Genomic DNA, 57,671 nt, shown 5'->3' with positions numbered 1-57,671 from the left:
CTCAGGTCTGACGCCAGACTGAAATTCTTCTACAGCGTATGGGTCGTTGTTTTCAGAGAGTAGATAGAAAAACAACATACCCAGCGAGTAAATGTCAGAGCGAGAACGGTACCAAATCCCGTCTTTTTGCTCAGGAGCACTCCAATATCGAGAAAATGCACTGATGTAATCTTTCGCGATTCCACCGTCTTGGTTGGCTTGGTCGTCAATGCGTTTAGAAAAGCCTAGGTCGATAATTTTCAGGTTACCTTGGTCATCAACCAAAAGGTTCTGTGGTTTCAGATCACCGTGGTAAAGCCCGCGGCTATGAGCATACGCCATGCCGTCCATCAATTGCTTAAGCAGATGGAGGCGTTCCGCTTTCGTTGGGCGGTGCGTATCGAGATAAACGTCGAGTTGGTTGCCATTGACATACTCGGTGACGATACACGGTGTGCCCTCTATCTCGCCAGAGCCGTAGAACTGGCAAATGTAGGGGTGGTTTAAGGCAATAAGATTGCTGGCTTCCCGATAAAAAAGTGTTTGTCGTGCGCGCAGATTAAGCACGCTTCCACGCAGTATTTTTACAGCAGCAAAGTGTTGGCAATGCTCAGGTTTATCTGGCGAGGAAAGGTGTTGAGACGCGAGGAAAACTTGTCCTGTGGCACCGCCTTCCGACAGCACTTTCTCAATGCGAAACCCCATGACCTCTTTCCCGATAAAATCGGGTGAAGACTGATGTTGGGAGTGCGAAGAAAAGAGAGCGTCACTGATATCCGTCAGGTCATCACAAGGCAGATCCAGCATGGATGCCAAGTCATCGGCAATGTCTGCGTTTTCTTCTCTGATCTGCCCAAGGCGAATGCGCTGTTCGCTGGGAGACAATGCCAGCAACTCGACGTAGAGGTCAGATATTTCCATCAAGCGAGGGCTTTTCTAAGGTAGTTTGTCGCGAACAAAAGGCGGTTATTAACGGTGCGTTCGCTCACATTCTGTAGCATGGCGATTTGTTTATTGGAGACGGCTGCAAAATGTTTGTATTCAAACGCATCAGCTTGCTCTGGGTAACGGCTTCGCAATGTCGTAAGCACGAGGTACAGATCGCGACTCAAAGAGTAGTCAGGTAGGTGGGCGACGGCTTTTAATTGCTCTACGTCTGCATACTCTTTTTTACCCTCCTCTTTTTGCTGACTGTTTTCATGGTCGGCAAAAAGCAAGTGCCAAACTGAGCATCGGACATAGTCCACAAACTCTTTGCGCTGCGTGAAGGGTGTTTCGTCATTTCGCCACTTATTGAGCTTCAAAATCGCTTCATGGGTCAATTCCGTTGCGCTGGATTGACTGAAAAGCGTACCGTGAGGTTGTTTTTTATCGAGCATGGATTTGACGATGGAATATATATCTTGATAAGCGGCGACGAAAAAATCATTGGATTTTTCTTTGTCGCGGGACTGCCAGCCATTCAGAATTTCGGTGGCGTCTATTCGCTCCAATAGAGACTGCTTCTGAAACATGTATCCTGTATCTATTCTTGCAATCACATAAAGCTTCCGATGTGATTGTTACTTCTCAAGTGCTTGATTTTGCCTTGAGAACGCGTAGCGTGCAAGATGCAGAAACAGGGCTTACACGCCCTGTTTAGCAAAAAATGGATAACTGTTTTTTGAATCGTCTTTGTCGATTAGATAGCGACCCATTCACTATCAATTTTTTGGAATTCGACTTGCTCACTGAAGTCACTCACTTCGGTGGCTGATTCACCGAATAAACTCATTGTTGTGGTTGCTTTTGCCGTGACATGACATGAAACAATACCGTCTTCTTCGTTGCCGACGACATTACAATCGCTTAGATCAATGTCATCCAGTTCAATTTCAAATAAGCCACCCATTGCCTGTGCGGCTTGGACTGCCGCGGTTTCAACTGCACTTCTCGCTTCGCTTTTCGATGGGTAATCAGCACCGCAACCGACCAGAATCAGTGCTAGCGGCAGGGCCAGATATTTTGACTTCTTCAGTGTGTTTTTCATCAGTTACTACTCTCTGAGTTTTTGATTGCAAAGGGCTATTGTTGTTTTTGCTTGTCGAGTTCTGACGCTAACAGTGCATCGTTGTAAGCAATGATGTCTTTGTTGACGGAGAACATGCCCCATAGCCACAAAATGAAAGCGATAATACCGGGCACAACCAAAAATGCAGTGAACATACAGACGATAAACACCACTAAGGTAATGATGCCTTTCATAACGTGGCCCGCGTACATGTGCCCAACGCCTGGAAGGGCAAAGTTTAAAAAGATCCCCAGTACCTTGTTCTTCATTTTGTTTTTCAAGCGTTCAGCTGTGATTGTGTCACCGTAACTCATGTTCAATTCCTGTCCGTTGTCGAGATGTGGTGATAGTAGCCATCGGCTGATGCCAACGACAGTGACAGCGCATTCGAAAATTTACGCAAAATTATTTTAAAGAAACTTTGATTCGGAAAGCTGCGTTTCAGAAAGCGGTGTTTAACAAAGCTTTGTTTAAGGTGCGGTGAGTAACGGTAAGTGGGTAAAAAGAGAGGCGGTGACGTAACGCAGGGGTAGGCGAGATCGATGCTTACAATGCGCAGATGAGTAAAGATGAGCGAAATGCTCGCTCATCTGTCGACATCGATGTATTTACTGTTTACTAAGCCAACGTTTTTTCTGAGGTAGCTTCGGCTACTGGCTTCTCGTTCGAGTAAAAGGCTTGCATCGCGATGGCGCTCACGGGATTGTCGAACCAAGCTAGCATTTGTGAGCCGTCTTTCTGGAAACAGTGTTTGTCTGACGGTTCGCCAAACATACCTTCGCTGTTGTTCGTCAGTAACGAGGGGTGAAAAAAATGCACGTTACGGCTCTGATTGATTCTTCCCGTGACGTTTGTATTGATTGACGAGCTGGCAAGTTGCTCAAATTGCGCCACTTTCCCAAGCCACTCTCGAATGAGTTTTTTGAGTGACAGGGACTTCAATTCCCATGTGGCAAGGCCACTGTCGACGGCTTTTCGCTGATTTTCTACAAAATCATTTAAGGCGGATTTCGTCGCCGCAAGATCTTCATGATTGAGGTAATTAGGTGCGGACTTCAAACGCTCAACAATGGAACGCATATGCGGTAAGGCCATGCTGTGCATTGCATTCTCGACCAACTCGGTGACAGATTCGTTGATGAACCGACGGTGTGCTTTGCTGCTTTTTATCCGTAAGGTGGCAACGGAGTGGCGAGATTTGAAGTAGAACCTCACGATCAACAGGCCAACAGATAGTGCCGCAGACAGCCAGATAAACTCAGGTTTCAGGAAGTAACACCATGCCAAAATACCCAGAGATGCGAGGAGGCTGATATCCCAGATGACAAGGTTGCGCTTTTCTTTGCTGACGCGTGTTTGTAGGTCGCTTTCTTTCGCGTTGGTCGTTTTGCGCTCATCAATGGTAGTGGCAAGCTCGTCAATCAAGCTGATCGCCACGCCATGGTCGTTATCTAGGTTTAGGTTATGGGTTTCCAGATCTTTTCTTTGCTGTGCATGGCTTTCGTAAAACTGTAGAAGCGACGTGCTGCAGGCGCGCAGTGCTGCGAAGTTTTCCCACATCTTCTGATTCGCCGCGTAGATTGCGAGAAGAATATCGTTGGAGTCATGGAAAGACGTTGATTCAGGAAACGCAATATTGAATGCGCTGTCTGCCCATGGCTGAAGTTCGCCATAGTTTTCCGTCAGTGCCACACGCAGAGCATCGAGTTCTTGGTGAATATCTCCTTCGGCTTCTGCAAATGAGGTCGGGTTTTTCTTAGAGAAATGCTCAGATGCCGCGAGATAGTACTTAAGATTTGTTCGAATAAATGTGCTTAACGCCTCAACAGCCAACTGTTTGTTATGAGGGTTATTGTTAAGTGCGAACTGGTTTAGCAGCATGTCGGTTTTACGTTCTAGCACCTCGAATGTTTCATATTGTGCTAATGCCAAATCAAAATAGTGGGCTGCTTTTTCGAAATCCCCAATATGGGCATATGCGATAGCAATATGTGAGTTGCAGGCAGAAGCAAGTAGGGTTTCATCTTCTTTCAGTGAAGATATTGCGCGCTCAGACAATGGAATGGCGGACTTCCAGTTCGCAGACGTGTCTGTTTGCAACGCGTAAATACGGCCAAGCCAGAAGCAACTGAAAAAGTCGGACCCAAATTCTTCAGTGGCTTTAACCAAGTTCTGTGTGGCTTCACTGAGATGATTCAATTCCATACTTTGGAATGCCCAGTCTTTACGCTGCGCCAATGAAGACGCGATAGGGTTGGTCTCTAACGAAGGATCCGGTTTATCAAAGATACGGCGAAATTGGTCATGGTGTGGACTTTCAGTCGTGTCAGTCGACGGGGAAATACCATCGATTTTCAGCAGTGAACTCTCAGGCATGCGTGGGTTATCATCACAGCCTAGTGAAGCCCAAAGGAAGGTTTCTACCTGTTTAACAATTGAATCGACAATGTCGTCTTGGTGTTCGTCCTGAATGTGGTGTCGAAGAAAATGGCTCGGTAATACGCTTAGGAATTCGCGGACGCTTTCTGGCTGTGTTGCGCTATCAGCGTGGTGTTTCCCAACAAGAAAAGTGAGTACGTCTACCTGATTGTCGAGAGCAGCATTTACCTCGCACTCAATATGCGATTTACCTTCAGCGCGCACTTCACCCAGATCTTTCCCAATGAGGTTTATCAAACAGCGAGAACGTGAAACACAGTGCACGGTGTTTTCAATGGGAGCCTTGCGAAAGGCGTCGAACTCGGCGATGTGAAAGGGGCGTATTTGGCACCGTTGAAGCAATGTCGAACCATTCAACGCAGAAATCAGTGATTCTACAAGGGGCTTCAGTTCTGTGTGAGAGAAAGAGATAAAGATGCTGTTCACAATACGATCCTTTGCTGGTAGAGCGAATAAAGAGCTATGCCATCTTACGTATCACAGCGTGCCCTGGGTAATACAAATGCATTGAAATTAGAGCCAGGGCAGAGAACACGGCGTGTTAAGGTGTTTTAAACAGCGCGGTACTTGCTTTGCTGAGCTGGATAAACTGCCTTGCCATTTCGCGGTTCAACCACAAATAACCGTAATAGCTGATATCGCTAATGTCATTGGCTGATTGGCATAGTTGTTCTTTGGACAGGTTAAGAAGGTGAATGTCGATACACTCGACTTCGGTCACTCGCTTCTCTGAAACTTGTTGTGCCAGTACCTGAAAATTGTCCGAGAGCTGACTTTGCGCCTTGGTCAAGCCTTCCAAATTCATGATCTCATCTTGTCCTTGCTGGCTTTCCCATTGTGTACTGAGCAGGGCTTCTAGCTCGGCAAATAAGCGTTTTTCAATCAGAAGAATATCATTCAAAACCGACTTGTTAACGCCGGACTCCACCATCATATGCGGCAATAAAGATTGCTGGGTTTCAATGATGGTATTGAGCTTTTCTGCATGAGAAGGTGGGAACTTACCTTGCTTCGCATGCTTAATGTGCTTGGCATAGTAATGGCTGCACTCAACAAGATATTGTTCAAGCAGGTAAATAAAACGTTCAGTGGCCTTGGCGGGGAAGATAAAAAGACTCGCCAAAATGGTGAGAATTGCCGCCCAAAGAACATTGAATATACGCCACCCTGCGGCTGCGACATCTGCGGGACCACCACCGGCGACGATAACGATGGTGATGGCTGCCATCAGAGACGCATAGGCATATTTTTCCTGAGTGCAATACATGGCAGCGACGAGCAGTGCAAAGAATGCGATGTGGTGAGTCCAGTGGTACTGCGGTGGAATAAGAAAGAGTGCGAGGCCCATTAAGGCCCCAATAACCGTACCCGTGACCCGTTGCTTGGCTTTGGATAGTACGCCACCAACAAAAGGAATTGCCCCAAGAATCGTGACGGCAGTAATCAGAGCCCAGTAACCGTAGGGGATGGTAAAAGCACGGGTGATCAGAAGGATAACCCCAAAAACGAAAGACACGCGCAACATGTAGAGTAAGCGGGTGTGTTTTAAAGCAAAAATATCGTAAGAGCGCATGTTAATTCACAGTCGAGATTTACGTTCTGCCTTAAGCATATTCTTAACCTTAGTTAAAACATGCTAAAGATTGCGACAGGAACAACCAAAAGGAAAGAACGAGCAGACATGGTCACGTCTGCTCGTTGAACATCAATATGCTGTTTTTAGCCGATGATACTTAGCGTGGTCTGAAGAATAATCAGGTTCACAATATCAATGAAGAAGGCACCAACAATGGGCACGACCATGAACGCTTGAGGTGACGGACCAAAACGGTTAACCACAGAGCCCATATTCATCACCGCCGTAGGCGTTGCGCCAAGTCCGAAGCCACAGTGTCCACTAGCTATGACTGCTGCATCGTAGTTTTTACCCATGATTCGGAACGTCACGAAGTACGTAAATACGGCCAGCATAGCGGATTGCACCATCAGAATGATCAGGAACGGCACGGCCAGATCCAAGATATTCCATAGCTTCAGACTCATCAAAGCCATCGCTAAGAACAGTGCCAATGAAACGGTGCCAAGAATATCGACGGTTTCCACGTCCATTCTTTTTACCTTAGAGACTTCCAGTACATTGGTGATCACAACACCAATGAACAAGGCGTAAACAAAGTCAGGGATCATCAGCCAGCTTATTTCAAAGCTACGCACCCAAAGTTCCAGATACTTGGCACCCGTTACGCAGATCAGCAATACGAAAAGTGTCTCTATCACTTTCTTCGCGGTGACTTTGTCTTGCTCGTTTTCGTTGTAGGTGACCAATTCTGGGAACTGCTCATGGGTGTTGTTGGTGTTGCCATACTGGGATTTCAGGTTAAAACGCTGAACCAGACGCTGTGCGACAGGGCTCCCGATGATACCGCCCATGATCAGGCCAAAGGTGGCCGATGCCATGGCGATTTCCAGTACGTTATGCATACCATAAACGTCTTGGAAAGTTTGTGCCCAAGCTGCGCCAGTACCGTGTCCACCGGACAACGTAATTGAACCCGCAATCAGTCCCATTAAAGGGTCTAAACCTAACGCAGTTGCTAGCGTCACGCCCACGCCGTTTTGCAGCACGATGTAGAGTGAAGCCACAGCTAAGAAAACGAATACTTTTGCACCGCCTTTGATCAGCTGCGTGTAGTTCGCCGCCAAACCGACCGTTGCAAAAAACATCAGCATAAAAGTGTGTTGCAACGGCAGGTGGAACTCTAATTCGATCCCATTGAGGTGCAATACGGTAATGGCACTGGCAACAACCAAGCCACCGACAATGGGTTCAGGGATGTTAAACTTTTTTAGAATCGAAACTCTGGCATTGATGAAATGGCCGAGAAATAGTACAAAAATGGCGATGAGGAAGGATTCTAGTGCGCCGACAGAAATTAGTTGATTCATAAACCCTCTGCTATCTCCACATCCTCCTTAACGTGCGAGATCCTTATTTTTAATGTTCTTCCAAGAGCGAATTTTAGCGCGTTTGCAGGCATTCTTTGCCGGACAAAATTCCTTTAGCGCGAAAAAATGAGGCGACGTTATCTCATAATGTTGACCTAGAGCACAAGTCCCAGTGCAAAAATATTCATTTGCAACAGCGATGTTACGCGCTTTGTTGCGAACAAAACGCATATAAAAATAGTAGATGACGTCCCGTGAGATTCGGTGTTAAAAGTGCGAAAGCCAAGTGGCTGAGAGGGGGAAGATATAGTGTCAGTCGGTATGGGGTTAAAGTCTAAGGTCTTTTGGGAAATACCTTGTGACGGTAGAGGGTCGCGATAAATGCGATGAGGGGATAGAACCAGATAAGGTGATTGGCATGGATCTCTTTGAATGTCACCTCAACGACAATGAGTAAAAGCGTGAAGCAAACGATAACATCTTCTATTGTCAGTGATTTCTTCATATTGCGCCGAATCAAATACACCAACGCACCTAATTGCGTAAGTGGGAACAGCATATGGAAGGCTTCTGGTGTGACGGAATATAAACTTGTCGCATCGTAGTGAAGGGTAAACCTCAAGATAAACACATTCTCCACCAATCCGTGATAGTCCCAAGCCATCATGGCAAGGAGGGGAGATGCACCTAATACACAGCCAATCAGGAAATTCAGGTTAATGCCCGTTCTTAGGAACATTGCGAGTAAGAAAGCAGCAGGTGAAAATTTGGCCGCAAATGACAGTCCCATCAAAAAACCCGCAATCAGCCATTTTTCTCGTTGAACGAACACCAACCCTACCAATAGCAATGCAACCGGGAAAATATCGTTGGCACCTACTTTCAGCACTTCATACCAAAGTCGTTCCGGCATGAAAAAAAGCAGCATGGCTACAAGGCAGGCACAGTAGACTTCCCATTTACCTTTGGATTTCAGGGTGTGGCTAATCAGCATGCACAAGGCAATAGCCGTCACAGCAAGGTAGAACAGGCTCGTTAACTTGTACCCGAGATCAGGTAAGAAAGCCGACAAGGCATAGCCGATGATCATGCCGGGGCCATAATGGAACCCTCTATGCTCAGGTGCCAGTTCAGGTCTGATATTTATGGTCTGGTCGAGATAGGGATTTTGGCCTTGTAACAGGAGTATTTCTGCGGCCCGTTGCGTGGTATAGCCAATATCAACAGTGGGACCAGCAGTTACATAGGGAAGATACGTAGATAGCATGTTCACCACTATGACGCTGAGTAATACCAGCGCAAACATGGCTTCAATTTTTAAGGTGAGCGAGCCAACGCCATCGCGCTGAGATTTGTGCGTGTACATGAGTGCTGTCAGCGCGAACAGTGCTGTGAAACACAGCAGTTTTATAATTGGGTGTCCCCAATCGTAGTGTTGGAATACAGCATAAACACAGAATAGTAAAAGCAAGGTGCCAAGAAATGATGCAACGGATATAGCCCAGCATCGCGCATACTTGGGTATACCAATTTTTAGCGAGGTGTATTCTGCGCGCACAGCGGCCCCTTTCCTTCCGGTGATGTCTTCGCCACGTCCTTAGGCGTAACTCAGTACCTCCTTTTTAGAGCTTAGCCGCTGATCTTTGCGCAGTAGTGTATTTTTTGACCTTTACGATTTACTCATGCTTTTATGCGTCATTTCCATGATTAGCCCAAAACTCATCGAGGGCAGCGTTCAGCGTATTCGCTTCTTCGTCGCTGATAAAGGAAGCCTCAATCGCGTTCCTTGTGAGTTGGACCAATTGACTTCTGCTTGGATGGAGTGCGTTGTTGACGGCGAGAAAATTGTCCGTCATGTAGCCGCCAAAAAACGCAGGGTCATCTGAATTGATGGTGACACATAAGCCTTGGTCCAATAGCGTTAATATGTTGTGGTCTGACATGGAATCAAACACACGGAGCTTGATGTTTGAAAGTGGGCAGACGGTCAAAGGCATCCGAGATTTAGCAAGATCCGCGACAAGAACGGGGTCCTCCGTGCATTGCACGCCGTGATCGATTCGACTGACGTTTAGCAGATTCATGGCATCCCAAATATTACTCGCTGGGCCTTCTTCACCTGCGTGTGCGACGGTTTTCAAGCCCATTGCCAACGCCTTGGTGAACACGCGCTGAAATTTCGCAGGCGGATGCCCTATCTCTGAAGAGTCGAGACCGACAGCAACGATACGATTGAGGTGAGGCTCTGCCTGTGCAAGCGTCTCTAATGCCTCTTCTTCCGATAAATGACGAAGAAAACACATGATTAATTTACTGGTGATGCCGAGTTCTTTTTCACCTTGGCGCAGTGCATGGAAAATACCATTGATCACCGTATCAAATGCAATCCCTCTGGCGGTATGTGTTTGTGGATCGAAGAAGATTTCCGTGTGAATGACATTATCTGCTTTGCAGCGCAGCAGATACGCCCAAGTGAGGTCAAAGAAATCCCGCTCAGTGACGAGCACGTTTGCGCCCTGATAATAGATATTCAGGAAAGATTGAAGGTCTTCAAACTGATAGGCATTTCTGGCTTCTTCAATCGTGCTATAGGGCAAACTGATGCCATTTCTCTCGGCCATTTCGAACATCAACTCTGGCTCTAAAGACCCTTCAATATGCAGATGTAGTTCAACTTTGGGTAACCGACGAATAAAAACTTCCATGACAACCTCCCTCGAGAATTAGCAACTACGTTAGGTAGAAAGCATGTCAATCACATGCGTTTTTCATGACAAATAGTGGGGTGAGAAAACAGCAATTTGTCGATGAGCGGCGTGCATACTGTATAGACTCAAACTAGTAATATCTGGCCGAACGGTCAACTTTTCGAAGGATAAAAGAGCGTAAAGCGAGAGGTGGCGAAAGGGTGTATAAGTACTTGCTTATAGAGTAGAAAAAGGACTTACGCAGCTTCTGTGTAATAGAAGCTGCGTAAATCAAGTTGCGATTACGCGTCAAAAATTTCGTGTTGTTTGCCCATCCAATTGTCAATGATATCGAGCATGGTTCTACGGTTTACTGGTTTGGCAATAAAGTCATCCATGCCCACACGCTTACAGCGATCTCTGTCCTGCTGGCTGACGTTGGCTGTCATCGCCAAAATGGGTAAGGTTTTACTTTGCTCGTCAAGTTCGCGGATTTCCTTACAGGCTTCAAACCCATCCATTTCCGGCATTTGAAGATCCATTAAAACCAAGGCGAATTTGGTTTGCTTTATTGCATCAATGGCTTCTATTCCGTTACTCGCTGTTGTTACATTAAATCCTGATATCTCGAGAATCGTGCGAGCAACCAATTGGTTTGCTGGATTGTCTTCAACAATCAATATATTCACGGCATCTTCAGTGCGGTACGCTTTCCTTGTTTCCACTTTTACATCGGATTCTTCTGGGAATCGCATGTCGCAGGGAAGTAAAACGGTGAATTCGCTGCCATCACCGACTTGGCTACATAATGTGAGCTCTCCACCCATTAAGGCGATAAGCCGTTGTGAGATCGCGAGTCCCATGCCGGTGCCGCCATGAATGCGCGAGAAAGTGCCGTCTTTTTGAGTAAATGGCTCAAAGATGATTTTGCGGTGCTCTGGCGCGATGCCGATACCCGAGTCCCTGACTTGAATTTTCAATCCGCGAGGGAAGCCATGGCTAAGGACGATTTCAATTTCGCCGTCATCGGTAAACTTCATGGCATTGGAGATGAGGTTAGTGAGCACTTGAGACAGCTTTCCTTTGTCGCAAGTGGCGAGGAAACGATGGTTTAGCTCATCATCAAACAGCAGCTCGATACCTTTCTCTTTGGCTGTGCTGTGAAACAGTGCGAGGACATTTTTGCTGAGCTCGCTGACATCGAACTCTGTCTCGTGAAGATCTAGCGCACCAATATCAATCTTCGAATAATCCAGAACGTCATTTAACTGATTGAGCAATAGGTTGGCGGCATCGTCTGCCATTTCAACGAGAGGTTGGCAATGTGCAGGAATTTCGGCTTCTTGCAAGATGTCTAACGCCCCCATAATCGCGTTCATTGGGGTGCGAATTTCATGGCTCATGGTTGCAATAAACTGCGACTTAGCGATGTTGGCTGAGTCGGCGGTTTTCTTCGCTTCCATTAGCTCAGACTCGCGTTTCACATGCTGACTAAGTAGGCGTTCGAGCACATTTACACCCTTGTTCAAGCGCATCAACTCATCGCTCTTTGTGTCGAGTATTTCGTCGGTATAGGACATATTTACTAGACGTTTGTTGATGCGAGACAGCGGCAGAAGAACAAGATATTGAGAAACAACCATGGTAAGCAAGGCAAGGGTGAGCAGAAGACCCGCTGAGTAGATGCGAACTTCTTCAACGTGTTTTGAAATATCGGCCATCATTTGTTTTTTACTCATCGAAATTCGCATTGTTCCGATTGAGCGTCCATCGAACTCGACAAGGTTGCTGAAGTTGAGAGCCATAGGATTATCGTCGTGTGGTCGATCACCCCATTGCCCAATTTCTGAGTCGTTTTGAGAGACGATAGAAATATAACAGAGGTCGGGATAATGTTGAGCCATGCGATCGAGTTTGGCGTTGAGGGCACCGGTTTGTTGGGTAAGTACGTCTTCTGATAGTGCTTCTGTCAGTGCAGAGAAGTTGGCACGAATTTGTGCGTCCATGCGATCTTCGAGGTACTTAGTTTCGTACGTCCTAACGACTTCTCCAGAAAGGTAACTGAGAGCCAGAGTAATAGACAATACCGACAAGGTATATTTAAACCAAAGAGGTAAACGCGTCATATTCCTACTCCTTATTTGTTTCGGCTTTCCTAATCTGCATGTTGATCGTCATATTGAGAGTCAAAATGGCTGATTTTTGCCTATTTCAATCCTTGATAAGCAAGGAAATCTTAGATAGTGGAATGACTGCATATAGCTTGCCAATGTTGAAAAGCGGCAAATCTGACAAGATGAAGGCGAGTGAAGGAGAGCAAAGGAAGAGTAGGCCACAGCATGTTTACTGTGGCCGAAAATCGATTTAACTGATGAACTTAACCGATAAACTTAGCGATGAAACCGTTGATATTGCTGAGGCTAGCCGCAGCCATGACGACCACAATCAGCGCACCCACAATTGACAGGTACACAGGGTGTTTGTAATCACCAACGATGTCTTTGCGGCGAGTTGCTGCCAGAACAAAAGCGAGGACGACCGGCAGGATGATGCTGTTGACCAAACCCGCTAGCATCAGAAGCAGGATTGGCATGTTCATCATCACAGTACCCACGCTGGTCACAATGATGAAGCCGCAGCACCATGCTTTCTCATTGCGTGCAACGACAGGGAAAAGGGTTTTAATCAGCGAAATGGCCATGTAGGAGTTACCTACGACTGACGTAATAGAGGCAACGAAGAGCACCAGACCGAAGATGAAGTAGCCCACTTCCCCTGCACCTTGACGGAACGCGTCAGCGGCTGGGTTAGACGTGTCGAGTACTGCCCCTGAAGCGATTACACCGAATACTGCTAGGAACAACAGGATGCGAATGACAACGGCGATGGAAATACCCGCCCACGCAGCCGTCTTGATGGAGTCCACGTTCTCTTTGCCTTGCAGGCCAATATCAACAAGACGCTGTGCACCTGTATAGTAACCACCTACGGCACCACCAACGATAGTCAGAGTTGGAAGCAAAAGGCTACCCATATCGCTAGGGATAACAGCTGCAGCGAGCGTTTCGCCCATTGGAGGCAGGCTTGTCATTGCGACATAAGCAATCAGAACGATCATGAACAGGCCTAGGTAGCGCGCCATCTGATCCATGCGCTTAGAGGCGTTGTGAACCACGAATAGCAAACAACCTACAACTCCCGTAAATAACGCACCCCAAGTCGTATCTACGCCAGTCAGTACGTTAATACCCAGTGCTGCACCGCTTACGTTACCAAAGTTGAATGCAACTGCACCTAGAGCCAGAAGTACGCCAATAAAGTAACCCGCGCCCGGGGCGATTTTGTTTGCGATATCTTGGATACGTAGACCAGAAACACCCACGATACGCCATAAGTTCATCACGATACCGAAGGTGATAAACATGGAAGCGAAGACAGGGAAAGCCATGTCAATTTTGTAGATATTGGTAAATACGGCGGTTTGCGTCAGAAAGCCTGGGCCGACAGAGGTCGTTGCCATTAAGAATGCAACGCTGAGGATTGCTTTTGTCTGCCAAGATGATGATTGTGAAGCGTGTGTTTGCGTGGTCATGCCGATTCCGAAATTTTGTTGTTTCCCTATTTATTAAAAAAAGGAAAAGCAACTGACCGGGATCAGCTGGCTAAGGGGTTAACCCTTTGAAAACACGGCCTGCGTAGAAGACCGTTTTTGCTGGGCGCGGATATTAATAGGGTCGAAAAAGTAAGTCAAACAATTATTTTCAAATGCGGTGAAATAAATTTTCCACGTTTTCTTGTGAAGGCAATCGATTGCCTAAGTTGTCAGATCTGACGCTGCCAATCAGTGAGATATTGACGACATTTCTAGATGTATATCGCCGAAAAACATTCTTTTTTGACGAATCGTCATTGTTTGTTGCTAAGTCGACGACTAAGGTGAACCTTGGTTTGAGTAGCACGATTGGTGCGTGTTAAGGAGCGGGTATGCAAGGGATTCCTGAATTTACAGAATTGCACAACTACATAGAAAACGCTGATTTCTCAGATAACCATTCGCAAGTCATCGCGTATTCGGGTGAAAGTGCTTTAGAAATTTATCTCAAGGTGATGAATAGCACGCCGGGGTGGGTGAATTACTTGATGAAGTTACGAAATACACTGGTGTCTAAAATCGGCCTTAAACATTTGGGTAATTTTGAAAGTTTTGCGCCAAAAACATCCAGCGACGATTATCAAGTGGGCGATCAGGTAGGGATTTTCCAAATGATTTACAAGTCTCAGAACGAAGTCATCATGGAAGACAGAGACAAGCATCTCAACGTGAAGCTGTCTTTCCATATTGCGTCGAATGGAGACAAGGCAACGGTGACTGCAAGTTCAGTGGTACATATCAACAATACAATAGGACGTGTATATATGTGTGTTGTTGGGCCAGTACATAAACTAATTGTGCCAGCGACACTGAGACGCATTAAGTGAGAGACTCCAGCATGACAGCCCCAATTTAATGTGACTTTTTGAGGCAGCGAGGCTATCTTTCCGCGCAAAGAGACTGCCGAAAAACGTTGAGGAGAATACGTGGCTGCTTTACTCAGGAACCTATTGAGACATTGTTTGCTCTCTGGATTTATTCTGGCCAGCATTGGGTCATCTGTTGCTGCAGAAAGATACGACAACGGAAGCTGTAATATCGATGCAGGGGTGCTTAACAAGCAGTACGACAATCGGTTGGACTACCAAAATAAACACACTGATACGGATTTCTTTCTGCTGGTGTACTCAAATTCACCGCGCTTTTGTGAGTATATGGCGCGAAAGAAACGCGATCGTGGTGTGAAGTTTCAATGTCAGTCAGATAATGAATTTGGCTGGGTTATCCACGGTTTGTGGGGGGAGTCAGAAAAGGCGTACAAGTCCGGTAATAACAAAGGTCATCCTCGATTTTGTAAAGGCGATTTGAAGCCCTTGCCCTTGGAAACAATCAAACCCTATTTGTGTATGAGTCCCGGTACCAAATTGCTGCAGGGGCAGTGGGAAAAACATGGTGCCTGCGACTTTGATGACCCTGAGGAGTACTTTGACAAAACATTGTCATTGGCCCAGCAGTTTACTGTACCACCGGGCGAACTCAGTGCTAAACGCGCTGTGCGCTGGATGCGTGAAAAAAACCCCGAACTCAAACACATTTGGCTTCACCAAACTCGCCATGAGTTCGGTATTTGTTTTGATAAGCAGTTCAATGTGATGTCTTGTCCAAGGAAAGGACGCTAACGGTTTCCTTTCTCACCGGTGTTTTTATCATCGGACTGATAGGTAATCTCGTCTAGCAGTTCGGTGATTTTTCTTCTTTCCTGCTCTGTCGCCCCGTCTAAAAGTGCTGATTCTAACAGCACGTTAATGCGCTCCTTTCGAAGGATAAACAAGTCATGCAGTGAATAGGCGACTTCTAAACGTCGTTTCGGGAATTGTGTGAGTAAGTGCGTGAGCATTTCTCCCGAGCGTTTGGGGTAGGCAAGCACAATATTCTTCGCCACGTCATTCGCATTCAACGAAGAACCTTCTAGGGCGAGCTTAAACAACAGACCCGGATTAGATGGGTTAAGGCCTAATGCCGCGATCAAGAGTTTTAACTCTGGGTTGGCTTTCTCGGTATCTTTAAAGTTAACCATAGGGTCAAGCTCAGACGCGCCGGGGATAGGCTGTACATTGACCTTGAATGACGTCGCTGCGGGCAGAGTTTCGGTGCGGACAAAGAGTTTTCGCACCATCAGGAACACCAAGACAAAGATGTGGACTGCGATGATGTAGTAGTAAAGCCAAACGACACTGAATTCAGACATGAGGAAGCTGGCAACGATTGGGCCGATGACGCCGCCGATACCCAGCAAAATTTGCATCATGCTGGTGGTGGGCATGGCTTCTTTTGGATCGATATGGTCGAAAACCTGCGTGACGGCCAATGGAAAAAGTGCCACGCCTGATCCGCCTGATACCCAAAACAGCACCGCGAGCAATTCAATGGGGTATGGGTAGAAGTTATCGAGCACGATCAAGCTGTTACTGATGATACCCATGAACATCAACCCTGATGCTACAAGGCGTTTGTCGAATCTGTCTGCAAGCCAACCTGCAGGAAACTGTGTAAGCAATCCGCCCATTTGGTAGGAGCCAAGGATCAGCGACAGCCAAACACCGGAGATCCCTTTGCTGTATGCATAAAGCGATATGAGCGAAACGCTTGCAGCATTGATAAGCCCTGCACAAAAACATGCCATGGTGCCAGATGGCGAATACTGCCAGAGCTTCTTAACTGAGATGGGAGATGCTCTTGCGGGTAACTCAGGCGCAGGAAGCCGGCTCATCGACATGATAATGAGTGAAAAGCACAAGAAGACCGAAATAAGTCCGAACAAGCGCGGGTCTTGCTCGTTAAAGGCACTAAAGAGAAACGGCGCGGTACCAAAACCTACTGCGAAACAGATTTGGTATGTGCCATACACTCTCCCTCGGTTACTTCTGTCACTGAGCACATTCAGCCAACTTTCTAAGGTAATGAATGAGGTCACATAGCAAAACCCCGCAATCATTCTCAGCAGTGCCGTTACCCATATATCGGTGTTATAGCTATGAAGAACGGACACGATGGATAGTGTTGCGGCCATAGAAGCAAATGCGCGAATGTGTCCGGCGCGAAGCACGGCTCTGGAACCAAACAATCCTGCACAAATTGCCCCAACCGCAAACATACTCATGGCTAGGCCGATGTCGGCAGTCTCGTACCCGTCCTCCTTCATGCGTATGGGAAGCATGATGAAAAAGAGATTGTGGCTAATAGCAAAGCCGAAAATGGTAAACAGGATCGGCCTAATGCGCAGAAAAATACTCGGTTTCATATCCTTGAAGTTAAGCTGACTATGTTGCAAACCGACAAGTAACAAGACGCAAACCAAAGGAAGAGTTGCGTGTATACATTGCCACTTTTAGCGTTTTAGGGAATAAAGCAATCGAAAGATTGCAATTTGGATATTAGGTTATCATCCAGAGCCATCAGACAAGCGAGGAGTGAAGGGCTATAAACCAAAACTCTCGTAAACTACACACAGTTCCCAATCATGAAAGATGACACTTTTCTTTCATTTAGCAGAGCTTTGTCTCTGAGAGATGCAGAATATGGGATTAAAGTGAGTTAACCCGCTAAAAACTACTGTGTTGAGCATTGAATAAAATTGAGATAGATCTTTGCTGTGTTCGACGGAGATTCGATCATGGGCAAATGCCCCATGTTTTTCATAACCTCTGCTTTGGCATTAGGAATCGATGATTGAAGAATGCTGGCTCCTTTTGGGTGCAATATCCGGTCGCTATCTCCCCAGATGATCAATACAGGTTTTTGTATAGACCTGAGAACAACATCTAAAGGATCGCTAAAATGCGGTTGGCCATTGGACATAGCATGGATGTCTTGAAATATTTTTTCATGAAGTGGAAAGTCTTCCTGTGCTTGCTTGGCTAACTCTTCAACAACAAAACTGGGGATAAAAGGCACTTTGTAAAACGCAAAGGCAAGCAGCTCTCGGTATTGCTTACTGTCTCCGACCAGTACTTTTGGTCTTTGATGTTGGCGAAGCATTGCAAACATCTCACTGTCTGGCGAAGAGGCAATGCCCAGAGGGTTCAGTAAGCCCACGCTAATCACTTTATCTGCATGCTGGACGGCATAATTGCCGGCGAGATACCCACCCATTGAATTTCCGCCAATATGGAATTCATCAAGGTTTATTGCCGAAGCAAATTGGTGAAGCCGCGTTACTTGGTCGCTAATGCCGTAATCGAGGTCTGGATTTTTCACGCTTTCACCAAAGCCGGGGAGATCTGGTGCAACGACGTGGTATCGGTGGGTAAGGTGTTTCGCCATTCGTACCCAGTTATCTTTGTCAGCGCCAAACCCATGCAACATAAGTAGCGTTTGCCCAGAGCCACCTTCGAGATAAACGATCTCCCCATCATCAATTGAAACGCTTTTACGAGTGAGCTTTGCAAGATGTCGCTCGGTGTTAACTGCGCTATGAAAAAGTGTGCGATTGGGTATCAACATATAGAGGATGATGAGTAAAAGCAGAATGGAACCGATAGCAAACAACATGTTCGTTTCTCCAGCGTACAAATTTTTCCGTTGTCTTATATACCCAAGCGTGGATAAGAGTATAGGCGGTTCATGGTGGATTTGGCTGTGTCTTATTGGCAGAAAGACGTCAGAGCTTGGCAAGGGATATGCCAAATTCTCGCATTAAGCCTTGGCTAATTGTCCTATCTGATATTAACCCAAATAAAATGGCGATGTTGTTCATTGAATCGCTGGCATAGCGAAACGCAGGGGAGATTCTCATACTATTTTAGTATGAAAGGTTGATGCCGCTTTCTAAAGTATCCTACGCGTTGATTTTTTGAACCTGTGTGTAATTGCCTATAAAGAATCCCAGACACGGAATCTCGAATAAGAGACTGAAAGTGGTAATGAATGCCTAGTTTGCTTTGCGTTTTTGAGGTCGAGGCCACCAAGTGTCTGCATCACTATTCATTAGATGTTAAAGATAATTGTTGATGTTGGATATTTATATTGAGGTTTTTTCTGTTCTGTTTAAATAACTATCGATAAGAAGTGGAGTTAATTGCTTAAGGTCTTATTTACACATTGATGCCAATTAATAAGAGAGTGTACAAACATTGGTAATGATATCGATGGTTAGTATTTCCGTACAACTCAGTTAATTTGTGAGAGAACACCTACTTTTTGGGGTTTAATTATTTTTGGTTCTGGTTGGTTTTTATTTTGAATGATTGACTAGTTACGTCATATAAAAGGACAGTTTCTATGAATACATTCAAGTTAAACGTAAAGAAAGCCACCGTTATTGCGGTGAGTGCTGTTTTACTCACGGGTTTCGCAGGTTGTGAAGATCCGCGTTGGGTAGCGAAAAAGGTCAGTAAATCGATTAAAGAAAAAAGGTTAGTCGATCATCTGGAAGCGATGGAGGGAGCGGCAGTTGCGACCGAAGACGGTAACTCCACTACGCGTGCAGCGGGAACAGACGGGTACGCAAACTCTGTTGATTACATTAAGCGAAAGTTAGAAAAACATGGTTATGAGGTTACCTTACAACCGTTTGATTTTCGAAGCTGGGTGGAGTTAGACGGGACAACGCTGACCGTAAACGATCAAACGCTGGTACATGTGCGTGATGCAACAGACGATATTCCCGCCGACTATGCAGCCATGTCGTACTCTGGAAGTTCTGATGGAGCATTGAATGCTGAAATTGCCTTTGTAACACCCGATTTTGATTTCGATTCAGCAGACTATGATGATACGGATGGTTGTACAGCGTCAGATTTTGACGGTGTTGATGTCGCAGGGAAAGTGGCCGTCATTCAACGCGGTGGGTGTACATTTGATGCCAAAGTTGTCAATGCTGAAGCCGCGGGAGCGGTGGGGGCAATAGTCTTCAACCAAGGCAACAGTGACGGCAGAAAAGGCGTTGTAAATGGTACCTTGGGCAGCGATTCAGAGGCTACTATTCCGGCGTTTGGTGCGAGGTACGATCTGGGTAAAGCGTGGTATGACGCATTACAAGGTGGTGGTGATTCCATCGCGGCTGCGTTGAGTATTGGCGTCAAAGATGAAGTAGTGGTGACGCAAAATGTCCTCGCAGAAACTGCGCGAGGTAACCCTGATAAAATTGTTATGTTGGGTGCACACTTGGATTCGGTGCCGGAAGGGCCGGGCATCAATGATAACGGTTCTGGCACTGCGGGTGTACTTGAGTACGCCATACGTCTGAAAAAGAAACTGAATCGTTTGCCAGTTCACCAGAAAAACAAAGTACGTTTCGCGTGGTGGGCTGCTGAAGAAGCGGGTTTGGTGGGTTCTGAGTACTACACCAACGAAGTGTTCGGTGCGTACTATCAAGACGCGCAGACGCAAATCATGGAAGAACTCGGCATTACAGACCCTGGCGAGCTGACTGCTGAACATCGAGAATTGATTGAAGCGAGATACCTAGAAATCAATCCAGTTAAAATGTACTTAAACTTCGACATGATAGGCTCACCAAATTATATCTATGGCGTGATGGATGGTGATTTGTCTGATACCAAAGACAGTCCTGACAATGCCTACCCTGGTGACTTTGAGCCACCTGAAGGTACGTCACACATCGAAGGGATGTTTAACGAATTCTTCACCAAGAAAAACGAGTCGACAGTTCCTCAAGCACTCTCCAAGCGTTCGGATTACTCGGGCTTTGCTGACTGGGGAATCGCGTTTGGCGGATTGTTTACAGGTGCTGAGAAACTTAAATCAGCGGAAGAAGTTGAACAGTTTGGTGGAGAAGTCGACGTTGCATACGACAAATGTTATCACCAAGCGTGTGATGACTTGAACAATGTTGCCAACGAGGCACTGACGATGAACTCCCGCGCTCTGGCATATGTGGCGACATTCTATGCGATGAGTGATGACCTTTACGCTGATACGCGAAATGAAACCCCGGCACCAGAACAAAGAACGCTACGCACTTTGTCAGTGGATGATGGGCACGAGCATGAGCATCGAATCGGCGAGAAAATCAAGTCGGCTTCGCGCGAAGTGGCAGATCATGGTCACTTCCATGGTGACTTCGACCAAGATAGAGAGTAATCGACGTCTAACACGTCACTCTTGAAACCTTAGAAACGTGAAAGAGAGGAGCCTTCGGGCTCCTTTATTTGTTGGGGTTAGATGGTGATGACAAGTTTCGAATGTCGGCAGGTGATAGCCCCAATTCTCGAACCAGCGAGCGACTTAATGTTCGCCCAGATGTAAACCCCAGCGAAACTGCAATTTTGTCCATTGAGTCATTGGTATAGCGCAATGCGTGGTATGCCTTTAAGCGTCGCCAGTGATTTAAATAGGCCATAGGGGCCATTCCCATAGCGTCTTGAAAATGTCGAACCAATGTGGCTTTAGACATGCCAACACCTCGACCCAGTTCTTCGAGGGTCCAATCATTAGCGGGATTTTCATGGAGCAATGTCAGTGCTTGATGAATGCGCTTGTCGCGAATGGCACGAAGAAAACCAAAGGTTTCATGATGTTCATCGACATGGAACTGTAAAAGCTTCAAAAAAAGCACTTCAGTCAATCTGTCTGCCATTGGACTATTGATAGTCTCTGCTTCACGTATCTCCGCATCAATCAATTGGACTAATCGCCAGAGAGTGCTGTCGTGTTCTATGCCTTCCACATGAATCACGCTGGGCAATGCGTCCATGATGGGGTGGCTTAACCCCTCATCGAATTGCACCATGCCGCAGATCAGCTTATGTGTTGTTGGGCCGTGTTGGAAAAGCGGTGATTTAAGCTCACAGGCGTTTACAGCACGTTCGCTTGGCGTTTTGGGGTTGTTGGGGTCATCCGCTATCCAGTGGGCGTCGCCATTGGGAAGCAGAAAAATGTCCATTTCCTTGGCTCTTAGGAACGCATCTTGGTCGGTCCCCACGTAGCATTCGCCATGAAGGGTGATATGAAATCGTGGGTACCCCAATTTTTCAAGCAATATTCCCCAAGGTGCACTTAGGGCTGAACTGAAAAAAATGGTGCCGCGAAACTTAAGTGTTTCAAGGATATCGGCAAGCAAATTGAAGGTTTGTTGGTGTTTGATTCTTTGGGGCACTGATGTGAGCCTTAGGGCGATAACTCTTGCCTCAACTGTAGCCTAGACTCAGGCCAAACGCTGGACTGTTGAGCGTTTTATTTGTAAGTGAGGTGAGAAATGCAAATCAAAAAAGCAATGTCGACATCAATTAACTCAAATACGATTGCTTCCTTGGTCTTTCTGAGTGCAGGACTGCTCTCGGCAAACGCCAATGCGGAAGAATTCTTCACAATTAAAGACGGAGAGCTACAAAGACCCACTGGTTACAGAGAGTGGGTTTATGTCGGTACGCCCGTTACCCCAAACGATATGAATAATGGGAAGGCAGCCTTTCCTGAGCATCACAATGTGTATATCGACCCCAAAAGCTGGGCGCATTGGAAAGAAACAGGTGAATTTCGTGATGGCACTATCATCATGAAAGAGTTGGTGAGCGTGGGAAGTAAAGCGGCGGTCAGCGGCAATGGCTATTTCCAAGGTGAATTCATTGGGCTAGAAGCGACGATTAAAAGTAAAAAACATAATCCGAATGAGCCGGGGAACTGGTCGTATTATAGCTTTTCAACGCCAGATCATGATGCGTTAACGGAAGTAGCAAAACCTTTTCCTGCGGCATCGTGCAATGCCTGCCATCAATCAGCGGCAGCAGATGACTTTGTGTTTACCCAGTACTATCCAGTGCTTCGAGCGGGGAAAGGAACGGGCGAAGAGGCTGCGGGTGGTTTTACATCGACGTTGAAGTAGGAGAGATGATATGAACAAATTCATTCGATATGTCGCACTCAGTGCCTCGGTCGCCGCCAGTGCGAGTGTTATTGCTGGAGGCAGTGAGTTGTCACCCTATGTCGATGAAAAAGGCGCGATCAGTTTTCCTGAGAACTTTAGGGATAACATGATGCATCTTGGATCTTGGTTTGTGCCAGAAGGTGGTGCAAGCGGCTTTCACGGTGTTTACACCGAGTCTTCATCGGTTGAGGCTTTTCGAAAAAACGGTGAATTTCCCGATGGAGCCACCCTTGTTAAAGAGCTCCGCGCGCATGCCACAGGGGATTTCACAACAGGCTCGGGTGTGAGTTATGAAACGGCAGATCTTAAGCAATGGTTTGTGATGGTTAAAGACAGTAAAAACCGCTTCTCGGACAGTAAAATATGGGGAGAAGGCTGGGGGTGGGCATTGTTTAAGCCCGGAGAACTGTCAAAAAATGCATCGACAGACTATCAAACGGACTGTCTTGGCTGTCATGTTCCTGCTAAAGAAACGGATTGGATATACACCCAAGCTTATCCCATTTTATTTGAATGATCCTTTTGCCAACATTTGCCAGCCTTCGGGCTGGCTTTTTTATTGGCCTCGATAAATGGAATAACTAAAGGGGGATACGAATAGGGGTAAGTGGATGTCTTGCTGGTGGTCAGAAATACCAAACCGAACGACAATTTCATCAAACAAGGGTATCGGGTCGAGTAAGGCGTCGATGCTCTTAAAATAGGGGGCGGTTTCAAAGACCATTTGGTATTGGCCGGACATTAATGCCATGTCCTCTAGCAGAGGGGCATCTGTTTCTCCTATAGCGTTGGTTGACGTGGTCAGTAATGGCGTGAGGCCTGTCTCGTCAATACGGTAGAGCGATATTTTGACCCCTGCGGCGGGTTTGCCTCGGGATGTGTCTTGAACAAGCGTGGTCAGTTTCCCCATGAGCACCAGCCTTTGTCTTTTTCATCGCGTGTTGAACGTTATCGTATTCTTACAAGCTAGCATTCTATTAGCGTACTACGCATTTCAAACGATTAAAGTTTGAACAAAAACAGATATCTAATGTGTTTTGATTTTAGTTGGGGAGTTAACAGATAGTCATTCGGTAAACGAAGAGAAGAATGAAGAGGGGAAGAAAGAAAAAAAACAGGCGTCGAAACGCCTGTCATATAGGAAGCGATTACGCCGTTGCAGGTGTTGCAACACGCACCAATGGTTTGTCGTTGATCGGCAAGTGGAGCAGTGCTGCCGCTACAGCGAGAACAACCGATGCCCACCAAATAGGTTCATAGGAGCCATAGTAATCGAATACTCGACCGCCTACCCATGCACCCAAGAAGCTACCGATTTGGTGAGTGAAAAACACCAAGCCGTAAAGTGTAGACATGTAACGTGGACCGAAGATCTGACGCACTAAACCTGAGGTTAACGGCACCGTACCTAACCAACAGAAGCCGATGGCTGCACCAAAGATAGTGGCTGATTCAGTGGTGAGTGGCAGCATCACAAACAAGGCCAATACCACCGCACGCATCATGTAGAGACTGGTCATGACAATGCGCTTATTGAAACGGTCGCCCATCAAGCCCCAGAAGTAGGATCCGAAAATATTAAAGATCCCCACATAAGCGAGGGCCATAGCAGCAACACCACCCGGTAATCCCTTATCTGAAATGTAGCTAGGCAGGTGCGTTGCAATGAACATCACTTGGAAGCCACAGACAAAAAATCCAGCATGGATCAGCCAGTAGCCTGGGTGCTTGAAGGCTTCTTGCAAAGCCTCTTTCAGTGTTTGATTGTCTTCAGCAGCCGAGACGGTGGAATTCTTGGCTGAAGTTTTCATAAAGACAGAGAAGGCAATCATCAAGGTACAAACCATTGCAAATACTTGCATGGCAGTTTGCCAATCGTAGTTAGCCAATAATGATTGTGCGCCAGGGATCACGGCAAACATACCGAATGAACCCATTGCCGTTGTCAGGCCAAACGCTTTTGCGGTGTGTTCAGCGGGTACCACTTTTGCCACCGCACCTAACACAATCACGTAGCTTGTCGCACTCAAGCCCAAACCAATCAAAATACCCATAGACAGGTAAAGCACACCGGTACTTGTCGCAATAGATGTCAGGTAAAGACCAAGTGCATACGCCACACCGCCTGCAGCGATGATGCGTTTTGCGCCGAAGCGATCAGCCGCCATGCCTATAAAAGGTTGGAACGCGCCAAACATGAGGTTTTGCAGGGCGATAGCTAGACTAAAGAACTCACGACCAGACTGAAAAGTGTCAGTAATTGGCATCATAAAGATACCGAAAGATTGCCTGATCCCTAGGCTAATAATCAACGTGCCTATTCCCAGCCAAACCAGCATTGGGAATCTGAAAATACTCATGAAACTACCTTAACGTGAGTGTTAGTGATGTTGGGATACGGAAGGCGTATTTGCTTCCATGTGTCCAGAAGGGTGTGTGGAGTGGCGTTGATGACATCCACCGTCAACTGCATATTCACTTAACGCACTTCTTAGTGGTGCGCAGTTGTGAACAAAGAACAGGGTGACAATCAGCACCAGGAGCCACCTAGCAATCTGAGCTGCAAGAGATTGAGAAAACATATAGGCCTCTGGGATGACAGACGCGCGTAATGTAGGTTTATCAAGAGCATGAAACAAGTGAATAAAATGCAAAAACCTCATGCGTATTATGCATACATTGATCATAACCTCGTCAAAACAACAAGATGAATCTATTCATATGTTTAGCGAGTGCCAGTGGGTGGTGAAATGTTGCGCATAGTTCATGCCAAGGGTGCCTCACTGATAGATAAATCACCCCTGCCAAACAAAAACGATAAATTTCTTAAATGCATGAAACACCATAAATTTTGCGTATTCATGAAGTGGGTACAAACGTTTCCCTGCGGGTGACTGTCGTCATGAGTGATAGATTTCGGTCACCTAACGCATTGATTTACCGACATTGTGTGACGAGTGTCAAAGTTTTAAGAGGGAGGAGGCGAGTCGTGAATGGACACAAGGGTACTAATGAATAGTGATTTAAATGCTTACAATAAAAATGATTTATGAAACGGATGATTGCATTTTTAGGGGTTTAAAAAAATCGAAAAAAGAGAAAAATAGCCTCCATCGAATAGAGCGGTACGGTCTAAACGATTGATACCCAATCAACCTGAAGATGCAGGATTCAGCGAGATTGAATGGGGTTGTGATTGCGGCGTCCCTTTGTAGGTGTAGTCATCTACATCAAAAAGGGTCAACAAAGAGCACAGCGTCAGTCAACTCGCCCGAAGGGAGAGCCTTAATACGCTCACTTCTTCGTTAATTTTCCCTGAAATAGAATGACTATTCCTAGGAAAAATTGCCTTGAATTGAACGTATTTAGGCCCTCTGAATTCAAGCATCTTCAAGTTGTTTGGGTATGATGAATATGTTTTTAGTGAAGAAAAACATATTCATTAATGGATGCATTCACACGATATATCCATTGTGAATATTTCTGTAGTAAGAGCAGATTAGTTATTTCTGAATTATCACCAATATCAAATTAAGCCCTTTGACAATACAGTTGCCACGGAATTGGCATTGCTATTTAAAAAACAAGTTTATTTGTCTATCTCGTCTGAATTGAGGGTTAAATTAATGTCTTCAGATGCCAGTAGTAAAAAAATGGGATTGGTTGGGCTAACCGTTCTCGTTGCTGTAAATATGATGGGCTCCGGTATTATTATGCTGCCAGCAAGTTTGGCGCAAGTCGGAACGATTTCTCTACTTTCATGGGTTATTACCGCAGCAGGTGCAATGTGTATTGCTTATACATTCGCAAAATGTGGTGCTTTCTGTAAACGTTCTGGTGGCATGTCAGCTTACTCAGAAGAAGCGCACGGAAAATCCTCCTTCTTTATTTCCTCATACACATATTACGTATGTCTGGTTATTAGCTGTGTGGCAATTGCAGTTTCAGCGGTAGGTTACATCAAACCGTTTATGCCTTGGCTAAACACCCCAGTACACACATTCTATGGTGTTGTTGCGATCTTGGTTGTCACTATGGTGGCTAACTTCGGTGGTCCAAAAATTACCGGTCAAATCTCATCATTCACTGTTTGGGGTATTATTCTGCCTGTGCTGGGCCTGTCTGTCATCGGCTGGTGGTGGTTCGATCCACAAACCTTTATGGCTGCTTGGAACCCACACCACGACACAACAATGCACTCAGTATCTTCTGGTATTGCACTGACATTGTGGGCATTCCTAGGTATTGAATCAGCGGGTGCGAACTCGGATGCTGTAGAAAACCCAGAACGTAACGTACCTCTTGCAGTACTGTTTGGTACAGGTTTCGCAGCGGTTGTTTACATTCTGTCTACCACCGTAATCCAAGGTATTATTCCTAACGCGGAACTGGCTCAATCTACAGCACCATTTGGTCTTGTATTCAGCGAAATGTTCAACCCAACAGTTGGTAACGTCGTTACTCTGGCAGCGGTTATTGCATGTATCGGTTCTCTGCTAGGTTGGCAGTTCACCAATGCGCAAGTATCTAAAGCAGCGGCTGATGAAGGTTTGTTCCCTAAAATCTTCGCGAAAACTAACAAAGCGGGTGCACCAATCATGGGTATGCTCATCATGCTTGCAGCAGAACTTGCTCTGGCCGTGATGACAATTTCTCCAAACTTGGTAAATCAGTTCAACGCGCTACTCAACCTTGCAGTATTCGTAAACATGGTGCCTTACATCCTGTCTATGACTGGTCTGGAAGTGATGCTACGTAAAAACAAAGTATCACCAGCGCAATATCGCCTCGGTGCGACAGTGGGTACTCTGGGTGTTATTTACAGCATCTACGGTGTGTACGCTTGTGGTGCGGAAGCAGTATTCGGCGGTACCATCCTGACTCTATTCGGTTATATCTTCTACGGCTTTATTGCTGCTCGAGATGTAAAACCTGAAGCAGATGTAAAAGCAAAAGCATAATAAGTGATATTTTCTCCCCAATTAAATAATCACTAAGCAAGAAGTAACGTAATAAATTTAATCGAATGGCTGGTCTTAATTATTCTCCTGTCATTGAGACTAGCCATTTGATTATCAAAAATCCGAGCGGGTGAGAGATACCCTCACCACTCAAAAAGAAATAACGTTAACCACTCTGCCTGACTTATTTATTTTTTAGATAAAAAAGCCATCCAAGCCGTTGACGCTGAAATTAGAAAATTACAAATTAGGTAATTATTATGAGCAACAACTTCAGCAAAATGCGCACTCTGGTTGTAGAGCCGCAAAATATCGATCCAAGCAGCTATGCTGCACGTACAACTCAATCTCTGATTGAAGAACTGACTCAACGTACTATCGATATCGTGACTGCAAAGTCATACGAAGATGCGAAAGCAGTTATCTTGGCGTCACAAATTGACAGCCTGGTACTGACCCTGGACAAATCTGAAGAACAAATCGTTCACTCTGAAGAAGAAATCGATCTGCTGAATACGCTGAAAGATCGCCAATCAGAAGTGCCAGTGTTCCTGCTTGCAGAACGCGCACGTACCTCAATTCTTGCTAACCGCAAACTGATGGAACGTGTTGACGAATGTTACTCTGTACTGGAAGACACCGCTGACTTCGTTGCGGGCCGTATCGTGGCTGCAATGCGACGTTACCGCGAACAAGTATTGCCACCGCTAATGAAAGCGATGATGCAATACAACGATATCCACGAGTATTCATGGTCTGCTCCAGGCCACCAAGGTGGTATCGGCTTCACCAAAACCCCTGCGGGTAATCAATTCCACCAGTTCTACGGTGAAAACCTGTTCCGTACCGATATGGGTATCGAGCGTGCAGCTCTGGGTTCACTGTTAGACCACACTGGCGCATTCAAAGACAGCGAAGTAGAAGCAGCTAAAGTATTCGGTGCTCACGAATCTTACTCTGGTATCGTTGGTACTTCAGGTTCAAACCGTACCATCATGCAAGCGTGTCTGAAAGACGACGATATTGCTATCATCGACCGTAACTGTCACAAATCCATTGAACAAGGCCTGATCCTGACTGGCGCACGTCCTGTTTACATGGCACCAACACGCAACTGCTACGGCATCATTGGTCCTATCAGCAAGTCAACCATGGCTGCTGCAAACATCGAGAAGATGATTGCAGAAGGCAAAATGACCAAAGATGCGAAAAACAAAAAACCAAAATACGCAGTAGTGACCAACTGTACATACGACGGTATGGTTTACAACTCAGAACACGCAGAATCTCTGCTGTCTGAAAGCTCTAACCGTATTCATATGGACGAAGCTTGGTTTGGTTATGCTCGCTTCAACCCTGTATACCAAGGCCACTTCGCAATGCGTGGTGACGCGAAAGACCACCAAGGTCCAACAGTATTCGCGACTCACTCAACCCACAAATTGCTGAATGCGCTATCTCAAGCATCATACATTCACGTTCGTAACGGTGAAGACGCCATCGATTTCGATCGCTTCAACCAAGCGTACATGATGCACACATCAACATCGCCACTGTATGCAATTTGTGCATCTAACGACGTTGCTGCAAACATGATGAAAGGCCAAAGCGGTCTGTCTCTGACTAACGAAGTAATCCGTGAAGCGGTTATCTTCCGTCAAAGCGTTCGTAAGTTGTTCAACGACTACACTGCTGATGGCGACTGGTTCTTCAAACCTTGGAATGCTGAGGTTGTAACCGAAACCAACGGCGACAAAGTGAAGTTCGAAGACGCATCTGTTGAGTCTCTGATGACAGTTCAGGATAACTGGAAACTGCACCCAGAAGACAAATGGCATGGTTTCGACAACATGGAAAACGACTGGTGTATGCTGGATCCAATCAAAGTTAGCTTGCTGACTCCGGGTCTGGATGACAAAGGTAACTTCCTTGAAAAAGGTGTACCTGCCGCACTGGTTAGCGCATACCTAGGTCGTTTCGGTATCGTACCTACCCGTACTACTGACTTCCAAGTAATGTTCCTGTTCTCAATGGGTATTACTAAAGGTAAACGTGACACATTGGTTAACACACTGCTGTCATTCAAACGTCACTACGACAAGAATGCGTCTCTGGAAACTATCCTTCCAGAACTCGTAGAAAGTGCACCAGAAGTTTACAAAGGTCTTGGCCTGCGTGACCTTGGCGACCGTATGTTCGAATACCTCGTTCGTCACAACCCAGCGCAAGTGTTGAACGAAGCATACTCAACACTGCCAGAAGTTGAACTGAAACCACGTACTGCATACCAACACATTGTTGCGAATGAAGTGGAACTGGTTCCTTCAGACAAACTGGAAGGCCGCGTTGCAGCGCACTCAGTGATCCCTTACCCACCAGGCATCCCAATGCTGATGGGTGGCGAGAACTTCGGTAGTGAAAGCAGCCCTCAAATCCAATACCTCAAAGCACTTGAGGCATGGGATGACGAGTTCCCAGGTTTCGAACACGAAACTGAAGGTGCGGAAAAAGAACACGGTAAATACCACGTTCTGTGTATTAAAACTGACGCGCTTTAAGTAAGTAAAAAATCAAACGCCTTCCCAAACGGAAGGCGTTTTTTTATGTCTGGCCAATTAGCTAAAAAGCTTATGGGGCAGGGCACCAGGTGTAGACGGTGTTGATGTCCGTCGCTGGCATTTTCAATACTTTATTACTGCATCTGATTTCGCTTCGTTTTAATGCACGCCCGACGTTTAAATCTGGGTCTAACTCCGCAAACTCAAGCAGGTTGAGTAAAACTTGCTGAGGGTTAGCAACAAAGTCTTCGTAATTGACCGTCAGTAGGTCAGCATTCACTTCTTCAATTTCTTGTCGTGTGGTTTGCAACAGCTTGTTCAATTGGAACGCAGTGCCCGCGACGGCGTGTTGTCTTAACAAGTCATATTGTGCCAACTCTTGCAAAGAATAAGCACCTCGCCACCACAACATACTCTTGCCCTGAAATTCCCACTCTTGGCTGGAAATGATGGAATTGACGGTGGAAGCGGGGTCACGCGTTACGTGAACAAATTTGGCATCAGGAAAGAGACTTTGCAAATAGCAAAGGCGCGCAGGCCCTGTGAATCTCAGTGCCAATCTTTCTTTTTCTGTACTTGCTACGCGCGCCTCTAGGATCTTGCTGATCTCAGAGATCTCCATGGGAGATGCAAGTTTTCCCCTTGCAAAACCACGATAGAAATCGACATCGTCACGAGTCATCAAATCCCAAAACAGCGTAGCTTCTGTGGGGGTTGGTGAAAAATCGTTTGCCAGTGCAGACATCAGTGAGTTGGTAGGGTAGTCGTTAGATTTCGAACGCCACTTGCTGGTGAATTTAAACAGCTTATGTTGAAAGTTGGATGTCGGGTGCTTCTCAAAGTTTTCATCCAACCAGCACAAAGCAGGGTGGTGAAAGACAATGTTTGAAATGAGGCTGACACCTGAACAAGGCGGGCCGACAAATATCAGTGGTTTTTTCAATGATGGCACGTTCATATCTGAAAACACTCCCTTCGCTGTATGACAAGGAGATAGCAATATGAATGCCAGTGTTAATGTGCTTATTAATCAATAGTATAAATAGGGACGCTATACGGTCTATAGAAATGATTTGCATATTGAAAACGCGGCATTTTTGTTATGCAAATCACGGTTTAAAGAAACGAATTGCATTCAAGGGGTAGAGAGGATTATAGCGACAAGATAAACCGTCGAATCAATCGCACTGCGCACTGACGGTCACCTTCCCCAAACAACTCTACCGTGCGTCTTGCTGAATTGACTTTTTCATCGCCAGCTTTTTCTCGTAAACGCTCTAACAATTGGATGATAAATGGCGCAGTGAATTCAGGGTGGCATTGCATCGTAAGAATTTGGCTTCCTTTCATCGTCATTGCTTGTGGGCAAAAGTCAGATGATGCAATCGTGGTGAAACTGTTTGCCGCAGCAACGACTTGGTCTTGGTGAACGGCGAGCAGTGAGAGCGACGCTGGGTCGTAGGGGGCGAACAAGTGACGACCTTTTTCTGTGACATCCAGAGCATAGAGACCCATTCCCCAGCCTTTGTGGGATTTTTCAACCGTGCCGCCCAGGGCGGAATGAATGATTTGATGGCCGAAGCAAATGCCGAGTAGTGGGTGGTGGTGTTTGTCGCACAATCGAATGAAGGTCGCGAGTGTTTCTATCCATGGGTCATTGTCATAGGCACTCCATTTGCTGCCAGTAATGACCCACACATCGCACTCTTCAGGCTGAGAGGGGAATTCCCCAAGAAAACACTTGTACGTCTGAGTGACATCAATTTCATCAATGGACAGCAGTCGTTTGAACGCGTCGTCATAGTGACCATATACAGGAATGGAGTCTTCGTAGTGATCGTCACAAAGCAAGATTCCTACGCTTTTCACTCGGCTTTCTCCCTTTGTTCACGCTGTTTGTGTAATAAAATTATGTAAGTAAAGAATAACGGAAACCGCAAGTGAGAAGATATTTTTCAAATTGCGTGTATTGATATGTATTAAGTATTGGACGAATTGTATTTATTTGGCAAATTAGTTGCTGCTTGTAACCATATGTTGTTATTGAAATTTTATTCTGTTTGAGGTTTTATGGACTAGATTTTATGACGTCACTGTATAAATAGTGACATATTAAAATGAAAAACATGCACTCTTACACAGATTCAACGTGTTCGGACTTTTATTGTTGGGTTAAACTCAAGTAAGATGCAGCACGAAGTCGAGCGCCATCGTGGCGCATGGCGAGCCAAAATCATAGTGGAGAAACAAGCTTGATTAGTGTTTTCCTTGTAGATGATCACGAGCTGGTTCGCACAGGGATACGTCGTCTTCTCGAAGACGAACGTGGTGTTAAAGTGGTAGGGGAAGCCGAAAGCGGTGAAGAAGCAGTCAAGTGGTGTCGTAGCAATCATGCGGACATTATCTTGATGGACATGAACATGCCTGGTATTGGTGGTTTAGAAGCTACGCGTAAACTCCTACGCTATAACCCCGACGCCAAGATTATTGTTCTTACAATTCATACTGAAAATCCATTTCCAACCAAAGTCATGCAAGCAGGAGCTGCTGGCTACCTTACAAAAGGTGCAGGTGCGAGTGAAATGGTTAATGCAATCCGCGCGGTTAACAGCGGACAGCGTTATATTTCGCCAGAGATTGCTCAACAAATGGCGTTGAGTCAGTTTTCTCCAGCGTCAGAAAATCCATTTAAAAATCTTTCTGAGCGAGAGCTTCAGATCATGATGATGATCACCAAAGGTCAAAAGGTGACGGATATTTCTGAACAATTGAACCTCAGTCCAAAAACAGTTAATAGCTATCGCTACAGGCTGTTTAGCAAACTGGGTATCAATGGTGACGTTGAGTTGACCCATTTAGCGATTCGTCATGGTATGCTAGACACAGAGACACTCTAATTACTTCTGTTCACTGTGTTTGATGCCAAAAATTTTCTAAAAACTGTTTCTGATAAACCGGGCGTCTATCGAATGATGGACGCTTCCGGTGAAATTATTTACGTCGGAAAAGCAAAGTCACTCAAAAAACGTCTTTCTAGCTACTTTAGAACGAATGTTTCGGGTGAGAAAACCCGTGCCTTGGTGAAAAACATCGCCAATGTAGAAGTGACGATCACGCACAGTGAAACCGAAGCACTTATCCTAGAGCACAATCTCATTAAGCAGCACTTGCCTAAATACAATGTGCTGCTTCGTGATGATAAATCCTATCCGTACATTTTCCTTTCTGCGTCAAAACATCCGAGATTGTCTATTCATCGTGGGGCGAAAAAGCGCAAAGGCGAGTACTTTGGGCCGTTTCCTGATGCTGGTGCAGTCAGGCAAAGTTTGTATCTTCTGCAGAAAATTTTTCCTGTTCGTCAGTGTGAAGACTCGGTGTATGCGAATCGCACACGTCCCTGCTTGATGTATCAAATTGGTCGTTGTGCAGGCCCCTGCGTGAAGGACATCATTTCTGATGACGATTACGCCGAACTTGTGAACTTCACTCGACTCTTCTTGCAAGGCAAAGATCGCCAAGTCATCTCGACGCTGGTAGAAAAAATGGAAGCGGCTAGTCAGTCTCTCGCTTTTGAAAAAGCGGCGGAATATCGCGACCAGATTCAAGCGTTGCGCCGCGTACAGGAACAGCAGTTTGTTTCCCAAAACAGCGATGACGATTTAGATGCCATCGGTGTATCTATTGAAAACGGCATTGCATGTATTCACGTATTGTTCCTTCGACAGGGCAAGGTACTGGGAAGCAGAAGCTATTTCCCCAAAATGCCTGCGAACACAGATATCAATGAGTTGATTTCCACCTTTATCGGCCAGTTTTATATCAATCAGGCGGAAGGTCGCACCATTCCAACCAGCATTTTGCTTGGGCAGGATATGGGTGAGGAGTTGGAATCACTGGCTAAAGCACTGTCCGAGATTGCAGGGCGCAAAGTGCACATTCAGAGTAAACCTCGCGGTGCTCGCGCGCGTTTCCTGAAATTGGCGCAAACCAATGCATCCACCGCGCTGACCAGTAAAATTAATCACAAGATGACGATTCATAACCGTTTCAATGTACTGATGGAAACCTTAGGTCTTGAGTCGGTAAAACGCATGGAATGTTTTGATATCAGCCATACCATGGGTGAGCAAACTGTCGCGTCTTGTGTGGTATTCAATCAGGACGGTCCAGTTAAACAGGAGTATCGGCGTTATAATATCACCGGTATTACGGGCGGCGATGATTACGCAGCGATGGCGCAGGTTTTAGAGCGTCGTTACGCGAAACAATCCGATCCGGAAAAAATCCCTGACATCATCTTAATTGATGGTGGTAAGGGACAGCTTAACAAGGCGTGGGATGTGGTTAGGCCGCTGTTAGCGGAATGGCCAAAGCACCCGCTCATGTTAGGTGTGGCGAAAGGCACCACACGTAAACCGGGTTTAGAAACGTTGATCAAAGTGACGGGAGAGGAGTTTTCGCTGCCTTCTGATTCACCAGCCCTGCATTTGATTCAACACATTAGGGACGAAAGTCATAACCATGCAATTTCTGGTCACCGAGCAAAACGTGCGAAAGCGCGCAAAAGCAGTGTGTTACAAGAAATTGAAGGTGTTGGACCAAAACGTCGACAGGCTTTGCTTAAATACATGGGCGGGATTCAGGAGCTTAAACGCGCTTCTGTTGAAGAAATAGCCAAAGTGCCCGGAATAAGCAGAGTTTTAGCAGAGAAAATTCATTCGTCGTTGCAACAGCAATGACTTTCGTCCACCATAGCGGTGTTACTCACCAACAATTACAACTATGCGACTGAACATCCCCATTATTCTGACTCTTTTACGCATCGCATTAATTCCTGTTTTTGTCATCGCGTTTTATCTTCCTTACGAGTGGTCGGCGTTTGCTGCTGCACTTATTTTCGTCATTGCAGGTTTTACGGATTGGTTGGATGGGTATCTCGCTCGTACACTAAACCAGACGACACGATTTGGCGCATTCCTCGATCCCGTCGCCGACAAAGTGATGGTAGCGATTGCGCTGGTTCTGATTGCAGAGCATTACCATTCGATTTGGGTGACAATCCCAGCGGCAACCATGATTGCCCGTGAAGTGATTATCTCTGCACTTCGAGAATGGATGGCAGAACTGGGCAAACGAGCCAGTGTTGCCGTGTCTTGGGTTGGCAAGTTTAAGACTGCCGCTCAGATGTTTGCGCTGACCATGCTTCTCTGGCGTGAGAACGAGTGGATCATCTACATTGGTTATGCCGCGCTTTATATTGCTACTGCGCTGACCTATTGGTCGATGTACCAATATCTGCTCGCGGCAAAAGACGACCTGCTCAACGCAGACGACTAACCGTCGTTATCCGATGCTTCAGAGGCTGCCTTAGGGCGGCCTTTGTGTTTTCTGGGGTTGGGCTTTACCTTGAGCCGTTCGGGTAATCCTCCTCGCTTTTTGAGTGCTTCCTCTGCGATTTCTTCTGCGGTTTTCTCCCGCGTTCGTTCTATGTTGTTGACAAAGTTTGAGACGGCGGCAGTCAATGCGAGCAAAATGTAGATTGGCCATGTGAAGCCTTGCGTCAGGAAGGTGCCAGAAACACAAAATGCGACCATGCCAGAGTAAAGCCCCTCAGAGATACTACGTACGACCGGATCGTATATTTGAGGGTGTTTAGAGACGATATTTGCGGTTTTCTGTGCCGATCGGAAAACGATAAAGGTCATCACCAGAAAAGCGATAAGACCCAAAAAGCCAGTCTCTCCCAAAACACCGAACCAGGTACTGTGTACCGCATGGTTTAAGCCATCCCAATGGGGGGAGTAGTAGAAGTAATTGAAGTAAAAGTTGTTGAGTCCTACGCCCGAAATAGGGTTATCAACGGCCATAAAAAAGGCGGCTTCCCACGCATAAAGTCGACCTTTCGCCGATTCATCCAATCCATCCTCAGCGGCACCACCTGATTTTCTTCCACTGATACCGGCAAATGCAAATAGGATGAGGAGTAAGATGCCACCGCCGACAAACAGTAGCGTTTTGGATTTCACACGTCGCCATGCAATCACACCTAACGCAGACATGATGCCGAGTAGGCCACCCCGGCTTTGTGTGCCGATAATTGCCATGAAAAGTGCTGCTGCTGTAATCGCTCCAAATATTCGCTGTTTTGTCGGAAGGTCAGTCGTAATCGCGATTGAAATGGCAAAAGAGAAGGGAAATAAGAGTACCAATGCCAAGTCGTTCGGGTCACCCAATACAGACCCAAGCTCTCGGCCCACCGTGACTCGGGTTTCTTCGACCATCCCAATACCGTTCATTTTGTTGTAATTGGTCACGAGGGCAATACAAAGGCCTGACACCAATATCATGGTGAGTGCTCGGCGATAGTGGGACACACTGGTAAGCAGCCACGCCAACGCGGGTGTCATGATTCCAATTTTTACATAGATATTTTTGTAATAGGCAAATGCCTCACCAAAGTTACCTGCCAGCGGCAAACCAATTGTAACCAGCGCAAAAAACGCATAGAAACTGCCTAGTTCCTTGCAGTTAAACATGCGAATTTTGCCGCTAAAGCCAATATGCCACGCAAGTGTTGTCAGCGTGCCAAGGGAAAGCATTAAGGGAATTTTGAGGGAATAGAGTGGGGCGAAGGCTTCGTGCAACCTGAAAAATGAAAATGCGATGAAAAGAAGCCCTAACAGTACAGGTTGGCTAATGGTGATAAGTACAGCAAAGGGAAGAATGCCAATGGCAACGGGAATAATGGGATGAGGAACGATGAGCCATAGCCCGCAAGCGAGGGCGATAAACAATCCAGTCGCATGGACGAAGTGCGTCCGCAGCCTTGTGAGCAGCAGTTGGCGTTGGTTTTCAATCCACTTTAACAGTTGCATCTATCGTGCTCTTTACCCCCATGTATGGAAACTTGAGCAAACTTTGTGCCAGTGAATAAGATAGCTGTAAAGCGGCAATTTTGTATGGAAATCAATAAAAAACCGCGCTTTTTGGGCGCGGTTTTCTTAAATTGCATGTCAAAGTGAGAGAGGTCAGTTAGTGTGTTTTCGGAAATGTCATCACAAAAGCTGCGCCTTCCAGCGTTGAGGTCAATGCTTTGATCTGTCCGTCATAACTGTGGACAATTTCATCACACACAGCGAGACCAATGCCGGTTCCCGGGTTGAGCTGATCAGCCCTAACGCCTCGTTGGAAAATGGATTCTCTGACATCTTCTGCAACACCAGGGCCATCATCTTCGATCACGAGCACATAGTTTTCCAGCGTTTCTCTGGATGAAATACGGATTTCAGCGATACAGAACCTAAACGCATTTTCCAGTAGGTTACCCAGCAGTTCGGTCAAGTCAGCTTTGTTTAGAGGAAGTGACGGTAACGCCGTTGTTTCAATGGAAATGGTGACCGGTTTATCGCCATAAATTTTGGCAAACATCCCCGTCAAACTGTCTAAAACAGGCTTGAGCTCCGTTTTTTCTCTGACTAAGCCTCGATCGCCCACCAAAGCACGACGTAGCTGGTATTGCACCATGTCGTCCATTTGGCTGACCTGTTCAACAATGCGCTTGCTAAGGCTATCTCTGCTCAGCGTGCTGTCATCAAGCAGCGCATTGGTTACTGCAAGGCGGCTTTTCAGGCTATGGGCTAAGTCGTCCATAGCGTGGCGATAGCGCTGCGTCTGCTCTTTTCTTAGCTGGATCATACGGTTCAAAGCTTCCGTAACTTCTTCAAGCTCAGAAGGGTAATCCTGATCAAGCTTTTCTCGGCGAGACTCCGCTATTTCATTAAGCTCTCCGGCCAGTTTTCGAAGTGGGCTGAAACTCCAATAGGAAGCGGCATACAGTAAGCCAGTTGCACCGAGGAAGAGCATGGTTACGTAAAACCATGTCTTACTTTTGATCTCGGACATTTTTTCCAATTGAGGGCTTACTTCGCGTATCACGAAGAAGTTTTCATTCTTTGAATGCGTTGCATCACTGATGACGTGCACGACATAGGGAAGATCTTTGTATGTCACCAAATCGGGTTCTGATGTCTCAAACGGAATGGCAGAACAAATGTCTTCCATGCCTTTGTTTTTTGCATCAGAAGACATCCAAAGCACGGTATCGTCGCGTTGGCAGATGAAGGCAAGGTATTTAGATGGTGCGTCGACAGATTTTGGTTCTTGAGGAAAGTTTTTCTTTGCCAGTTCAAGCAACCTGTCGCGTCGTAACTCACCAACGATGTGGGGAACCGCGGTCACCAAATCGGTAGAATATAACGCGACATAGCTTTTAATGTAGAGCTGGTTCAGTAACAGTCCAAATGCGATAGAAAACACCAGAATTATCGAGATAGAGGTCGCGATAACCCGCTTGTGCATCGGCGGTGTCATTTTGGATTTCATGATATTGGTTTAGCTGACATTGAGTTCAAAAATGTACCCTTGACCACGAATAGTGGAAATTGGATTGTCTTGTCCTGCTTGCGTGAGCTTCTTGCGTAGGCGGCTCATCATGACTTCGATGGTATTTGGGTCACCTTCTTGATCCTGATAAAGCACATCGAGCAAACGCTGTTTGGACACTACCTGTCGATTATGGCGGACCAAATATTCGAGCAGGTCGTACTCAAACGCAGTCAGTTCAACGGCGACATCTTCAACAGCGACTTTCTTCGCCAACAGGTCAATGACAATCTTGTCGGCACAAAGCTCGGGTTTCACAAACCCAGCACTTCGGCGAACCAGCGCATTCAGGCGCGCCACCAACTCTTCTTTTTGAAAAGGTTTGACCAAGTAGTCATCGGCACCTGCATCAAGGCCTGAGACCTTGTCTTGCCAGTTAGCGCGACCCGTCAAAATAAGAATAGGGGTGCGAACGCCAGCGCGGCGAATGTCTTTAATCAGGCTCACCCCGTCTCTGTCAGGCAGACCAAGATCGACAATAGCAATGTCATTTGGATAGTCTTTTGCAACGAACAGGCCTTCCTCCGCATTTGGTGCGCAGTGAACTTGATTTCCAAGTTCGGAAAGTTCCGTTTTTAGGTGGTGACTTAGAAGGGGGTCATCTTCGACTATCAGGATTCGCATAGCTAATGGCCTCGGGGAAAAGGTGCTCTATCTGATTAATATTCAGCGAACAGTGTAACGCTGTTCGCTGAATATTGGCTGACCGAATTCATACCCAATCAACATGACGTCGTCTGAATTCGAGCATCTTCAAATTGTTACGTCAGTATTACGAGAAGTGTTCCCGCAAAGGTCAATAGGACGTTTGCAATGGCATAAGTACCCGCATAGCCAAGCGCAGGGATAGTGCTTCGTGCATGGTGGTTAATCATGTCCATTGCAGGTGCACAGGTACGCGCACCAATAATGGCACCAAACAGCAATGCGCGGTTCATGTTCAAGACATACGCACCCACCAAATAGGCCAGAATCACGGGTATGACACTGACTGCCAACGCGCCTAGCATGATGGTAAAGCCCATTTGCTGTAAGTATTCAATCAAGTTGCTACCTGCACTCAAGCCTACGCCGACCATGAAGGTCATCAGCCCCAGTTCTTTTAGCATATTGATCGCACCTTGAGGCACGTATCCGAATGTTGGGTGGTTAGCACGCAAGAAGCCGAGCAAAATGCCTGCAATCAACAAACCTGAGGCATTACCCAATCCGATGGTCATGCCACCAAATGTCATGGTGATCAAACCGAAGATCAGACCAAAAATAAAGAATGAGCAGAAGGCCAGCATGTCTGAGACTTGGCTGTGAATCGAGATAAAACCAATGCGTTCGGCAAGGCCCATTACTCGACGTTTCTCGCCACTGACCTGCAACACATCGCCTTTTGCCAACATGATGTTGTGATCCATTGGCATTTCGATTTGCGCGCGAACAACGCGGTTCAAGAAACAGCCGTATTCCGCGAGGTTCAGGTCGGATAAACGCTTGCCGATAATGGCGTCGTTTTTCACCACGATTTCTTCTTCAACAACGCGAAGGTCAAGCAGGTCGCGGTCGAATACCTCTTTGCCGTTACGGAATGACGGGTCAAGACGCGCATGGCTGTCCGGGTAGCCCACCAGTGCGATTTCATCGCCTTCTTGTAAGATGGCGTCGCCGTCTGGGTTCGCGAGAATGCCGTTACGTCGAATACGCTCGATGTAACACCCTGTTTGACGGTAAATACCCAATTCGCGAAGGTTTCGTCCATCTACCCAATTGATAAGCTCCGGCCCCACGCGATAAGCACGAATAATAGGTAAGTAGACTTTGCGCTGCGAAGAACCGCCTAAACCACGTTCTGCCGCAATCTTTTGTGCAGAGTGCTCAAGGTTTTCTTTTTGCAGTTTTGGCATCAAGTTTGCGAGCAAAATAAGACTGACCAAGCCCACCAAATACGCCAAGGCATAACCCACACTTAAGTTGTCGATCATGTCTGCGATTTGTTGAGGCGAGTAGTCAACACCCGCTAACCCAGCGTTCAGCGCATCTTTTGCACCTACAAGGACAGGAGTAGCTGTTAATGCGCCTGCCATCATGCCGGTGGCGATGCTGCCATCAACACCAAATTGGTAACGCATGAGAAGCGTAATAGCTACCGAGGCACTTAGCACCGTGAGTGCGAGCACCAAATAGGATTTGCCGTCTCGAAAGAAAATACCGAAAAAGTTAGGTCCTGCCTCAATACCCACACAAAAGATAAAGAGCATAAAACCGATGTTTAGGGCTTCGGGACTAAAGGTGAAACCAGCATGGCCAAAACTCAGTGCTGTAACAAGTACACCAATAGAGTTACCAAACTGAAAGCTGCCAATACGTATCTTGCCGATGGTCAAACCAATCGCAAGAACAACAAATAACAAAAGAATATCGTTTTGAACGAGCAAAGTGTTTACGTCGATGTTCACTTAACTACTTATCCGCGTGCGGGGGAGGAAAATTCTGGTCGGGTATTATACGCATTTGTAGCGAAATGTAATTTAAGAATGCGATAAATTTGGCACTTTAATTCAGGTATTTGTCAGAAGACCAACAGGATATCGTGAAGAATAATTTACAGGTACTTATCGGGTTGAAAATGTGAGTAATTTGCGTGATTTTCTCGGGTGAAAATCATCAGGATTGTTGCGTCTTGTCGACCAAAGAAAAAAGACAAGATAATGGAAAAAGTAGAGATAAAGAAAAAGCGGCTCGAAAGCCGCTTTTTCTTATTCGATACGATTACTCGTACAGACCCAGATTTGCTTTTGAGTATGCTTCAAACTCAGTGAAGCCACCTACGTGCTCTTGGTCAACAAAGATTTGAGGTACCGCTTCAACTGGCTTACCGACTGTTTTTTCCAGATCAGCTTTGCTAATGCCTTCCGCATGAATGTCGACATAGCGGTAGTTGAAATCGTCGCGCTCAGCTTTCAGTTTATCTGCCAAATCTTTAGCGCGAACACAAAATGGGCAACCTGGACGACCAAAAATCACTACGAACATAATAATATCCTATCTCTTATCTGCACTGATGCTGTGAGCACATTCCTTGGGCCACAACACCCTGAAAATCTTTGGTATCACTATGCACTAAGCCGAATTCTATGAAAAGAAGGTTTTGTCTTTTAATTCAATCGAAGAAATCTATCAATCACACGATGTTGCCATTCCACCTGCGATAAAGTCTCTGTGACGCTCTCAACACATGTTTAAAACGGACGCCGAATTAACGCACTTAACTGCGCTATATCAATTCTCAAATCAGGTGTCTACGCCATTCTACGTTCAGGTCAGCATTCAAGGAGAGACCATGTTTCAGTTCATGACGGCAACAAGGATTATTTTTGGGGAGGGCGCGTTGATTAACTCGCTGTCCGTGATTAACCAGTTTGGCTACAGTGCTTTGGTTGTGACAGGCTCGGATGAAGAAAGAGTTGCCCCTCTCCTTGGCTACCTAAAGCAGCAGAACATTCGCTACCTTCAGCTTTGTATCCATGGAGAGCCGTTGATCGCCAAAGTGGAAGAAATGGTTGAAGGTGGACGCCAGTTTAAACCAGATATGATCATTGCTATCGGCGGTGGTAGCGTGATGGATGTGGGTAAGGCGTTATCCGGCCTAATCCCTAACCAAGGTAGTGTCTATGACTATGTTGATGTTGTCGGTCGTGCATTGCCAATGACCGCAAAACCGCTTCCTTGTATCGCAATTCCCACGACAGCAGGTACCGGATCTGAAGTTACCCGCAATGCAGTGCTTATATCGGCGCAAGAAAACGTAAAAGCGGCATTACGAAGCCCCGACATGATCCCGGATGTAGCGATTATCGATCCCACTTTAACCTATGGTATGGATAAGACGTTGTCAGCGCGTTGTGGCCTTGATGCATTTACACACTTAATGGAAGCCTATGTGTGTGGTGACCCCAATCCGTTAACCGACATGGTATGTGAAGAAGGGCTTCGCCGTTTGGCACCTGCCATTATTCATGCCTGTGAAGACGATGACCCCAAGGCGAGGGCGGATATGGCTTTTGCGTCTATGTTAGGCGGAATGGCGCAGTCCAACGCAAAGCTTGGCGCGGCTCATGGTTTAGCTGCTGCACTTGGCGGCATGCTTGATGCGCCACATGGCGTTATCACAGCGCAACTTGCGCCCTATGTGATGGCCGAAAACATTCTGGCAGCACGTGACGCAGGAAGAATCAGCCTGTTAAACCGATATCGTCAGTTGGCGTGCATCCTGACTGGAAGACATAACGCTGAACCGAGCGATGGCATTCTATGGGTTCAACGTACATTGAAACGGTTAGAGATCCCGTCTTTGTGTGAATACGGCTTGTGTGACTCAGTGTTTGAACAAGTCGCTAAACAAGCGATGAAATCCAGTTCGATTAAAGGCAACGCCCTCCCGCTAAGTGAAGAAAGACTTATTAGTATTCTTGACAGAATGTGCCACCAGGTTGAGGTGTCAGATTACTTAGTGATGGAGTAGTCAAAGAAAGAGAGAGCCATTTTCTGACATGCTGGTTGTAAGGCTTCCTTGTCCGTGGTGATAATAGACGATTCGCTAACAGACAAGGACGCCTTATGAATCCGGTGATAGACACACTTCTTGCTCATCGCTCCATTCGAAAGTTTCAAGACAAAGCATTAACAGAAGATCAAGTCACGACGGTCATTGACTGTGCGAGGGCTGCGTCCTCTTCTAGCTTTATTCAATGCACCAGCATTATTCGTGTGATCGACAAAGAAAAGCGTCGCCTGCTTGCTGAGTATGCAGGGAATCAAGCGTATGTTGCAGACGCCGCCGAGTTCTTCGTGTGGTGTTTGGACTTTAACCGCCACTTACAAATCAAGCCAGACGCGCAATTGGGCTTTACCGAGCAAACGCTGATTGGCGCGATTGATACGGCACTCATGGCACAAAACGCGCTGGCGGCAGCCGAGTCTATGGGATTAGGTGGCGTATATATAGGCGGGATTCGTAACAATCCCGATAAGGTTTCCGAGTTGCTTAACCTTCCCGAGTACGTTGCTCCGCTCTTTGGCTTGTGTCTAGGATACCCCGCACAAGATCCTGAAGTGAAACCGCGTTTGCCGTCATCACTTCTCGTCCATACCGATGAATATCAGCCACTAGATAAAGACGAACTCGCAAAATATGACGAAGAGGTGAGGCATTACTACCGAACCCGGACGGGCGGAACGAAAGAAATGACGTGGAGCGAGCAAATAGATGGCACGCTTGGCAAAGAATCACGGCCATTTATGAAAGCGTTTATTGAGTCAAAAGGACTCAGTGTGAAATAAAATTAAGGGCAACCTTCACCTCCAGTCATTGATACAAACCCCGTATTTATGAGGGTTGCCAAGCACATACATCGCGTTATGCGGCAAGCTTTCGTAATGACAATGCTTATAAACGAAAACTTTTTTTGCAGAAAAGCAAAACTAGATTTTGATCCAGCTCACTTTCCCTGATAGACTCCGCGCGCTTCTGTCATTCTCACCTTATTTGAAGAATGCCAACAATTATTTAATACCCAAACTACGTAAAGTTATATGTGTATGAATAGCATAGGCTTTATGTCGTTTGGGTTTTTGGTTGGGTGTCACCCTAAGGCTTTGCCAGTGACACTTTTTTTAATTGAATTTTTTGAGTCGTAACATGAATAAACTGAACAAAGCTACGGGCGTTCTCGCTGCTGGTTTCTTTATCAATATGTGTATCGGCATCCTGTACGCGTGGTCTGTAATTAAGCAGTCTCTCGTAGAGCAGGGTTGGTCGAACGCCGATGCATCTATGCCTTACACCGTTGCAACCATCTGTTTTGCACTTTCTCTGCTGGTGGCGGGTAACCTGCAAGACCGTATGGGCCCTCGTAAAGTTTTGATCCTTGGTACCGTAATGGTTGGTATCGGCATGATCATTTCAAGCTTTGCTTCAACGCCAATGACTCTGTTGCTGACCTTTGGTGTTGTGACTGGTTGTGGTATCGGTTTCGGTTACGCATGTCTGTCTCCGGCTGCAATGAAGTGGTTCCACCCATCTAAGAAAGGTATGGTGAACGGCTTGATCGCTGCAGGCTTTGGTCTGGCTGCGGTTTACTTGGCACCACTGACTTCTACGCTGATCGCTACTTACGGCGTTCAACAAAGCTTCCTGATCCTAGGTGTTGGTATTCTGGCTATTGCTGTACCACTGGCTTGCACCATCAACAACCCACCTTCTGACTACACGCCAGAAGCACCTGCGGGCTATGTTGCGAAAGCGGGTTCAGGCGACAACAACATGGGTTGGAAGCAAATGGTTAAGACCCCACAGTTCTACTCACTGTGGCTGATGTACGCACTGGCGTCTTCTGCAGGTCTGATGGTGATCGGTAACATCACCTCAATCGCCATTAACCAATCTGATTTGACTCAAGTAGCATTCCTGGTTGTTGTTCTGTCTATCTTCAACTCAGGTGGTCGTGTTGCTGCAGGTATCCTGTCTGACAAGATTGGTGGCCTTAAAACCCTGATGCTTGCTTTCATTATGCAAGGCATCAACATGATGATGTTCGCAACCTACAACACAGAATTCACACTGATGATTGGTGCGGCAGTAGCAGGTGTTGGTTACGGTACACTGCTAGCAGTATTCCCATCTATCACTGCAGACTACTACGGTCTGAAGAACTACGGTGGTAACTACGGCGTGCTTTACACTGCTTGGGGCGTAAGTGGCTTCATCGGTCCTGTTGTTGCAGCAACCGCAGTAGACATGACTGGCAACTACGTAATGGCATACACCATCTGTGCAGCAATGCTGGCAGTGGCTGTGGTTCTGTCTTTCATCACTAAACCAGTGAAAGCAGACGTAACAGAAGGTCAGCCTGTAGCAGCATAATTTTGCTCGCTAGCGAATTCGAGAACCCGCTCAATGAGCGGGTTTTTTTATACCTAAAATCCCCTTGATTGTGTCTCATCGAAAGTTTCAAAGCCATGCCTCCAGTTGCCTATAACGTCACCACAATTCGCGTTTTCTAATGCTTTAACTGCTTCAACACCCCCGAGAAAAAACATCAAATTTACTGGTCTGACTTCTGTTGAAAAGTAATAAAGTGCCTCATCGCTGAGAAAAATGAGACATGCGAAAAACCTACTGCTAGCAGGGTAATCGAACAGCGTTCAATTTTAACGTCTATAAGTAATTGATAATGAACCGCTGGACAGTAGGTGACCATTTTGTACAGCGTTTTTTAACTAAAATTTAGACAAATTCAGATAGAAAACACTGTTTGATTGTTAGCGTCGGTTTGGCTAGGTTGAGTGCACCACTCGAATACCAGGAGGGTATTAACATGCATTCAGTGGATTCAACCTGTTTTCAGAACAGTGAGCGTGAACATATCGAGAAGATTCAAGCGGGGCATCCCAAAGCCCGCAATTACTTTGACCAACTGGTTGCTCGTTATGTATCACCGTTACATCGTCGATGCATGGCTTGGTTAGGGTGTCCTCATGATGCGGATGACGTATTGCAGGAAACCTTGGTACGTAGTTACCGTTATATCCATGCCTATCGCGGCGAAGCTGCATTCAGAAGTTGGCTTTATGCCATTGCTGACAATCAGTGCCGAAGCTACCTGAAAAAACGGGCGACGCATTCACAGCGTTTCGTTTCTGAAGAGCTTCAGGAAGAGGCAGGCAGTGAAGATGTTTGTCCACTGCACGTCGAAGGGGAAGGGATCACCCAATCGGTGAAATCGTTGGCGAAAAGTGCACAGGAAGTGCTGGTATTGCGCTTTGAGCATGATTTATCGCTCGAAGAGATAAGCAACGTATTAGGACTAGGCCTCAGTGCCACCAAAATGCGTTTGTACCGCGCTATCGATGCCGCCGAGAAACATGTTCGAGTCGAAGACAGGGAGGTCTATGCAACCGCTTGAAAAGAAGAGAAATAAGAAACAGATAAAAGAAAACCGCCAGCTTGGCGGTTTTCTTTTTTGAGCATGAACTCAGCGTAGATTAGCAAATGACTTTGATTGCTAGACCGCCCTGAGAGGTTTCACGGTACTTAGCGTTCATGTCTTTACCTGTCTCCAGCATGGTTTCAATAACCTTATCCAGAGATACGCGTGGCTCAGAAGAGCGGCGCAATGCCATACGCGTTGAGTTGATTGCTTTCATTGCAGCAATACCGTTACGCTCGATACATGGCACCTGAACCTGACCAGCAACAGGGTCACACGTTAGGCCTAGGTTGTGCTCCATACCGATTTCAGCCGCGATACATACTTGCTGAGGGCTACCACCCATCAGCTCAGCAAGACCGGCTGCTGCCATTGAACATGCAACACCGACTTCGCCCTGACAACCTACTTCTGCACCAGAAATAGATGCGTTTTGCTTGTACAGACCACCAATCGCGCCAGATACCGCAAAGTAACGCATGTATTCACGCGGACCTACGTTCTGGATGAACTTGTCGTAGTACGCCAAAACCGCAGGGATAATGCCACATGCACCGTTTGTAGGTGCAGTAACAACACGGCCGCCAGCTGCGTTTTCTTCGTTAACCGCGAAGGCGAACATGTTCACCCAGTCAACGACTGCCATAGGGTCATTAGAAAACTTTTCAGACGCAATCAGTTGCTGGCGCAACGCAGCAGCACGGCGAGGAACACGTAGTGGTCCAGGCAGAACGCCTTCGTTGCTCATACCACGGTCCAAACACTCGCGCATGGTGCGCCAGATGTTACCGAAGTAAGTTTGAATTTCATCTTCAGAGTGCATGGCGCGCATGTTCGCCATGACAACTGCACTGATAGACAAGCCGGTTTCTTGACAATGGTTCAGCAGCTCTTCTGCGCTGTTGAAATCGTAAGGAACTTTGATTTTGTTCTCGTCTTCTTTGCCGAAGTTCTCTGCATCAACGATGAAGCCACCGCCGATAGAGTAGTAAGTTTTGGTGTAGATCTTCTCTTCACCGATCCACGCGTGGATTTCCATACCATTTTCGTGCAATGGCAGGTTAGACGTGTGGAAGTTCATGCCGCCTTCACGTGGGAAGTCAACAGTGTGGCAGTGCATGCCCACTGGCAGACGCTCAGTTTCTTCTACGCGCGCGATAAAGCCAGGAATGCTATCGATATCCACGTGCTCAGGAGAGTTACCTGCCAGACCCATGATGATGGCGATATCAGTGTGGTGGCCTTTACCCGTCAGTGACAGAGAGCCGTAAACATCAACGGTGATCTTAGTTACGTCACGCAGTTTGTCCATGCTACGCAGATCGTCGATGAAAGATTTACCGGCTTTCATTGGACCCACAGTGTGAGAACTAGAAGGGCCAACACCGATTTTGTAAATGTCAAAAACGCTGATCATTTGTCATACCTCAGTCAATGCCCGCTATTTACTTAGAGCGAGCATTTGGATTCATTTTTCGTTTTCATCCATCCGTGGAGGCGACCAGTTTTCGAACCGGAGAGTTTCCTTGGTTCGAGATTGGAAAGCAAAAAAAGAGCAAGGACGTTAAGCGTATCCTTGCTCTTTTTTGTAGGTCGTATTCTATACCCAAGCTACATGAAGGTACAGGCCTCGGTAGCTTGGAAAGAACAATTTCTTACGATACGAAACCGTACATGATTGCAGAAATTGCTACCAGACCCATGACCGTTACAAATACGTTGCTCGCTTTACCTGCGTACTTCTGCATGGAAGGTACTTTCTTGATAGCGTACATCGGCATGATGAACAGGATAGTCGCGATAATTGGGCCGCCCAGTGACTCAATCATACCCAGAATGCTTGGGTTGATGGTTGCAACGATCCAGCTAGTAACGATAACGAACGCTACAGTAAACATGTCAATTTTCTTCATGTTTACAGTCTTGTTGCGTGAACGCAGTTGCTTAACGATCAGACCGTTCAGACCTTCACGTGCACCCATGTAGTGACCGAAGAAAGAAGAAACGATAGCAACGAATGCAACGATTGGACCCAAGTAAGAAATGAATGGGCTTTCGTGCTTGTTCGCCAAGTAAGACAGAACTGGCAGGTTTTCAGCTTTTGCTTCAGCCAGATCAGCAGGTGTCAGGCTCAGAACACAAGAGAACACGAACAGCATAACGAAACCAAGTAGCATGCCCGAGGTACGGAACAGGATTTGGTTTGATTTACGCTCAGCGTTCTCACCGTAGTTGCGTGACTGTGCCATAGAGAACGCAGAAATCGCAGGGCTGTGGTTGAACGAGAAAACCAGTACAGGGATAGAAATCCAGATGGTGGTCATGAAATCACCGACTGTTGGAATTTGCTGCAGTGCAGACGTGTTCCAATCAGGGATAAGGTAAAGAGACATGAACAGCAGGATTGCTACCAATGGGTAAACCAAGAACTGAGTCACTTTCAGCATCAGTTTCTCACCCGCCAGCATCACTGACATCATACCCATGATAAGGATGATAGACAGTACTGAACGTGGCAGAGATTCCATGCCAAGTTGGTGAACCATGAAAGAGTCAACAGTGTTAGTGATACCAACGCCGTAAATCAGAACGATTGGGTAAATCGCGAAAAAGTAAAGCAGAGTGATGAGTTTACCCGCAGTCGCGCCGAAGTGCTCTTCTACAACTTCAGTGATGTCGCTACCTGGCTTTTTAGATGACAGTACGAAACGTGCCAAGCCACGGTGCGCAAGATAAGTCATAGGACCTACCAGCACAGCCAGAGCAACCAGCGGCCAGAATCCATTAAGGCCCGCATTGATTGGAAGGAAAAGAATACCTGCGCCTACTGCGGTTCCGAACAGAGAAAGCATCCAGGTAGTATCTTGCGCAGACCACTTCATTTTGTCAGCGCTGGTTGTCGTTGTAGATTGTGTTGTCATTGATGGTTTACCAATAAAAATACGAAACAGATCAGGAACTGGTGCGTATTGTTGCCATATTTGCATTGGAAACAGTGATCGAGATCACTTTATGTGGCATTGGAAACCCGTGCTACTAAATTAATTGCTCTCAGTACACATTCATTTTTTAGGGTTTAAAAAACATGTTTAATGTCTTTAAAAAAAGTTGAGATATTAAAATTTAGTTGAGCGAAAGTTGCTGGGAAAGTGCATGGAGGATTTGTGCGGTAACACCCCAAATCAGGTGCTCACCAACGCCCATTGCATAGATGTGATAGGTATTTCCGCGAACGAGAAAAGGTTGTTTCGTGATCGCATCACGTCTTAAAAATCGAGCAAGTGGAACCTCAAACAGACTGTCCACTTCGTTACTGTCGAGCGTTGGCTGGTAATTCGCATCAACAAACATAATCACAGGTGTGACAAGGTAACCGCTGACCGTCGGAAGCGGCGAGAGCGTGCCAAGGAGGTCTTCACGCTTCGCGACCACACCGATTTCTTCTTCCATCTCCCGCACTGCCGTTTCCACGATGTCCTTGTCACTTTTTTCAACCTTGCCACCGGGAAAGCTGATTTGACCGGGATGATGTTTCAGATGACGGGCGCGCTTAGTGAACAAAACGTGTAATTCGCCGTTTCGCTCGGCCAATGCAATGGTCACGGCAGCAGGCCGAAACTGGATGTCATCGAGCCGTTTCATGGCATCTGTCGCACGCTGAATGACCTTTTTATCGTAATGAAATGCAGGCGTTAGACTAAATCGTTGTGTCAGCCAGTGACGGGAGAGGGGACGCATTGGACACTGGCGTTTGACTGACGCCAGTTGACCATTATATGTGATGAAATTTGTGTCCGTCCCTGACATAAAAAAGTGGGTTCCTTCTTTTGCTTACTAGACAACGTCTGATTGCGAAAACGACGCTTTTTCACGAAGACAGTGCTTGTTCACCAAACATTGCGTGTTCACGAAGACAGCGTTGGCAGAATCTTACTCAGCTTGTCGAGCGTTTCCTGATATTCAGAATCAGCTTCGCTGTCTGCCACGACACCACCGCCTGCCCATGCGTAAATCTGTTCGTTCTGGCAAATCAGTGTGCGAATGGTAATGCTGGTGTCCATGGTGCCACAGCGGCTGATATAACCAATGCTTCCACAGTAAATACTCCGGCGGTGAGGTTCTAACTCCTCGATAATTTCCATCGCCCTGACTTTAGGTGCGCCTGTGATAGATCCGCCCGGGAAACAAGCGCGAAGCAAATCAGATGCGTGTTTACCGTCCGCCAATGTTCCCGTTACAGTACTGACTAAATGGTGCACGGCCGGAAATGTCTCAACATTGAAAAGTTTAGGCACATTTACCGATCCCGGCGAGGCGACACGGCCAATATCATTGCGTAGCAGGTCAACGATCATCAGGTTTTCCGCACGATCCTTCTCTGCTGTTAACAGATCCTCAATATTTGCAGAGTCCGTTTCCTTGTCTTCGCTGCGAGGGCGCGTACCCTTAATCGGCTTGGTTTCTATTTCCTGACCGTGTAACTGCAAAAAGCGCTCTGGAGACACAGACAAAATGGCGGCATCGTCTAACCGGATAAAGCCGGAGAAGGGTGCGCCATTGACGGCTGCAAGTTTCTCGTAAGCTTCCCACTCACTGCCTTGGTATGCCGCGCTGAAACGTTGTGCGAGGTTGATTTGGTAGCAGTCGCCCGACTTCAAGTATCCTTGGACGCGATTGAACTTATCTGTGTATGTTTTCGGCGTCATGTTTGCCTGCCAGCTACCTTGTAACGCAAAAGGTGCTGTATCCACGACCGCACTTTCGGTGAGCCAAGCGAAACGATCTTGCCCGTGAGGTTGAATCACCACGAGTTTCTTTTCGGTATGATCTGCAATTACCGCCCAGTCATAAATCCCAACGCCCATATCAGGAATGGTGATGTCTTTCTCGGCGATCTCTGGCAGCGTTTCAACTTGGCGGCCAAGATCGTAACTGAAATACCCCAGCGCACCGCCCACAAAAGGCCAAGGATGCATTGGAGGAAGTTCAGGCAATAACGCACGTTGTAACGCGCGTAACGCTTCAAATGGATCAGATTCAGACACGACGGTGCGGCCATCTCTGTAATCAATCGTGTTTACCCCGTTTTCACTGCAAATCGTGGCAATAGGATCCGCCACCAGAATATCGAATCGATTATCAGGGTGTTTGTCCGCTGCCGATTGCAACAACATCGCCCAAGGCTGCGATTGAATACGGGAAAATAGGGACGTGAGTGCTGTCGGAGAGTACTCAAGAAACTGCAGAGTGATTGGCATACGTCTCGATTCGGTCATTTTCGTGTTTTTGTGATCGGTATTGATGCGCTCAATAGCGCTAAAACTGCCGTAAGAGTATCATAATCGCAGGTTTTATGGCGATGAGTGACAAATTTGTTGTGCCTCTCAGAATGCGCAAACTTGTCCCAATAAGTTACTCTATGCGTAAGGATACAAAAGGTTTCGCCTTTCAGCGTGGCCTTGTCTAGGTTTTAATAAAACATACTGGCAGCTCTACCCGAACCCTACATTCAGGTAGCACCAAGGAACATAACAATTAAAGAGGCAATTATGACTGTCATTCGTAAGGAAGACGTCATCGACAGTGTCGCTGACGCCCTGCAGTATATTTCTTACTATCACCCAATCGACTTTGTTCAAGCCCTTGAAAAGGCCTACAACAAAGAGCAAAGCCAAGCAGCGAAAGATGCGATCGCCCAAATTCTCATCAACTCTCGCATGTCTGCTGAAGGCAAACGCCCGATCTGTCAGGACACAGGTATCGTGACCTGCTTTGTGAACATTGGCATGAATGTTCAATGGGAAAGTGATTTAACCGTACAAGAAATGGTGGACGAAGGTGTTCGTCGCGCTTACAACAACCCAGATAACCCACTTCGCGCCTCGGTAGTGGCTGATCCCGCGGGTAAGCGCACCAACACCAAAGATAACACGCCCGCTGTTGTTCACATCAACATGGTGCCGGGCGATAAAGTCGAAATTCAAATCGCGGCTAAGGGCGGCGGTTCAGAAAACAAAACCAAGATGGTGATGCTTAACCCGTCAGATGACGTTGCCGCATGGGTAGAGAAAACGCTACCGACCATGGGTGCGGGTTGGTGCCCACCAGGCATGCTAGGCATAGGTATTGGTGGTACGGCAGAAAAAGCGGCCGTATTGGCGAAAGAATCGCTGATGGAACACATAGACATTCAAGAGCTCATCGACCGTGGCCCACAAAATGCGGAAGAAGAACTGCGTTTAGACATTTTTAATCGCGTTAACAAACTGGGTATTGGTGCACAAGGCCTTGGCGGTTTGACGACAGTGGTGGATGTGAAAATTAAAACTGCACCAACGCACGCAGCGTCAAAACCTGTTTGTTTGATCCCGAACTGTGCAGCAACCCGTCATGTTCATTTTACCCTTGATGGTTCCGGTGCAGCCGACCTTCAGCCACCAAAACTGGAAGAGTGGCCAGAAGTAACATGGGAAGTGGGCGAGAACGTGCGCCGCGTTAACCTCGACAACATCACCAAAGAAGATGTTCAAGAGTGGAAGACAGGCGAAACGGTACTGTTGACAGGTAAAATCCTGACAGGCCGTGATGCGGCACACAAACGTATTCAAGAAATGCTCAACAGCGGCCAAGGCCTGCCTGATGGTGTGGACTTCAACGGTCGCTTTATCTACTACGTAGGCCCTGTTGATGCAGTTGGTGATGAAGCAGTAGGCCCTGCAGGCCCAACAACCTCCACCCGTATGGACAAGTTCACTGACATGATGCTTGAAGAAACCGGTTTGATGGGCATGATTGGTAAAGCTGAGCGTGGCCCTGCGACGGTTGAGTCCATCAAACAGCACAAAGCTGTATACCTGATGGCAGTTGGCGGCGCAGCATACCTTGTTGCGAAAGCAATCAAGAAAGCACGCGTTGTCGCGTTTGAAGATTTGGGTATGGAAGCAATCTACGAGTTTGACGTTGTTGATATGCCAGTGACAGTTGCCGTTGATTCTGCCGGTAACAACGCGCACCAAATCGGCCCTGACACGTGGAAAGTGAAAATTGCTGAAATGGAAGGCTAATCCCTGACATTTAAACCACGAAAAACCGCAGCTGAAGCTGCGGTTTTTTTGTGCCTAATTTTTTGAAATACGCCCAAACTTTTGGTGCCAAGTGCCTGTAAACAAGCTCAATTCGATAACATTGCCTTAATCAATGTATTACTGGGCATGTGTTCAGGGGCGGTAGCGTTTCATCACATAAGCCTCGACAGCGGACTAATCACACCATTTGCGCCGCTGTTCAGCACATGTGTATATATTTGCGTGGTTCTTACGTCTGAATGCCCGAGTTGCTCCTGTACCGTTCGTATATCAGCACCTGTCTCAAGCAAATGTGTCGCGAATGAATGTCTAAGCGTGTGGCAACTGACCTTTTTCTTAATTTCAGCCTGTCTTGCTGCGTCTTTAACAGCTCTTCTTACTGTGGTTTCGTCAATATGGTGACGTCTAGTCAACCCTGATGAAGGGTCAATCGACAACTTGTACGAAGGAAATAAAAATTGCCACCCAAGTTCCTTGTTAGCTGCGGGATATTTTTTGGCTAGGGCATTGGGTAACCAAACACCGCTGTAAGATGGATTCACCAAGTCCATTTCATGGTATTTTTCGACCAGTGATATTTGGTTTCTAATGAGTGGGATGAGTTCTTTAGCGAGCGTCACGCGGCGATTCTTTCGTCCTTTACCTTGCCAGATAAGCACTGAGTAATAATCAAAATCGATATCTTGCACTCTGAGCCTAAGCATCTCAGTTACTCGTAACCCGCTTCCATACATCATTTTTACGTGAAGACTACAGGTTGGGGCTAAATGGTGAAAAAGGCGTACTATTTCATCTTGCGTCAGTACGACAGGCAGTTTTGGGGCCCTATTCGATTTGTTGAACGATAAATTATCAGCAAGCGGCTTCTTAATGATCTGCCGATAGAGAAAAACCAGTGCATTTAGCGCAGTCGCCTGACTTTTTACTGATAGTTTTTTTTCATTAGCTAAATAAGACAGGAACAATTCGACTTCTTGGTCGCCCATATCGCTTGGATGTTTCTTTTGGCTGTAAAGAATGAATAAACGAATCCAATAAAGATAAGTATCCACTGTGCGTTTTGCATAGTGACGAGAATACATAAACTCACTGATAGCACTTAGAAAAGGTGACTTCATAGATGTCTCACTGTTACTGTTTATTTATACAGTTGTGAGTGTATAGTAAAAAATCGGTGGTTTTTAGTTTACCGCGCCCGTTTTTCTGAGTTTGCAACGACGCGCAATGTTATATGTAACTGATAAAAATGAGATTTATGATATTGTGTTACACATGTAAGCGGACTAGTCGGGCGTCCCGGTTTTGGACTAAACGGGCAAGTTGCCCGCTAATAAGTTGTTATATGCAAGGGGAGAAGGTCAATTGAACTATCCTATTTTATACATATTTTCGGGTCTCCCAGCTTCAGGTAAATCGACTCTTGCTAAGTTGTTGGCGGCTAAAGTGGGTGCTACGTATGTTCGCATTGATACAGTAGAGCAAGGGCTTCGAGATCTTTGTAACTTCAAAGTTGAAGGTGAAGGGTATCGTTTAAGCTATCGTATAATCAGAGACAACTTAGAGCTTGGGATTAGCTGTATCTCAGACTCTTGTAATCCTATCGAGCTTACGCGACGCGAATGGCAGGAAGTCGCAGAAAGTGTGGGGGCTAAATTCATCAATATTGAAATTAGTTGCTCAGATAGCAGTGAACACGAACAAAGAGTCATCACTCGTAGAAGTGAAGTAACAAACCTAAAATTACCTGACTGGAAACAAGTGCAGAACCGTCATTACGAAGCTTGGAAAGCCGATGTAATCAAAATAGACACGGCAGGCAAAAGTATTGAAATAGCGTTCGCCGAACTAACTGAAAAGCTAGGCGTGTGAAATTGCATATAACAATAAATTTAAGAGTGATTCACAACGCTCGGCGCTTTCACTTCAAGCCTGTTTAGTGTTTATGGCACAATGGTTTAGGTAAGGTGGTTAGCGTTGTTCACACCTTAATTTGGCGTTATATTACTTGGAGCATGGATGGCTAAGACGATAGCTTTGCTTATTACAGTGCCGACAATGATGATGTTCTACATAGGTTTCTATGCTTTGTTTGGTTCGTTTTATATCAAGCAAACCGTATTGCTCATGCTAGTTTTGGTTTCTTATGTTCCACTCTCTACAATACTCGTATTGAAAGACATAAGAGCTCACAAAAGGCTGAAAGCTGAAAGGATGCTGTTGCAGTCACAAGCTGTTTACCCTTCCACCATGAAAACAGCTTCTGTTTCCTATGGAAGTCATACCGAGAATAGGTTGCTATTCCAATCGCTAATGAGCTCTTTGTTTCTAGTGTCTCTGGTCGGTAGTACCGTATTAGTTTCATTGTATGGGGTAATTTCGACGCTTCATAGAAACGACGTAGGTACGGCCAAATTTCATAAGGAAAGCTTCGAGTTAACAAACTTTAAATGCAAAGAGGTAACGGTGTTTTCTCATGTATGTACTGCGGATGTTAACCCAAACTTCTCGGGCTCTAACTGGATTTACCTTACTGATTTTAGTGCCGGGAGCTTTTCGGATTCTAAGTACGAATTGAGCTTAAAAGATACTTTATGGGGTACGTCGATAGAAAGGGTTATTGACAAGTAATATAACAAGAGCATGAACGGGACGTTTACTCGTGGCGCATTTTCAAAAAGTGGTGATTTAGCCGTTTCAATCAAATTGGGCTAGTAAACGCCCGTTATGCTGACGTTATAAAACAAGGAGAGTTCAGCGCTTGAAAATAGATACAGATAGATTAGGCATGACTCAAATTACTGCCGAAGATTGGGAGTTATTTCAATCACTAAATCGAGACTCAGTAGTCATTAGTCTATGCTTTGATGAACCATCATCAGAAGAAATTAAGGCCAGTTTTGAATCTAGGCTACCAGTTTGGAATAAGACTTCTAAACATTGGTTGTGCTTGACCATAACCTTGAAAGATACGGGTGAGAAAATCGGTGTTACTGGTTTTCGTATACATGATGGTGCAGCTGAAGTTGGATTTCTCATTCAACCTACATATCATGGGTTGGGCTATGGAGCTGAGTCTTTAAAAGCATTGCTAGAATGGGCATATCAAGAGCATGATTTACAATCGTTTAATGCAGTTGTAACTGAGGGTAATATTGGTTCAGAGAAAGTGCTAACTAAATGTGGCTTTACGCTGAAAGATGTTATGCCAAACGCCTATGAAATCGGTGGTAAATTGTACGCAGACCATATTTACCAATGCGAAAAAATTGTTTTATAACAAAGCATTTAAGGCGGATTCTCAACGCTTGGCAATTTCAGTTTGGGTCGGCTTTAGTGCTAAATGTGGCAAGGTTTAGGCTTGGGTGGTCGCGTTGTTCACCACTTAATGCGGCGTTAGCCCTATAAGAGGATAATTATGAAATCTGCGGTTCTTGTTATCGATGTTCAATCGATTTTATTCGATCCCGAACCACAACCATTTGAGTCTAAAGTAGTCTTAGATAAGATTAATGAAGTGACCAAATGGGCTAGGAATACGGCAGTTCCAGTTGTTTTCATCCAGCATGAGCAGCTCAATTCTGTGATCGAATTTGGTTCCGATGGTTGGAAGTTGCAGTCGGCGCTTGTGACTCAAGTGGACGATTATTTTGTTCGTAAGACAACTCCGGATTCGTTTTTGAATACAAACCTTCAAAGTCTTCTGACAGAATTAGGAATCGACAATGTAATCGTCTGTGGTTATGCGTCTGAGTTTTGTGTTGATACGACCGTTCGCAGGGCTGCTGGGTTAGGTTATTCGGTTACGTTGATATCGGACGCTCATACAACCCACGATAAATCGCATGCTACCGGCGCTCAAATTCGAGCGCATCATAATGCAACATTGCCCAATATTTCGAGCTTTGGTGTAAAGATAGACGCAATTGAAGTTGGTAGCCTTTTGGCATAGGGCTAACAAAGCGTTTAAGACGGATTCCCAACGCTCGGCATTTTCAGCTTACTTTAGGTTAAGTGTTTATGTCACAATGGTTTAGGTAGGGTGGTAGCGTTGCTCACCACTTAACGC

48 protein-coding genes (1 of these 48 running past the window's edge) are annotated in these 57,671 nt (G+C 46.3%); 20 read left to right on the top strand and 28 right to left on the bottom strand.

The window, feature by feature from the left end; translation table 11 throughout:
- The 11 genes from LRP49_RS19590 to LRP49_RS19540 form a co-directional block, all read right to left on the bottom strand.
- On the bottom strand, positions 1 to 900 hold the start of the coding sequence (locus tag LRP49_RS19590) for a serine/threonine protein kinase (protein WP_274144178.1). The gene continues 2,016 nt to the left of window position 1, outside the view; only the first 900 of its 2,916 coding nucleotides appear in the window; it begins with the start codon at positions 898 to 900; the stop codon falls past the left edge of the window.
- Positions 900 to 1,493: an ECF-type sigma factor gene (locus LRP49_RS19585; RefSeq protein WP_274144176.1), complete on the bottom strand. Its 594-nt coding sequence runs from the start codon at positions 1,491 to 1,493 to the stop codon at positions 900 to 902. The genes LRP49_RS19590 and LRP49_RS19585 overlap by 1 nt, the downstream gene beginning before the upstream one ends.
- 167 nt (positions 1,494 to 1,660) lie before the next feature.
- Positions 1,661 to 2,008 carry a hypothetical protein gene (locus tag LRP49_RS19580; protein ID WP_274144175.1) on the bottom strand — a complete coding sequence of 116 codons (348 nt, stop codon included), beginning with the start codon at positions 2,006 to 2,008 and terminating at the stop codon, positions 1,661 to 1,663.
- Positions 2,009 to 2,043: 35 nt separating this feature from the next.
- Positions 2,044 to 2,343: a hypothetical protein gene (locus LRP49_RS19575; protein ID WP_274144173.1), complete on the bottom strand. Its 300-nt coding sequence runs from the start codon at positions 2,341 to 2,343 to the stop codon at positions 2,044 to 2,046.
- Between the two features lie 304 nt (positions 2,344 to 2,647).
- Positions 2,648 to 4,894, bottom strand: a complete 2,247-nt coding sequence (locus LRP49_RS19570; protein WP_274144171.1) for a hypothetical protein — start codon at positions 4,892 to 4,894, stop codon at positions 2,648 to 2,650.
- Positions 4,895 to 5,009: 115 nt separating this feature from the next.
- Positions 5,010 to 6,041 carry an FUSC family protein gene (locus LRP49_RS19565; RefSeq protein WP_274144169.1) on the bottom strand — a complete coding sequence of 344 codons (1,032 nt, stop codon included), beginning with the start codon at positions 6,039 to 6,041 and terminating at the stop codon, positions 5,010 to 5,012.
- Positions 6,042 to 6,187: 146 nt separating this feature from the next.
- Positions 6,188 to 7,414, bottom strand: a complete 1,227-nt coding sequence (gene gltS / locus LRP49_RS19560) for a sodium/glutamate symporter (protein WP_274144167.1) — start codon at positions 7,412 to 7,414, stop codon at positions 6,188 to 6,190.
- A gap of 334 nt (positions 7,415 to 7,748) precedes the next feature.
- Complete coding sequence (locus LRP49_RS19555; RefSeq protein ID WP_274144165.1) at positions 7,749 to 8,972, bottom strand: glycosyltransferase family 87 protein; 1,224 nt, start codon at positions 8,970 to 8,972, stop codon at positions 7,749 to 7,751.
- Positions 8,973 to 9,102: 130 nt separating this feature from the next.
- Entirely contained in the window at positions 9,103 to 10,119 is a 1,017-nt protein-coding gene (locus LRP49_RS19550; protein WP_274144164.1) for an adenosine deaminase, read from the bottom strand.
- A 284-nt stretch (positions 10,120 to 10,403) separates the two neighbouring features.
- Positions 10,404 to 12,227, bottom strand: coding sequence for a response regulator (locus LRP49_RS19545; protein ID WP_274144162.1), 1,824 nt, complete (start codon positions 12,225 to 12,227; stop codon positions 10,404 to 10,406).
- A 251-nt stretch (positions 12,228 to 12,478) separates the two neighbouring features.
- Positions 12,479 to 13,693 (bottom strand): NRAMP family divalent metal transporter, encoded by a 1,215-nt coding sequence (locus LRP49_RS19540; RefSeq protein WP_274144161.1) that lies wholly within the window; start codon positions 13,691 to 13,693, stop codon positions 12,479 to 12,481.
- Between the two features lie 218 nt (positions 13,694 to 13,911).
- Between LRP49_RS19540 and LRP49_RS19535 the strand changes: the two genes are divergently transcribed.
- From LRP49_RS19535 to LRP49_RS19525, 3 genes are all read left to right on the top strand, one after another.
- Positions 13,912 to 14,076, top strand: a complete 165-nt coding sequence (locus LRP49_RS19535; RefSeq protein ID WP_274144159.1) for a hypothetical protein — start codon at positions 13,912 to 13,914, stop codon at positions 14,074 to 14,076.
- A 9-nt stretch (positions 14,077 to 14,085) separates the two neighbouring features.
- Positions 14,086 to 14,580 carry a DUF2867 domain-containing protein gene (locus LRP49_RS19530; protein ID WP_274144157.1) on the top strand — a complete coding sequence of 165 codons (495 nt, stop codon included), beginning with the start codon at positions 14,086 to 14,088 and terminating at the stop codon, positions 14,578 to 14,580.
- Positions 14,581 to 14,679: 99 nt separating this feature from the next.
- Positions 14,680 to 15,372 carry a ribonuclease T2 family protein gene (locus LRP49_RS19525; protein WP_274144155.1) on the top strand — a complete coding sequence of 231 codons (693 nt, stop codon included), beginning with the start codon at positions 14,680 to 14,682 and terminating at the stop codon, positions 15,370 to 15,372.
- Here LRP49_RS19525 and LRP49_RS19520 read toward each other — a convergent pair.
- Both LRP49_RS19520 and LRP49_RS19515 read right to left on the bottom strand, forming a co-directional pair.
- On the bottom strand, positions 15,369 to 16,994 hold the full coding sequence (locus LRP49_RS19520) for an MFS transporter (RefSeq protein WP_274144153.1): 1,626 nt from the start codon (positions 16,992 to 16,994) through the stop codon (positions 15,369 to 15,371). The two genes, LRP49_RS19525 and LRP49_RS19520, sit on opposite strands and share 4 nt — an antisense overlap.
- A 308-nt stretch (positions 16,995 to 17,302) precedes the next feature.
- Positions 17,303 to 18,244: an alpha/beta fold hydrolase gene (locus LRP49_RS19515; protein ID WP_274144152.1), complete on the bottom strand. Its 942-nt coding sequence runs from the start codon at positions 18,242 to 18,244 to the stop codon at positions 17,303 to 17,305.
- A 729-nt stretch (positions 18,245 to 18,973) separates the two neighbouring features.
- On the opposite strand from LRP49_RS19515, the gene LRP49_RS19510 reads away from it, so the two are divergent.
- Complete coding sequence (locus LRP49_RS19510) at positions 18,974 to 20,797, top strand: M28 family peptidase (protein WP_274144150.1); 1,824 nt, start codon at positions 18,974 to 18,976, stop codon at positions 20,795 to 20,797.
- A gap of 64 nt (positions 20,798 to 20,861) precedes the next feature.
- Here LRP49_RS19510 and LRP49_RS19505 read toward each other — a convergent pair whose 3' ends face one another.
- A complete protein-coding gene (locus tag LRP49_RS19505) occupies positions 20,862 to 21,812 on the bottom strand; it encodes an AraC family transcriptional regulator (protein WP_274144148.1) in 951 nt (316 codons plus the stop codon).
- Between the two features lie 99 nt (positions 21,813 to 21,911).
- Between LRP49_RS19505 and LRP49_RS19500 the strand changes: the two genes are divergently transcribed.
- Positions 21,912 to 22,538: a cytochrome P460 family protein gene (locus LRP49_RS19500; RefSeq protein WP_274144146.1), complete on the top strand. Its 627-nt coding sequence runs from the start codon at positions 21,912 to 21,914 to the stop codon at positions 22,536 to 22,538.
- Between the two features lie 10 nt (positions 22,539 to 22,548).
- The gene (locus LRP49_RS19495) at positions 22,549 to 23,097 is read left to right on the top strand and encodes a cytochrome P460 family protein (protein WP_274144145.1); all 549 of its coding nucleotides are present in this window, start codon (positions 22,549 to 22,551) and stop codon (positions 23,095 to 23,097) included.
- A gap of 39 nt (positions 23,098 to 23,136) precedes the next feature.
- Here the strand turns inward: LRP49_RS19495 and uraH are convergent, their stop codons facing one another.
- Positions 23,137 to 23,490 (bottom strand): hydroxyisourate hydrolase, encoded by a 354-nt coding sequence (uraH, locus tag LRP49_RS19490; protein WP_274144144.1) that lies wholly within the window; start codon positions 23,488 to 23,490, stop codon positions 23,137 to 23,139.
- 238 nt (positions 23,491 to 23,728) lie between these two features.
- Positions 23,729 to 24,940, bottom strand: a complete 1,212-nt coding sequence (locus tag LRP49_RS19485) for an MFS transporter (protein ID WP_274144142.1) — start codon at positions 24,938 to 24,940, stop codon at positions 23,729 to 23,731.
- 1,266 nt (positions 24,941 to 26,206) lie between these two features.
- Here LRP49_RS19485 and potE point away from each other — a divergent pair.
- Together potE and adiA are read left to right on the top strand one after the other, a co-directional pair.
- Positions 26,207 to 27,541 carry a putrescine-ornithine antiporter gene (gene potE, locus LRP49_RS19475; RefSeq protein WP_274144139.1) on the top strand — a complete coding sequence of 445 codons (1,335 nt, stop codon included), beginning with the start codon at positions 26,207 to 26,209 and terminating at the stop codon, positions 27,539 to 27,541.
- A gap of 260 nt (positions 27,542 to 27,801) precedes the next feature.
- A complete protein-coding gene (gene adiA / locus LRP49_RS19470; protein WP_274144137.1) occupies positions 27,802 to 30,099 on the top strand; it encodes an arginine decarboxylase in 2,298 nt (765 codons plus the stop codon).
- 70 nt (positions 30,100 to 30,169) lie between these two features.
- Here the strand turns inward: adiA and LRP49_RS19465 are convergent, their stop codons facing one another.
- Positions 30,170 to 31,057, bottom strand: coding sequence for a sulfotransferase family protein (locus tag LRP49_RS19465; RefSeq protein ID WP_274144136.1), 888 nt, complete (start codon positions 31,055 to 31,057; stop codon positions 30,170 to 30,172).
- Between the two features lie 194 nt (positions 31,058 to 31,251).
- A complete protein-coding gene (locus LRP49_RS19460; protein ID WP_274144134.1) occupies positions 31,252 to 31,968 on the bottom strand; it encodes a type 1 glutamine amidotransferase in 717 nt (238 codons plus the stop codon).
- A gap of 383 nt (positions 31,969 to 32,351) precedes the next feature.
- Between LRP49_RS19460 and uvrY the strand changes: the two genes are divergently transcribed.
- Genes uvrY through pgsA form a run of 3 tightly spaced genes read left to right on the top strand, consistent with a single transcriptional unit; the run spans position 32,352 to position 35,436 of the window.
- A complete protein-coding gene (gene uvrY / locus LRP49_RS19455) occupies positions 32,352 to 32,996 on the top strand; it encodes a UvrY/SirA/GacA family response regulator transcription factor (protein ID WP_067409937.1) in 645 nt (214 codons plus the stop codon).
- A 6-nt stretch (positions 32,997 to 33,002) separates the two neighbouring features.
- Positions 33,003 to 34,838 carry an excinuclease ABC subunit UvrC gene (gene uvrC / locus LRP49_RS19450; RefSeq protein WP_274144247.1) on the top strand — a complete coding sequence of 612 codons (1,836 nt, stop codon included), beginning with the start codon at positions 33,003 to 33,005 and terminating at the stop codon, positions 34,836 to 34,838.
- A 43-nt stretch (positions 34,839 to 34,881) separates the two neighbouring features.
- Positions 34,882 to 35,436, top strand: coding sequence for a CDP-diacylglycerol--glycerol-3-phosphate 3-phosphatidyltransferase (gene pgsA, locus LRP49_RS19445; protein ID WP_274144131.1), 555 nt, complete (start codon positions 34,882 to 34,884; stop codon positions 35,434 to 35,436).
- On the opposite strand, the gene LRP49_RS19440 is transcribed toward pgsA, so the two are convergent.
- The 5 genes from LRP49_RS19440 to LRP49_RS19420 all read right to left on the bottom strand — a co-directional run bounded on the left by LRP49_RS19440 (position 35,433) and on the right by LRP49_RS19420 (position 41,565).
- The gene (locus LRP49_RS19440; protein ID WP_274144130.1) at positions 35,433 to 36,974 is read right to left on the bottom strand and encodes an O-antigen ligase family protein; all 1,542 of its coding nucleotides are present in this window, start codon (positions 36,972 to 36,974) and stop codon (positions 35,433 to 35,435) included. The genes pgsA and LRP49_RS19440 overlap by 4 nt on opposite strands.
- Before the next feature lie 157 nt (positions 36,975 to 37,131).
- Positions 37,132 to 38,481 (bottom strand): ATP-binding protein, encoded by a 1,350-nt coding sequence (locus tag LRP49_RS19435; RefSeq protein ID WP_274144129.1) that lies wholly within the window; start codon positions 38,479 to 38,481, stop codon positions 37,132 to 37,134.
- A 9-nt stretch (positions 38,482 to 38,490) separates the two neighbouring features.
- Positions 38,491 to 39,165: a response regulator gene (locus LRP49_RS19430; RefSeq protein ID WP_274144127.1), complete on the bottom strand. Its 675-nt coding sequence runs from the start codon at positions 39,163 to 39,165 to the stop codon at positions 38,491 to 38,493.
- A 137-nt stretch (positions 39,166 to 39,302) separates the two neighbouring features.
- On the bottom strand, positions 39,303 to 40,988 hold the full coding sequence (locus LRP49_RS19425; protein ID WP_274144126.1) for an aspartate:alanine antiporter: 1,686 nt from the start codon (positions 40,986 to 40,988) through the stop codon (positions 39,303 to 39,305).
- Positions 40,989 to 41,301: 313 nt separating this feature from the next.
- The gene (locus LRP49_RS19420; RefSeq protein ID WP_274144124.1) at positions 41,302 to 41,565 is read right to left on the bottom strand and encodes a GrxA family glutaredoxin; all 264 of its coding nucleotides are present in this window, start codon (positions 41,563 to 41,565) and stop codon (positions 41,302 to 41,304) included.
- A 307-nt stretch (positions 41,566 to 41,872) separates the two neighbouring features.
- Between LRP49_RS19420 and LRP49_RS19415 the strand changes: the two genes are divergently transcribed.
- From LRP49_RS19415 to LRP49_RS19400, 4 genes are all read left to right on the top strand, one after another.
- Positions 41,873 to 43,054 carry an iron-containing alcohol dehydrogenase gene (locus tag LRP49_RS19415; protein WP_274144122.1) on the top strand — a complete coding sequence of 394 codons (1,182 nt, stop codon included), beginning with the start codon at positions 41,873 to 41,875 and terminating at the stop codon, positions 43,052 to 43,054.
- A gap of 95 nt (positions 43,055 to 43,149) precedes the next feature.
- Positions 43,150 to 43,872, top strand: a complete 723-nt coding sequence (nfsA, locus tag LRP49_RS19410; protein WP_274144120.1) for an oxygen-insensitive NADPH nitroreductase — start codon at positions 43,150 to 43,152, stop codon at positions 43,870 to 43,872.
- 358 nt (positions 43,873 to 44,230) lie between these two features.
- Entirely contained in the window at positions 44,231 to 45,454 is a 1,224-nt protein-coding gene (locus LRP49_RS19405; RefSeq protein WP_274144118.1) for an L-lactate MFS transporter, read from the top strand.
- A 454-nt stretch (positions 45,455 to 45,908) separates the two neighbouring features.
- Positions 45,909 to 46,496 (top strand): RNA polymerase sigma factor, encoded by a 588-nt coding sequence (locus tag LRP49_RS19400; protein ID WP_274144116.1) that lies wholly within the window; start codon positions 45,909 to 45,911, stop codon positions 46,494 to 46,496.
- Positions 46,497 to 46,575: 79 nt separating this feature from the next.
- Here the strand turns inward: LRP49_RS19400 and LRP49_RS19395 are convergent, their stop codons facing one another.
- From LRP49_RS19395 to pabB, 4 genes are all read right to left on the bottom strand, one after another.
- The gene (locus tag LRP49_RS19395; protein ID WP_274144115.1) at positions 46,576 to 47,937 is read right to left on the bottom strand and encodes an L-serine ammonia-lyase; all 1,362 of its coding nucleotides are present in this window, start codon (positions 47,935 to 47,937) and stop codon (positions 46,576 to 46,578) included.
- Positions 47,938 to 48,175: 238 nt separating this feature from the next.
- Positions 48,176 to 49,441: a serine/threonine transporter gene (locus LRP49_RS19390; RefSeq protein ID WP_274144114.1), complete on the bottom strand. Its 1,266-nt coding sequence runs from the start codon at positions 49,439 to 49,441 to the stop codon at positions 48,176 to 48,178.
- Between the two features lie 202 nt (positions 49,442 to 49,643).
- The gene (locus tag LRP49_RS19385) at positions 49,644 to 50,327 is read right to left on the bottom strand and encodes an NUDIX hydrolase (protein WP_274144113.1); all 684 of its coding nucleotides are present in this window, start codon (positions 50,325 to 50,327) and stop codon (positions 49,644 to 49,646) included.
- 98 nt (positions 50,328 to 50,425) lie between these two features.
- Positions 50,426 to 51,778 carry an aminodeoxychorismate synthase component I gene (gene pabB / locus LRP49_RS19380; RefSeq protein WP_274144112.1) on the bottom strand — a complete coding sequence of 451 codons (1,353 nt, stop codon included), beginning with the start codon at positions 51,776 to 51,778 and terminating at the stop codon, positions 50,426 to 50,428.
- Between the two features lie 291 nt (positions 51,779 to 52,069).
- Between pabB and LRP49_RS19375 the strand changes: the two genes are divergently transcribed.
- Positions 52,070 to 53,584 carry a fumarate hydratase gene (locus LRP49_RS19375; RefSeq protein WP_274144110.1) on the top strand — a complete coding sequence of 505 codons (1,515 nt, stop codon included), beginning with the start codon at positions 52,070 to 52,072 and terminating at the stop codon, positions 53,582 to 53,584.
- A 173-nt stretch (positions 53,585 to 53,757) separates the two neighbouring features.
- Here LRP49_RS19375 and LRP49_RS19370 read toward each other — a convergent pair whose 3' ends face one another.
- The gene (locus LRP49_RS19370; RefSeq protein WP_274144109.1) at positions 53,758 to 54,723 is read right to left on the bottom strand and encodes an integron integrase; all 966 of its coding nucleotides are present in this window, start codon (positions 54,721 to 54,723) and stop codon (positions 53,758 to 53,760) included.
- Between the two features lie 244 nt (positions 54,724 to 54,967).
- Here LRP49_RS19370 and LRP49_RS19365 point away from each other — a divergent pair, with 244 nt between their 5' ends.
- From LRP49_RS19365 to LRP49_RS19350, 4 genes are all read left to right on the top strand, one after another.
- A complete protein-coding gene (locus LRP49_RS19365) occupies positions 54,968 to 55,474 on the top strand; it encodes a P-loop nucleotide/nucleoside kinase family protein (RefSeq protein ID WP_274144107.1) in 507 nt (168 codons plus the stop codon).
- A 147-nt stretch (positions 55,475 to 55,621) separates the two neighbouring features.
- Positions 55,622 to 56,233 carry a hypothetical protein gene (locus LRP49_RS19360; protein ID WP_274144105.1) on the top strand — a complete coding sequence of 204 codons (612 nt, stop codon included), beginning with the start codon at positions 55,622 to 55,624 and terminating at the stop codon, positions 56,231 to 56,233.
- Between the two features lie 130 nt (positions 56,234 to 56,363).
- Positions 56,364 to 56,882: a GNAT family N-acetyltransferase gene (locus tag LRP49_RS19355; RefSeq protein WP_274144103.1), complete on the top strand. Its 519-nt coding sequence runs from the start codon at positions 56,364 to 56,366 to the stop codon at positions 56,880 to 56,882.
- A gap of 138 nt (positions 56,883 to 57,020) precedes the next feature.
- Positions 57,021 to 57,554, top strand: a complete 534-nt coding sequence (locus LRP49_RS19350) for a cysteine hydrolase family protein (protein WP_268675085.1) — start codon at positions 57,021 to 57,023, stop codon at positions 57,552 to 57,554.
- Positions 57,555 to 57,671 lie beyond the last annotated feature (117 nt).

The sequence above is a fragment of the Enterovibrio qingdaonensis genome (assembly GCF_028683135.1).
Taxonomy (GTDB): Bacteria; Pseudomonadota; Gammaproteobacteria; order Enterobacterales; family Vibrionaceae; genus Enterovibrio; species Enterovibrio qingdaonensis.
Note: the sequence above shows the minus strand (reverse complement) of the source record. Positions and strands in the feature narration are given on the sequence as shown.

Excerpts from the sequence above, each read along its gene's own strand:
- LRP49_RS19585 (WP_274144176.1), bottom strand. The coding sequence starts at position 1,493 with ATGTTTCAGAAGCAGTCTCTATTGGAGCGAATAGACGCCACCGAAATT.
- LRP49_RS19580 (WP_274144175.1), bottom strand. The coding sequence starts at position 2,008 with ATGAAAAACACACTGAAGAAGTCAAAATATCTGGCCCTGCCGCTAGCA.
- LRP49_RS19575 (WP_274144173.1), bottom strand. The coding sequence starts at position 2,343 with ATGAGTTACGGTGACACAATCACAGCTGAACGCTTGAAAAACAAAATG.
- LRP49_RS19565 (WP_274144169.1), bottom strand. The coding sequence starts at position 6,041 with ATGCGCTCTTACGATATTTTTGCTTTAAAACACACCCGCTTACTCTAC.
- gltS (WP_274144167.1), bottom strand. The coding sequence starts at position 7,414 with ATGAATCAACTAATTTCTGTCGGCGCACTAGAATCCTTCCTCATCGCC.
- LRP49_RS19550 (WP_274144164.1), bottom strand. The coding sequence starts at position 10,119 with ATGGAAGTTTTTATTCGTCGGTTACCCAAAGTTGAACTACATCTGCAT.
- LRP49_RS19545 (WP_274144162.1), bottom strand. The coding sequence starts at position 12,227 with ATGACGCGTTTACCTCTTTGGTTTAAATATACCTTGTCGGTATTGTCT.
- LRP49_RS19540 (WP_274144161.1), bottom strand. The coding sequence starts at position 13,693 with ATGACCACGCAAACACACGCTTCACAATCATCATCTTGGCAGACAAAA.
- LRP49_RS19530 (WP_274144157.1), top strand. The coding sequence starts at position 14,086 with ATGCAAGGGATTCCTGAATTTACAGAATTGCACAACTACATAGAAAAC.
- LRP49_RS19520 (WP_274144153.1), bottom strand. The coding sequence starts at position 16,994 with ATGAAACCGAGTATTTTTCTGCGCATTAGGCCGATCCTGTTTACCATT.
- LRP49_RS19515 (WP_274144152.1), bottom strand. The coding sequence starts at position 18,244 with ATGTTGTTTGCTATCGGTTCCATTCTGCTTTTACTCATCATCCTCTAT.
- LRP49_RS19510 (WP_274144150.1), top strand. The coding sequence starts at position 18,974 with ATGAATACATTCAAGTTAAACGTAAAGAAAGCCACCGTTATTGCGGTG.
- LRP49_RS19500 (WP_274144146.1), top strand. The coding sequence starts at position 21,912 with ATGCAAATCAAAAAAGCAATGTCGACATCAATTAACTCAAATACGATT.
- LRP49_RS19495 (WP_274144145.1), top strand. The coding sequence starts at position 22,549 with ATGAACAAATTCATTCGATATGTCGCACTCAGTGCCTCGGTCGCCGCC.
- uraH (WP_274144144.1), bottom strand. The coding sequence starts at position 23,490 with ATGGGGAAACTGACCACGCTTGTTCAAGACACATCCCGAGGCAAACCC.
- LRP49_RS19485 (WP_274144142.1), bottom strand. The coding sequence starts at position 24,940 with ATGAGTATTTTCAGATTCCCAATGCTGGTTTGGCTGGGAATAGGCACG.
- potE (WP_274144139.1), top strand. The coding sequence starts at position 26,207 with ATGTCTTCAGATGCCAGTAGTAAAAAAATGGGATTGGTTGGGCTAACC.
- adiA (WP_274144137.1), top strand. The coding sequence starts at position 27,802 with ATGAGCAACAACTTCAGCAAAATGCGCACTCTGGTTGTAGAGCCGCAA.
- LRP49_RS19465 (WP_274144136.1), bottom strand. The coding sequence starts at position 31,057 with ATGAACGTGCCATCATTGAAAAAACCACTGATATTTGTCGGCCCGCCT.
- pgsA (WP_274144131.1), top strand. The coding sequence starts at position 34,882 with ATGCGACTGAACATCCCCATTATTCTGACTCTTTTACGCATCGCATTA.
- LRP49_RS19440 (WP_274144130.1), bottom strand. The coding sequence starts at position 36,974 with ATGCAACTGTTAAAGTGGATTGAAAACCAACGCCAACTGCTGCTCACA.
- LRP49_RS19435 (WP_274144129.1), bottom strand. The coding sequence starts at position 38,481 with ATGAAATCCAAAATGACACCGCCGATGCACAAGCGGGTTATCGCGACC.
- LRP49_RS19430 (WP_274144127.1), bottom strand. The coding sequence starts at position 39,165 with ATGCGAATCCTGATAGTCGAAGATGACCCCCTTCTAAGTCACCACCTA.
- LRP49_RS19420 (WP_274144124.1), bottom strand. The coding sequence starts at position 41,565 with ATGTTCGTAGTGATTTTTGGTCGTCCAGGTTGCCCATTTTGTGTTCGC.
- LRP49_RS19415 (WP_274144122.1), top strand. The coding sequence starts at position 41,873 with ATGTTTCAGTTCATGACGGCAACAAGGATTATTTTTGGGGAGGGCGCG.
- nfsA (WP_274144120.1), top strand. The coding sequence starts at position 43,150 with ATGAATCCGGTGATAGACACACTTCTTGCTCATCGCTCCATTCGAAAG.
- LRP49_RS19405 (WP_274144118.1), top strand. The coding sequence starts at position 44,231 with ATGAATAAACTGAACAAAGCTACGGGCGTTCTCGCTGCTGGTTTCTTT.
- LRP49_RS19400 (WP_274144116.1), top strand. The coding sequence starts at position 45,909 with ATGCATTCAGTGGATTCAACCTGTTTTCAGAACAGTGAGCGTGAACAT.
- LRP49_RS19395 (WP_274144115.1), bottom strand. The coding sequence starts at position 47,937 with ATGATCAGCGTTTTTGACATTTACAAAATCGGTGTTGGCCCTTCTAGT.
- LRP49_RS19390 (WP_274144114.1), bottom strand. The coding sequence starts at position 49,441 with ATGACAACACAATCTACAACGACAACCAGCGCTGACAAAATGAAGTGG.
- LRP49_RS19385 (WP_274144113.1), bottom strand. The coding sequence starts at position 50,327 with ATGTCAGGGACGGACACAAATTTCATCACATATAATGGTCAACTGGCG.
- pabB (WP_274144112.1), bottom strand. The coding sequence starts at position 51,778 with ATGCCAATCACTCTGCAGTTTCTTGAGTACTCTCCGACAGCACTCACG.
- LRP49_RS19375 (WP_274144110.1), top strand. The coding sequence starts at position 52,070 with ATGACTGTCATTCGTAAGGAAGACGTCATCGACAGTGTCGCTGACGCC.
- LRP49_RS19370 (WP_274144109.1), bottom strand. The coding sequence starts at position 54,723 with ATGAAGTCACCTTTTCTAAGTGCTATCAGTGAGTTTATGTATTCTCGT.
- LRP49_RS19360 (WP_274144105.1), top strand. The coding sequence starts at position 55,622 with ATGGCTAAGACGATAGCTTTGCTTATTACAGTGCCGACAATGATGATG.
- LRP49_RS19350 (WP_268675085.1), top strand. The coding sequence starts at position 57,021 with ATGAAATCTGCGGTTCTTGTTATCGATGTTCAATCGATTTTATTCGAT.